At 72.8% G+C, this 57,671-nt stretch carries 49 protein-coding genes and 2 pseudogenes; 34 read left to right on the forward strand and 17 right to left on the reverse strand.

From position 1 onward, the window contains the following. The first annotated feature begins 445 nt into the window (after positions 1-445). Positions 446-919, forward strand: coding sequence for a hypothetical protein (locus LX15_RS10240; RefSeq protein ID WP_253669288.1), 474 nt, complete (start codon positions 446-448; stop codon positions 917-919). A gap of 172 nt (positions 920-1,091) precedes the next feature. On the opposite strand, the gene LX15_RS10245 is transcribed toward LX15_RS10240, so the two are convergent. The 3 genes from LX15_RS10245 to LX15_RS10255 all read right to left on the reverse strand — a co-directional run bounded on the left by LX15_RS10245 (position 1,092) and on the right by LX15_RS10255 (position 4,161). Next, positions 1,092-1,727: a hypothetical protein gene (locus tag LX15_RS10245; protein WP_253669289.1), complete on the reverse strand. Its 636-nt coding sequence runs from the start codon at positions 1,725-1,727 to the stop codon at positions 1,092-1,094. A gap of 88 nt (positions 1,728-1,815) precedes the next feature. Next, positions 1,816-2,448, reverse strand: coding sequence for a DinB family protein (locus LX15_RS10250; protein WP_253669290.1), 633 nt, complete (start codon positions 2,446-2,448; stop codon positions 1,816-1,818). 60 nt (positions 2,449-2,508) lie between these two features. Then, the gene (locus LX15_RS10255) at positions 2,509-4,161 is read right to left on the reverse strand and encodes a sensor histidine kinase (protein ID WP_253669291.1); all 1,653 of its coding nucleotides are present in this window, start codon (positions 4,159-4,161) and stop codon (positions 2,509-2,511) included. A gap of 205 nt (positions 4,162-4,366) precedes the next feature. Between LX15_RS10255 and thrS the strand changes: the two genes are divergently transcribed. The 7 genes from thrS to LX15_RS10290 all read left to right on the forward strand — a co-directional run bounded on the left by thrS (position 4,367) and on the right by LX15_RS10290 (position 11,607). After that, entirely contained in the window at positions 4,367-6,436 is a 2,070-nt protein-coding gene (gene thrS, locus LX15_RS10260) for a threonine--tRNA ligase (protein ID WP_253669292.1), read from the forward strand. Between the two features lie 44 nt (positions 6,437-6,480). Then, on the forward strand, positions 6,481-7,056 hold the full coding sequence (locus tag LX15_RS10265) for an HIT family protein (RefSeq protein WP_253669405.1): 576 nt from the start codon (positions 6,481-6,483) through the stop codon (positions 7,054-7,056). Positions 7,057-7,332: 276 nt separating this feature from the next. Beyond that, on the forward strand, positions 7,333-7,953 hold the full coding sequence (gene pgsA / locus LX15_RS10270; protein ID WP_253669293.1) for a phosphatidylinositol phosphate synthase: 621 nt from the start codon (positions 7,333-7,335) through the stop codon (positions 7,951-7,953). Positions 7,954-7,962: 9 nt separating this feature from the next. Further along, entirely contained in the window at positions 7,963-8,892 is a 930-nt protein-coding gene (locus tag LX15_RS10275; RefSeq protein ID WP_253669406.1) for a phosphatidylinositol mannoside acyltransferase, read from the forward strand. An 11-nt stretch (positions 8,893-8,903) separates the two neighbouring features. Further along, the gene (locus LX15_RS10280; RefSeq protein WP_253669294.1) at positions 8,904-10,049 is read left to right on the forward strand and encodes a glycosyltransferase family 4 protein; all 1,146 of its coding nucleotides are present in this window, start codon (positions 8,904-8,906) and stop codon (positions 10,047-10,049) included. Beyond that, positions 10,046-11,044 carry an NUDIX hydrolase gene (locus LX15_RS10285; protein WP_253669295.1) on the forward strand — a complete coding sequence of 333 codons (999 nt, stop codon included), beginning with the start codon at positions 10,046-10,048 and terminating at the stop codon, positions 11,042-11,044. Before LX15_RS10280 ends, LX15_RS10285 begins: the two co-directional genes overlap by 4 nt. 173 nt (positions 11,045-11,217) lie before the next feature. Further along, on the forward strand, positions 11,218-11,607 hold the full coding sequence (locus LX15_RS10290) for a hypothetical protein (protein WP_253669296.1): 390 nt from the start codon (positions 11,218-11,220) through the stop codon (positions 11,605-11,607). Between the two features lie 817 nt (positions 11,608-12,424). Here LX15_RS10290 and LX15_RS10295 read toward each other — a convergent pair. Beyond that, complete coding sequence (locus LX15_RS10295) at positions 12,425-14,566, reverse strand: elongation factor G-like protein EF-G2 (RefSeq protein ID WP_253669297.1); 2,142 nt, start codon at positions 14,564-14,566, stop codon at positions 12,425-12,427. Between the two features lie 576 nt (positions 14,567-15,142). On the opposite strand from LX15_RS10295, the gene pdxS reads away from it, so the two are divergent. Together pdxS and LX15_RS10305 are read left to right on the forward strand one after the other, a co-directional pair. Next, on the forward strand, positions 15,143-16,063 hold the full coding sequence (pdxS, locus tag LX15_RS10300) for a pyridoxal 5'-phosphate synthase lyase subunit PdxS (RefSeq protein WP_308213445.1): 921 nt from the start codon (positions 15,143-15,145) through the stop codon (positions 16,061-16,063). 633 nt (positions 16,064-16,696) lie between these two features. Further along, positions 16,697-16,849 (forward strand): hypothetical protein, encoded by a 153-nt coding sequence (locus LX15_RS10305; protein ID WP_253669298.1) that lies wholly within the window; start codon positions 16,697-16,699, stop codon positions 16,847-16,849. Here LX15_RS10305 and LX15_RS10310 read toward each other — a convergent pair. Then, entirely contained in the window at positions 16,846-17,415 is a 570-nt protein-coding gene (locus LX15_RS10310) for a helix-turn-helix domain-containing protein (protein WP_253669299.1), read from the reverse strand. The two genes, LX15_RS10305 and LX15_RS10310, sit on opposite strands and share 4 nt — an antisense overlap. Before the next feature lie 68 nt (positions 17,416-17,483). Between LX15_RS10310 and LX15_RS10315 the strand changes: the two genes are divergently transcribed. The 9 genes from LX15_RS10315 (at position 17,484) to LX15_RS10355 (ending at position 26,076) form a co-directional block, all read left to right on the forward strand. Beyond that, positions 17,484-18,329: an AzlC family ABC transporter permease gene (locus LX15_RS10315; RefSeq protein WP_308213440.1), complete on the forward strand. Its 846-nt coding sequence runs from the start codon at positions 17,484-17,486 to the stop codon at positions 18,327-18,329. Continuing rightward, positions 18,326-18,634 carry an AzlD domain-containing protein gene (locus tag LX15_RS10320; RefSeq protein WP_253669300.1) on the forward strand — a complete coding sequence of 103 codons (309 nt, stop codon included), beginning with the start codon at positions 18,326-18,328 and terminating at the stop codon, positions 18,632-18,634. Before LX15_RS10315 ends, LX15_RS10320 begins: the two co-directional genes overlap by 4 nt. A gap of 479 nt (positions 18,635-19,113) precedes the next feature. Continuing rightward, on the forward strand, positions 19,114-20,502 hold the full coding sequence (locus LX15_RS10325) for an amino acid permease (protein WP_253669409.1): 1,389 nt from the start codon (positions 19,114-19,116) through the stop codon (positions 20,500-20,502). A gap of 453 nt (positions 20,503-20,955) precedes the next feature. After that, on the forward strand, positions 20,956-22,290 hold the full coding sequence (locus tag LX15_RS10330; protein WP_253669410.1) for an amino acid permease: 1,335 nt from the start codon (positions 20,956-20,958) through the stop codon (positions 22,288-22,290). A gap of 109 nt (positions 22,291-22,399) precedes the next feature. Next, on the forward strand, positions 22,400-23,020 hold the full coding sequence (gene pdxT / locus LX15_RS10335; protein WP_308213441.1) for a pyridoxal 5'-phosphate synthase glutaminase subunit PdxT: 621 nt from the start codon (positions 22,400-22,402) through the stop codon (positions 23,018-23,020). Between the two features lie 220 nt (positions 23,021-23,240). Continuing rightward, positions 23,241-23,993, forward strand: coding sequence for a YebC/PmpR family DNA-binding transcriptional regulator (locus tag LX15_RS10340; protein ID WP_253669301.1), 753 nt, complete (start codon positions 23,241-23,243; stop codon positions 23,991-23,993). A gap of 141 nt (positions 23,994-24,134) precedes the next feature. Next, positions 24,135-24,644 (forward strand): DUF4262 domain-containing protein, encoded by a 510-nt coding sequence (locus tag LX15_RS10345; RefSeq protein WP_253669302.1) that lies wholly within the window; start codon positions 24,135-24,137, stop codon positions 24,642-24,644. Beyond that, positions 24,641-25,150, forward strand: coding sequence for a DUF4262 domain-containing protein (locus tag LX15_RS10350; protein ID WP_253669303.1), 510 nt, complete (start codon positions 24,641-24,643; stop codon positions 25,148-25,150). The genes LX15_RS10345 and LX15_RS10350 overlap by 4 nt, the downstream gene beginning before the upstream one ends. A gap of 59 nt (positions 25,151-25,209) precedes the next feature. Then, positions 25,210-26,076, forward strand: coding sequence for a class I SAM-dependent methyltransferase (locus tag LX15_RS10355; RefSeq protein WP_253669304.1), 867 nt, complete (start codon positions 25,210-25,212; stop codon positions 26,074-26,076). Between the two features lie 924 nt (positions 26,077-27,000). On the opposite strand, the gene LX15_RS10360 is transcribed toward LX15_RS10355, so the two are convergent. Both LX15_RS10360 and LX15_RS10365 read right to left on the reverse strand, forming a co-directional pair. Beyond that, positions 27,001-28,260 (reverse strand): glycosyltransferase, encoded by a 1,260-nt coding sequence (locus LX15_RS10360; RefSeq protein WP_253669305.1) that lies wholly within the window; start codon positions 28,258-28,260, stop codon positions 27,001-27,003. Positions 28,261-28,280: 20 nt separating this feature from the next. Beyond that, a complete protein-coding gene (locus tag LX15_RS10365; RefSeq protein WP_253669306.1) occupies positions 28,281-28,763 on the reverse strand; it encodes a GbsR/MarR family transcriptional regulator in 483 nt (160 codons plus the stop codon). A gap of 209 nt (positions 28,764-28,972) precedes the next feature. On the opposite strand from LX15_RS10365, the gene ruvC reads away from it, so the two are divergent. From ruvC to LX15_RS10405, 8 genes are all read left to right on the forward strand, one after another. After that, positions 28,973-29,617 (forward strand): crossover junction endodeoxyribonuclease RuvC, encoded by a 645-nt coding sequence (ruvC, locus tag LX15_RS10370; RefSeq protein WP_253669307.1) that lies wholly within the window; start codon positions 28,973-28,975, stop codon positions 29,615-29,617. Continuing rightward, a complete protein-coding gene (gene ruvA, locus LX15_RS10375; RefSeq protein WP_253669308.1) occupies positions 29,614-30,228 on the forward strand; it encodes a Holliday junction branch migration protein RuvA in 615 nt (204 codons plus the stop codon). The genes ruvC and ruvA overlap by 4 nt, the downstream gene beginning before the upstream one ends. Before the next feature lie 6 nt (positions 30,229-30,234). Beyond that, the gene (gene ruvB / locus LX15_RS10380; RefSeq protein ID WP_253669309.1) at positions 30,235-31,302 is read left to right on the forward strand and encodes a Holliday junction branch migration DNA helicase RuvB; all 1,068 of its coding nucleotides are present in this window, start codon (positions 30,235-30,237) and stop codon (positions 31,300-31,302) included. Between the two features lie 139 nt (positions 31,303-31,441). Further along, positions 31,442-31,816, forward strand: a complete 375-nt coding sequence (gene yajC, locus LX15_RS10385) for a preprotein translocase subunit YajC (protein WP_253669310.1) — start codon at positions 31,442-31,444, stop codon at positions 31,814-31,816. A 169-nt stretch (positions 31,817-31,985) separates the two neighbouring features. Continuing rightward, the gene (gene secD / locus LX15_RS10390; RefSeq protein WP_253669311.1) at positions 31,986-33,749 is read left to right on the forward strand and encodes a protein translocase subunit SecD; all 1,764 of its coding nucleotides are present in this window, start codon (positions 31,986-31,988) and stop codon (positions 33,747-33,749) included. A gap of 1 nt (position 33,750) precedes the next feature. After that, positions 33,751-34,983: a protein translocase subunit SecF gene (gene secF / locus LX15_RS10395; protein ID WP_253669312.1), complete on the forward strand. Its 1,233-nt coding sequence runs from the start codon at positions 33,751-33,753 to the stop codon at positions 34,981-34,983. A gap of 137 nt (positions 34,984-35,120) precedes the next feature. Next, entirely contained in the window at positions 35,121-35,681 is a 561-nt protein-coding gene (locus tag LX15_RS10400; RefSeq protein WP_253669412.1) for an adenine phosphoribosyltransferase, read from the forward strand. 432 nt (positions 35,682-36,113) lie between these two features. After that, complete coding sequence (locus LX15_RS10405) at positions 36,114-38,414, forward strand: RelA/SpoT family protein (protein ID WP_253669313.1); 2,301 nt, start codon at positions 36,114-36,116, stop codon at positions 38,412-38,414. Positions 38,415-38,517: 103 nt separating this feature from the next. On the opposite strand, the gene LX15_RS10410 is transcribed toward LX15_RS10405, so the two are convergent. After that, positions 38,518-39,327: a peptidylprolyl isomerase gene (locus tag LX15_RS10410; protein ID WP_253669314.1), complete on the reverse strand. Its 810-nt coding sequence runs from the start codon at positions 39,325-39,327 to the stop codon at positions 38,518-38,520. 227 nt (positions 39,328-39,554) lie between these two features. Between LX15_RS10410 and LX15_RS10415 the strand changes: the two genes are divergently transcribed. The 3 genes from LX15_RS10415 to LX15_RS10425 are packed head-to-tail and all read left to right on the forward strand — an operon-like array spanning position 39,555 to position 42,179. After that, positions 39,555-40,262, forward strand: coding sequence for an MBL fold metallo-hydrolase (locus LX15_RS10415; protein ID WP_253669315.1), 708 nt, complete (start codon positions 39,555-39,557; stop codon positions 40,260-40,262). Between the two features lie 10 nt (positions 40,263-40,272). Next, the gene (hisS, locus tag LX15_RS10420) at positions 40,273-41,547 is read left to right on the forward strand and encodes a histidine--tRNA ligase (protein ID WP_253669316.1); all 1,275 of its coding nucleotides are present in this window, start codon (positions 40,273-40,275) and stop codon (positions 41,545-41,547) included. After that, complete coding sequence (locus tag LX15_RS10425) at positions 41,544-42,179, forward strand: hypothetical protein (RefSeq protein WP_253669317.1); 636 nt, start codon at positions 41,544-41,546, stop codon at positions 42,177-42,179. The genes hisS and LX15_RS10425 overlap by 4 nt, the downstream gene beginning before the upstream one ends. Positions 42,180-42,256: 77 nt before the next feature. Here the strand turns inward: LX15_RS10425 and qcrC are convergent, their stop codons facing one another. The 5 genes from qcrC to LX15_RS10450 all read right to left on the reverse strand — a co-directional run bounded on the left by qcrC (position 42,257) and on the right by LX15_RS10450 (position 49,820). Beyond that, positions 42,257-43,069, reverse strand: a complete 813-nt coding sequence (qcrC, locus tag LX15_RS10430) for a cytochrome bc1 complex diheme cytochrome c subunit (RefSeq protein WP_253669318.1) — start codon at positions 43,067-43,069, stop codon at positions 42,257-42,259. Between the two features lie 157 nt (positions 43,070-43,226). Further along, positions 43,227-45,017, reverse strand: coding sequence for a YibE/F family protein (locus LX15_RS10435; protein WP_308213442.1), 1,791 nt, complete (start codon positions 45,015-45,017; stop codon positions 43,227-43,229). 14 nt (positions 45,018-45,031) lie between these two features. After that, positions 45,032-46,582, reverse strand: coding sequence for a GMC family oxidoreductase (locus tag LX15_RS10440; protein WP_253669319.1), 1,551 nt, complete (start codon positions 46,580-46,582; stop codon positions 45,032-45,034). Continuing rightward, entirely contained in the window at positions 46,579-48,111 is a 1,533-nt protein-coding gene (locus LX15_RS10445) for an aldehyde dehydrogenase family protein (protein ID WP_253669320.1), read from the reverse strand. The genes LX15_RS10440 and LX15_RS10445 overlap by 4 nt, the downstream gene beginning before the upstream one ends. Further along, positions 48,108-49,820, reverse strand: a complete 1,713-nt coding sequence (locus LX15_RS10450; protein WP_253669321.1) for a high affinity choline transporter 1 — start codon at positions 49,818-49,820, stop codon at positions 48,108-48,110. The genes LX15_RS10445 and LX15_RS10450 overlap by 4 nt, the downstream gene beginning before the upstream one ends. 226 nt (positions 49,821-50,046) lie before the next feature. Between LX15_RS10450 and LX15_RS10455 the strand changes: the two genes are divergently transcribed. Next, positions 50,047-51,144, forward strand: coding sequence for an Rv2578c family radical SAM protein (locus LX15_RS10455; protein ID WP_253669322.1), 1,098 nt, complete (start codon positions 50,047-50,049; stop codon positions 51,142-51,144). An 18-nt stretch (positions 51,145-51,162) separates the two neighbouring features. Here LX15_RS10455 and LX15_RS10460 read toward each other — a convergent pair whose 3' ends face one another. The 4 genes and pseudogenes from LX15_RS10460 to LX15_RS10475 all read right to left on the reverse strand — a co-directional run. Continuing rightward, on the reverse strand, positions 51,163-51,363 hold the full coding sequence (locus LX15_RS10460; RefSeq protein WP_253669323.1) for a PDDEXK family nuclease: 201 nt from the start codon (positions 51,361-51,363) through the stop codon (positions 51,163-51,165). A gap of 136 nt (positions 51,364-51,499) precedes the next feature. After that, a pseudogene (locus LX15_RS10465) lies at positions 51,500-51,787 on the reverse strand (Uma2 family endonuclease); the annotation flags it as partial. Positions 51,788-51,835: 48 nt separating this feature from the next. Next, entirely contained in the window at positions 51,836-52,171 is a 336-nt protein-coding gene (locus LX15_RS10470) for a Uma2 family endonuclease (RefSeq protein ID WP_253669324.1), read from the reverse strand. Positions 52,172-52,209: 38 nt separating this feature from the next. Next, a pseudogene (locus LX15_RS10475) lies at positions 52,210-52,485 on the reverse strand (hypothetical protein); the annotation flags it as partial. A 516-nt stretch (positions 52,486-53,001) separates the two neighbouring features. Here LX15_RS10475 and aspS point away from each other — a divergent pair. The 3 genes from aspS (at position 53,002) to LX15_RS10490 (ending at position 57,228) form a co-directional block, all read left to right on the forward strand. Further along, entirely contained in the window at positions 53,002-54,792 is a 1,791-nt protein-coding gene (gene aspS / locus LX15_RS10480) for an aspartate--tRNA ligase (protein WP_253669325.1), read from the forward strand. A gap of 7 nt (positions 54,793-54,799) precedes the next feature. Next, positions 54,800-55,753 (forward strand): DUF389 domain-containing protein, encoded by a 954-nt coding sequence (locus LX15_RS10485; protein ID WP_253669326.1) that lies wholly within the window; start codon positions 54,800-54,802, stop codon positions 55,751-55,753. Between the two features lie 194 nt (positions 55,754-55,947). After that, on the forward strand, positions 55,948-57,228 hold the full coding sequence (locus tag LX15_RS10490; RefSeq protein WP_253669327.1) for a hypothetical protein: 1,281 nt from the start codon (positions 55,948-55,950) through the stop codon (positions 57,226-57,228). The last annotated feature ends 443 nt before the right edge of the window (positions 57,229-57,671 follow it).

A 57,671-nucleotide genomic window follows, 5' to 3' on the forward strand; every position in this document is an offset into this window, starting at 1 on the left:
CATGCCCCCCGGTGCGAGTTCCTCACCCTGGTGGGGCTGGTCACGTTTTCCTGTGACCAACGCACTTCCGGGCCCTGAACCCCGCGCTTCGCTGTGGGCTCCGACACTTTCTCGCCCTCGTCACCCGGGCCCAGTGCCATCCGTGAGCCTCGTCGTGGAGAGGGCGTCATCGCTCGGTCTGGCGTGGCCACCATGTCGCGGACAGCACGGCTTGTCGTAGTCAGCACCTCTGCCGTGATGAGCCCTGATCTGTGGCGGCGTTTACGTGATGCGAAGGGTCTGCCGCCCATGACCAACGGCGTGGCCCCGGATGCCTTGCCTCGTCAGCGGAAGATCTCTGCCGAGGCAGATGCGCAGGGTTTCCTCGGTTGGCCGGTAAGCAGGGCGTGTTCGCTGTCGCCCCCGGGGGTTGGCTCTGTCCGGCAGCCAGGCGGACGAACCGCCGGTGCGTGGGCACGCCGTGTACGGCGTGTGGTTGGACTGGGGCCTGCTGTACGTCGGACAGACCAGCGAGGCGGAACGGCGGCTGCGGGACCTGGCGGTGGGGGAGAGCCACCACCTGGCGAACACCTTCCCGCCCGAGATCTGGCACCGCGTCGTGGTCGTGGCCTGGCCCCGCCTCCCGGAAGCCGGCCCCCTGGTCGAGCGGTTCGGGGCGGACGAGGTCGGCCTGGGGCTGGAGCACCGCCTCCAGTCCTGGCTCGAGCCCCTGGCGAACGGCTCCCGTCGCAGGCCGGACGGAGGGTGGCGGGAGGTCGACTGGGCGACGAGCCGGTCGAGGGGCGCACGCGTCGGCCGACAGATCGACAGCTTGTTCGAGGCCGTGCGGCGCGTCTGGCGTGAGGCGTCCGAGGCGGGGAGCAGCACTGCGTCCGAGGTGTACCGGGTGGTGTTCCCCGGGGAGCTTCTGCCGACCTGACGGACGGCCCGGGCAGGGTGCGCCTGCTGAGCGGTGGCGCGTTCTGGCGGGCGGGAGTCGCACCTGCTCCAGGGCGAGAGGTGTTGGTCACACGAGTGGGGCGTGGCGAGGGCCAGGCGGAGGAAGGGACCCGGCCCTCGCCACGTCAGGTGGTGAACTCAGGTGGACGTGGTCACGCCACCGCGGCGGAGGACCAGTGGGTGACGTAGGCCGCCGCCTCGCCGTCGATCCAGGCGTCGAGCTTGGCGCGGTTCACCCGCGCCGGCAGCCGGTGGTGCCGGCGCCGCCGGACGTCGATCACGAGGGGCTCCGCGCCCGGCAACAGGACGTCCCGGTGGCGTTCCATCAATCGGAGCGCCACGGACGCGCCGTCCCTGGTGAGCGGGCGTTCCTTGACGTACAGGAACACCACGTGGGTGCTGCCGTCCCGCTCCCGCAGGCCGAGGTGGGGCGTGATCCCGAGGTCCAGCTCGCCCCGGCGCCACCGGGTCGAGCCGACCGGCACGACCTCGGGCTTCCACCGCCGGACGCACTCCAGCCAGCCCTCGGCGACCGCCTCGTAATGCGGGCGCTGCGCCGGCCGGGCCGCCTCGACCACGGGCGCCAGCGCCGCGTGGTCGTCGTTGCTGGCCCTGCCGGCCCTGATCGCGTTGATGATGCGGGGGTAGAAGGAGAGCCCGAACACGGTGGGGTTGTCGTACAACCGCCGCTGCTGCATGACGGTCGTGATGCGCATGGACCCCGTGCCGACGCTGTAGTCGACGAAGCTCCCCAGCGAGATCCTGACCAATGCCGACGTGGTCGCCACTGTTGCCTCCCCGGGCCTGGACGCGCACTCCCTGTGCACCCCGGCCACACCAGGGACAGTAGCCGCCACCCCTGACAATTTTCGCTGGTCAGGACCGCTTTTCGTGAATTGACGGCCGCTCGTCGGGCGGCTCGCCGTACCAGCGCCACGAGGCGCGCCGAGGGACGCCGGGAAGCGCCGTCCGACCCGTGCACCACAGCAGCAGCGGCCACGGCTCCGGGTGCTCCGGCGCGTCCGGGAACAGCCGCCCGACCAGGCGTCGGCACACCCCGGCTGGTGGCTCCAGCCGCACACCGAGCCCGGAGGCGAGATCCGCCCCGTGGACCAACACCTCTGCCGCGCCCATCGCCGCGTAGCCCTCGGCGTCCGCCGTGCCCCACGGGTGGTAGGCGCGCAGGTCGGCCGGCGCGCAGCGGATCGCCGAGGCGAGCAGCCGTCCCCCGGCCCTGACCAGGCCGAGCAGTTGGGACGGGGAGGCGTCGGCGTCGACCACCACCCGGAACGGGAGGTACCCCTCCCGCATCGTCCCTCCGACCTGGGCCGCGTAGCCGAACATGTCATCGACCAGGTGCTCCGCCGTCGCGCGGCAGTCCCACTCCAGATCGCCGGCGGGGACGCCCCAGTCGGCGGTGCTGGCGGTGTCGGCCACCGGGCGGAGCGCCGTCACGACCAGCTCGACGGCGGTCTCCAGATCGTCGGGAGTGAACGGGTCGCGAGCCATGCTTCCTCCACAGCCGGCGGGCGGGAACCACCTGGCCACCGGGGTCACCAGCTCACCGCGTCATTCGGAGGCTCGCACGATCTCCTTGTGCGCGACCCGCCCGTCCCGGAAGCACACGCGGTAGAACACGATCTCCTGGTTCTTCACCGGCTCGTCGGCCGCCTTGTAGTGCGCGCACCGCACGCCCACCGGAAGCGGCGAACCCGCCTGCCGGGCCTGCGGCCACAGCTCCGCGGCGTCGTTGGGCAACGGTTCGAGTTCGTTCTCCGGCTGGCCGACCGCGATCCGGTCATAGGTGGAACGGACCATCGCGATGTTGTCCCACTCCTGGCTGGCCGCGACCAGGAACATCACGAAGCACGCGAACACCACCAGGAGCGTCCCGGCGATGGCCCAGAGCAACCCGGTGGTGCTCGCCCGGGGAAGGTCCGGCGGAGCCGGGGCGGGGACCTCCGGCTCCCGTCCGTGCGGCAGCGGGCTCGCCGCCCGCACGGGTTCGGCGTCGGCCGGCGGCTGCTCGGGCAGCGTGGCCTCGACCACGAACCCGCCGTCCGCGGTCGGTCGCGAGGTCAGCTCGCCGCCCGCCACCGCCACCCGCTCCCGCAGGCCGATCAGCCCCTGCCCCCCGCTGCTCACGCCGTCAGGGGTCGGACCGGTCGGCGCGGTGTTGGCCACCGCGACGCGCAGCCCGGAGGACAGGAACTCGACGACAACCCGCACCCGTGCGCCCGGCGCGTACTTGTGCGCGTTGGTCAGCCCCTCCTGCAACACCCGGAAGGCCGCCTGCTCGGTGAGCGCCGGCAGCGTCCTCCGCCGACCCACCCGCTCCACCAGCACGTCCATCCCGGCCTGCCGGGAGCGCGTCACCAGCTCGTCGACGTCGGCCAGGGTCTGCGCCGCGCCCCGCTCCGCGTCGCCCTCCTGCGTCAGCACGCCGATGATCTGCCGGAGCTCCTGCATCGCCGACTGGGTCGCCTCGCGCAGCACCCGCACCGCCCGCATCTGCTGTTCGGGCAGCGCCGCCGTCATCTCCAGCGCCCCGGCGTGCAGCGACACCAGGGTGAGCTGGTGGCCGAGGCTGTCGTGCATGTCACGCGCGATCCGGGTGCGTTCCCGCAGCCGCGCCTGCTCGGCCACGACGACGCGTTCCCGCTCCAGGTGCGCGTTCCGCTCCCGCAGGGCGTCGACCAGCGCTCGGCGCTGCGCGCGGTAGCGCCCCATCAGCGCCGGCAACACCACGGCCATCACGAGGAACGCCACCGCGATGAACAGCACGGTCCGGCTGCCCTCGAAGGAGACGGCGGCGGAGGTGATCTGGCACGCCATGACGCCGCCGACCGCCAGGAGCAGACGCCACCAGCGGGTGACGCGATAGCCGGCCCCGTAGCTGGCGACGACGATCAGCACGGCTGCCGTGCCGGCGGACAGCAGGGACAGTGCCCCGGTGGCGAGCAACGCGAAGGCGGGGAACCGCAGCCGCAGCAGGGTGAGGACGAGCGTGAGCGGCAGGGCCACCGCGAACGCCAACCACGAGGTCTCCCCGTCGACGAGCCCGAACAGCGCGCCGGGGCCGAGCACCATGGCCAGCACGAACAGCTCGTAGAACAGGCGGCGGCGGGGGATCGGCCTCGGCGGGACCAACGAGCGGAGGAACCACGACAGCCAGGCCCGCGCCTGTCTGCTGCGAACGACTGTGGACGGAACACCGGGCACCTCAAGACGGTAGCCCGCGCGTCGCGGCGTTTCGCCCGGTTCGCGCGGAGCGCCTCCCTCCGCCGTCCCGCTCCGCCCGCCCCCGCGGCGGGGCGGTGAAACCCGCAGGTTGTGCGCGGGGCGCACTCGATAGCATCGGCACGCGAAGCACCACCCGATCGCGCGTGGACGAGCAGACCGCGCGCCCCGAGCCGAGGAGCCCCCCGTGTCGCAGACCAGTCCCGTGCCCGCCGAGCCCGCAGCGCGCGTGCTGGTGCCGGCCGGGACGACCGCCGGCCAGGCGCTGCGCGACGCGGGGGCGCCGAACAAGGGGCCGCAGGCGGTCGTCGTCGTGCGTGACCCGAACGGCCGGCTGCGCGACCTGTCCTGGGCGCCCGACGTGGACACCGAGGTCGAGCCGGTCACCGCCGACAGCGAGGACGGCCGCAGCGTGATCCGCCACTCCTGCGCCCACGTGCTGGCGCAGGCGGTGCAGCAGCTCTTCCCCGAGGCCAAGCTGGGCATCGGCCCGCCGGTCAGGGACGGCTTCTACTACGACTTCGACGTCGACCGGCCCTTCACCCCCGAGGACCTCCAGGCGCTCGAGAAGCGCATGAAGCAGATCATCAAGGGCGCGCAGCGGTTCTCGCGCCGGGTGGTCGAGTCGGTGGACGCGGCCCGCGCCGAGCTGGCCGCCGAGCCGTACAAGCTGGAGCTCGTCGACATCAAGTCCGAGCCCGGCGCGGTGGACACCTCCGAGGTCATGGAGGTCGGCGGCGGCGAGTTGACGATCTACGACAACCTCGACCCCCGCAGCGGCGAGCGGGTGTGGGGCGACCTGTGCCGCGGCCCGCACGTGCCGACCACCAAGTACATCCCGGCGTTCAAGCTCATGCGCACCGCCGCCGCCTACTGGCGCGGCAGTGAGAAGAACCCGCAGCTCCAGCGCGTGTACGGCACGGCGTGGGAGTCGCAGGAGGCGCTGGACCGCCACCTGGAGCTGCTGGCGGAGGCGGAGCGCCGCGACCACCGCCGGCTCGGCTCCGAGCTGGACCTGTTCAGCTTCCCCGACGAGATCGGCTCCGGCCTGGCCGTCTTCCACCCGAAGGGCGGCGTGGTCCGCCGGGTGATGGAGGACTACTCGCGGCGCCGCCACGAGGAGGCCGACTACGAGTTCGTCTACTCGCCGCACATCACGAAGAGCACGCTGTTCGAGACCTCGGGCCACCTCGACTGGTACCGCGACGGTATGTACCCGGCGATGCACCTCGACGCCGAGCTAGACGACGAGGGCAACGTCCGCCGGCCGGGGCAGGACTACTACCTCAAGCCGATGAACTGCCCGTTCCACAACCTGATCTTCCGGGCGCGCGGGCGGTCCTACCGCGAGCTGCCGCTGCGGCTGTTCGAGTTCGGCTCGGTCTACCGGTACGAGAAGTCCGGCGTGGTGCACGGCCTCACCAGGGTGCGCGGCATGACGCAGGACGACGCGCACATCTACTGCACCCAGGAGCAGGTGCGCGACGAACTGAAGTCGCTGCTGACCTTCGTGCTCGACCTGCTGCGCGACTACGGCCTCGACGACTTCTACCTCGAACTGTCGACCAAGAACGAGGAGAAGTACGTCGGCTCGGACGAGATCTGGGAGCAGGCCACCGAGACGCTGCGCCAGGTCGCCGAGGACTCCGGCCTCGACCTCGTGCCCGACCCGGGCGGCGCGGCCTTCTACGGCCCGAAGATCTCGGTGCAGGCCAAGGACGCGCTGGGCCGCACCTGGCAGATGTCCACCATCCAGCTCGACTTCAACCTGCCGGAGCGGTTCGAGCTGGAGTACACCGCGCAGGACGGCTCCCGGAAGCGCCCGGTGATGATCCACCGCGCGTTGTTCGGCTCGATCGAGCGGTTCTTCGGCGTGCTCACCGAGCACTACGCCGGCGCGTTCCCCGCGTGGCTGGCGCCGGTCCAGGTCGTGGGCATCCCGATCGCCGACGAGCACGCCGAGCACCTGCGGCAGGTGGCCAAGGCGCTGCGGGCCAGGGGCATCCGGGTCGACGTGGACCTGTCCGACGACCGGATGCAGAAGAAGATCCGCAACCACACCGTGCAGAAGGTGCCGTTCCTGCTGCTGGCCGGCGGCAAGGACGTGGAGGCCGGCGCGGTGTCGTTCCGGTTCCGCGACGGCAGCCAGGTCAACGGCGTGCCGGTGGACCGGGCCGTGGAGGCGGTCGCCGCGTGGGTGGAGCGGCGGGAGAACGCCTCGCCGACCGCCGAGACCTTCCGGGTGGACCAGGCGTGAGCGCCGTGAACCCGGACGACGCGGCCAACGGCCTGCCCGGCCCGGTGCCCGAGGGGACGGCGCTCGGCCCCTCGGAGCTGGTGCCGCAGGAGGGGATCGGGGTGCCCGACCCGCTCCAGCGCCTGTGGACGCCCCACCGGATGGCCTACATCCAGGGGGAGAACAAGCCGGAGGGCACGGAGCCCGGTGGCTGCCCGTTCTGCCGGGTGGTCGAGCTGGACGACGCGGAGGCGTTGATCATCGCCAGGGGCCGGCTGGTGTACGCGGTGCTGAACCTGTACCCGTACAACCCAGGGCACCTCATGCTGCTGCCGTACCGGCACGTGCCCGACTACACCGACCTGACGGCCGACGAGACCGTCGAGCTGGCCGAGTTCACCCAGCGCGCGATGCGCGCGGTGCGCCTGGCCTCCTCCCCGCACGGGTTCAACATCGGCATGAACCAGGGCGCCGTGGCCGGGGCGGGCATCGCGGCCCACCTCCACCAGCACGTGGTGCCGAGGTGGGGCGGGGACTCGAACTTCATGCCGGTCGTCGGCCACACCAAGGTGCTGCCGCAGCTCCTGGGCCAGACCAGGGACCTGCTGGCCGACGCGTGGCGGCGCGTGTCCGAGAGCTGACGCGGGCTGACCCGCCGCGAGCGAGTGCCGACCGGCCCCGTCCGTCGCCTTCCGGCGCGGTGGGGCCGGTCGGGCGTTTCCGGCCTCAGGCGACCAGACCCGGCCTCCGGCTCGTCCGGCGTTGTCGGCGCGCGGGAGGCGCGGGCCGCCGGCGACGTAACGAACGCCACGCCCCGCCCCTGGCGCCGAGGTGTCGGCGGCGGCGGTGGGGTGGGGGCTGGTTAGGCTGCCGGGACGACCAGTCCCTGCGTTCCCGGTAGGTGCCGAGACTCTCCGATGCTCAACATCTTCGCCCGTGCCTCGGTCTCCCGCGTCACCGATCCGATCGGGGCGTGGCTGGTCCGGTGCGGGCTTACCCCGAACGTCGTCACCGTCGTCGGCACGACCGGCACGGTGCTGGGCGCGCTGTGGTTCTTCCCGCGCGGCCAGCTCTTCGTCGGCACCCTGGTCGTCACCGTCTTCGTGCTGTTCGACCTGTTGGACGGGGCGATGGCGCGGTCGGTCGGGCGGGGCACGCCGTTCGGCGCGGTGCTGGACGCGAGCTGCGACCGGATCGCCGACGGCGCGTTGTTCGGGGCGTTGGCCTGGTGGTGCTTCACCGGTGGGGACAACCGGCCGCTGGCCGCCGCGGCCCTGGTGTGCCTGGTGGGCGCCCAGGTCATCTCCTACGTGAAGGCGCGCGCCGAGGCCTCGGGCCTCTCGGCGGACGGCGGCCTGGTGGAGCGGGCGGAGCGGTTCATCATCGCCCTGGTCGGCGCGGGTCTGTCCGATCTCCTGGGCGTGCCGTGGGTGCTGGACGTGGCGCTGTGGCTGCTCGCGGCGCTCTCGGTGGCCACCGTCGCGCAGCGCCTGGTGGCCGTGGCCCGCTCGGCCAGGGAGTCCGCGAATGGAGGCTGACGGGTGAGCGTGCGGGCGAGCTTGGTCGACGCGGGGTACGCGGCGGGGTGGCGGCTGGTGCGGACGTTGCCGGAGCCGGTCGCCCGCGCCCTGTTCCGGGCCGGCGCCGACCTGGGCGCGCGCCGGGCGGGCGCCGCCGTCGGCCAGCTCCGCCGCAACCTCGCCAGGGTGGTCCCCACCGCGTCGCCCGCCGAACTGGACGATCTCGTGCGGCGCGCGCTGCGGTCCTACGCCCGCTACTGGTGCGAGGCGTTCCGCCTGCCGTCCACCGACCACCGCGCGCTCCACCGCCGCCTGGACCCGTCGCTGCGGGGCAGCGAGCACCTCGACGCGGCGCTGGAGGCGGGTCGGGGCGCGATCGTCGTGCTCCCGCACTCCGGCAACTGGGACGCCGCCGGGGTCTGGCTGGTCGGGCACTCCGGCACCTTCACCACGGTCGTGGAACGGCTGCGCCCCGAGTCGCTCTACCGGCGGTTTCTGGCCTACCGGGAGTCGTTGGGCTTCGAGATCCTGCCGACGACCGGCGGCCCGGTGCCCCCGGTCGCGGTGTTGGCGCGCCGGCTGCGGCGCAACGGCGTGGTGTGCCTGGTCGCCGACCGCGACCTGTCGTCGACCGGGGTCGACGTGACGTTCTTCGGGGAGCGGGCCAGGATGCCGGCCGGCCCCGCGCACCTGGCGGCCAGGACGGGGGCGGCGTTGCTGCCGGTCCGGTGCCTGTTCGCCGGGGAGCGCGACTACGACATCGCGATCCACCCGCCGGTGCCCGTGCCCGGCAGGGAGGCGGTGGCCGAGGCGACGCAGGCGGTGGCCGACGTGTTCGCCGCCGACATCGCCAGCCGCCCGGAGGACTGGCACATGACGCAGAGACTGTGGCTGGCCGACCTGCCCGGCGACCGGGCGGGGAGGCCGCGGGCCGAGGGCGTCGGGACGGTTCCATGAGAAGCGGTGCCATGAGGATCGGTGTCGTCTGCCCGTACTCGTTCGACGTGCCGGGCGGGGTGCAGGCCCACGTCGTGGACCTGGCGCGCGCGCTGCGCGCGCTGGGGCACGAGGTCGACGTGCTGGCTCCCGCCGACGAGGACACGCCGCTGCCCGACTTCGTCACCTCGGCCGGCAGGGCCGTCGGCATCCCGTACAACGGCTCGGTGGCCCGGCTGGCCTTCGGGCCCGTGTCCTACGCGCGGGTGCGCCGGTGGATCAGGGAGCACGAGTTCGACGTGCTGCACCTGCACGAGCCGACCGCGCCGAGCCTGGCCATGCTCGCCCTGATGGCCGCCGACGGCCCGATCGTGGCGACCTTCCACACCTCCACGCCCCGGTCCAGGGCGCTGTCGGCGTTCCAGGGCGTGCTGCGGCCGTTCCTGGAGAAGATCACCGCGCGGATCGCGGTGTCCGCCCTGGCGCGCCGGGTGCAGGTCGAGCACCTGGGCGGCGACGCGGTGGAGATCGCCAACGGGGTCGACGTCGGGTTCTTCGAGCGCGCCGAGCCGCTGGAGGGGTACCCGCGCCCCGGGGGGACGGTCGGGTTCGTCGGCCGGTTCACCGAGCCGCGCAAGGGGATGCCGGTCCTGCTGGAGGCGCTGCGCCGCCTCGTCGACGAGCGGCCCGACCTGCGGTTGCTGGTCGTCGGCAGGGGAGACGCCGACGACCTGCGCAGGGCGGCCGGCCCGGGGCTCGCCGAGCGGCTGACCCTGCTCGGGCAGGTCGACGACGAGACGAAGGCCCGCGCGCTGCGCAGCGTCGACGTCTACTGCGCGCCGAACACCGGCGGCGAGAGCTTCGGGATCATCCTGGCCGAGGCGATGGCGGCGGGGACCCCGGTCGTGGCCAGCGACCTCGACTCGTTCCGCCGGGTGCTCGACGACGGCAGGGCGGGCGTGCTGGTGCCGGTCGAGGAGCCGGAGCCGCTCGCCGAGGCGTTGGGCCGGTTGCTCGACGACCCGGTCCGCCGCGCGGAGCTGGCGGCGGCCGGCCGCCACCGGGTGGCGGCCTTCGACTGGTCCGTCGTGGCCGCGCAGGTGCTGCGGGTCTACGAGACCGCCGTGGCGGCCGACCCCCGGCGCGTCCACGAGGCGGGGGAGGGGCCGGCGGCGTGAGCGTCACGATCACCCTCCTGGCGACGCTGCTCCTGCTGGTCGCGGTGGTGGGCCTGTGGTCGCTGCTGACCGCCAACCGGTTGGACCGGCTGCACGTGCGGACCGACGCGGCGTGGGCCGCGCTCGACGCCGCGCTCGCCAGGCGGGCGGTCGTCGTCCGCGCGGTGACCGCCGCCGTCGGCGTGGACCCCGAGGTGGGCCGGCGGCTGCGGGAGGCGGCGCACCACGCCGAGCGGGCGCGCCGGCCGGACCGCGAGGCGGCCGAGAACGAGCTGGGCCGGTTGCTCGCCGAGCTGGACCGGACGGTGCTGCCTCCCGCGCTGGCCGCCGAGCTGGCCGACGCCGAGGAACGCGTCGTGCTGGCCCGGCGGGTGCACAACGACGCGGTGCGCGACACGCTCGCGTTGCGGCGGCGTCGCCGCGTCCGGTGGCTGCGCCTGGCGGGCACGGCCCCGCGCCCGGAGTACTTCGAGATCGCCGAGCCGACCGTGGCGGGCGAGGAGGCGGCGGCGCCGCTGTTCCGCCCGGCGGCGCGGGTGGTGCTGGTCGACGGCAAGGACCGGGTGTTGCTGTTCCACGGGCACGACCCGGCCTGCCCCCAGGAGATGTTCTGGTTCACCGTGGGCGGTGGCGTGGACGCCGGCGAGGAGCTGCGGGCGGCCGCCCTGCGCGAGCTGCGCGAGGAGACCGGGCTGCGGCTGGCCGCCGACGATCTGGTGGGGCCGGTCTGGCGCCGCAGGGTGATGTTCAGTTGGGACGGGCAGGCCTACGACGGCGAGGAGTGGTTCTTCCTTGCCCGGTTGGCCGAGGCCGACGTCCCGGTCGACACCTCCGGCTTCGAGGAGGTGGAGGCCAGGACGATCCGCCGGCACCGGTGGTGGACCGCCGAGGAACTGCGGGAGACCACCGACACGGTCTACCCCCTCCAGCTCGGGGAGGCGTTGCGGGAGCTGCTGGACACCGAGTGGGACGGCAGGACCCGCTCCGTTCGCTGACCCGACGTGTCCGCTGACCCAACGCACCTGGTGATCTGGTGCGTCCGCTGACCCGACGCGGCACGGATCTCCCCGCGCCGCACGGCTTTCGCGGCCCGTGCCGAGCGGCTTCGTCCCGTCGGCACGCCACGGCGCGTCGGCCGGTTCCGGTCCCGCTGGCATGATGTTGCGCCATGAGCGACGGACGGTGGCCGGTCTCCGACGAGTGGGAGATGCTCGGTGTCCACTGGCACGGCCATGTCGAGGAAGTCCCCATGGCGGTGGCCAAGACCCGCAAGGAGCGGCTGGTCTCCCTGCCCGACGAGGTGCTGCTGACGCCGCAGGAGGTCGCCGCCTGGCTGGCCGGCGCGGTGAAGGCGGCGGCCGGGCTGCCCGAGGACGCCAACTTCGGCGACTCCGTCTCGGTGTGGGTCTCCCTGGCGTCGCAGGGGGAGTCCATCGTGACCGGGGTGCGCCAGCAGTGCACCGTCGCCGCCGACGCGGTCACCGACAGCGAGTGCGACTGCCAGTCCGAGCACGAGAAGCCGGCCGTGGCCAGGCTCGGCCGGCGCCGCCGGAGCTAGGCCGTGTCTGTCTGTTCGGTGGCTGGCCAGATCATCATGCTGGTGATCGTGAGGGCGGCCGGGTAGGACTGGTTGGTCTGTCGTATCCGCTGGCCAGGCTGCGCCACTGCGTGAGGCGGTTGGTGCGGCCTTCCACGGTGTTGCGGTCGCGGTAGGTCACCGGGTCGAAGGCCAGCGGTGGGCCGTCGCGGCTGCCCTGGGCCAACGGGTCGTGGACCCCGATCGCCCTGTCTGCGGCATCGTGGCCGTGATGCTGGGGCGACGCAGGTGCTCGCGGATCGCGCGGGTGTCGTAGGCCTTGTCGGTGAGCACCCGGTCTGGCGGGTGCGGATGTGTCCAGACCGGGTGTGACAGGGGATGTCGGCCATCAGATCGTCGACGCGCGGCGCGGCGTCGGCCTGGCCCGGGGTGAGCACGAGGGGCAGTGGTCGGCCGTGTTCGGCGCGGGCCGGGTGCGCCTGGGTGCTCAGCCCTGACACGGCGGCCGATGTAGCCCCCTTTCGTCGTTCCGGTGGTGTGTTGGTGCGCCCGCATCACGGTGGAGTCCATGTTGGTGGTCCGCTCCACCCCGTCGGTGGCCGTTGTCGCGAACCCGCCGCGTGCTTCCGGTGACCGCGCTCAGCCTGCCGTCGGCGTGCCCACGCTGGAATCGGTCGTCGACCGCGACTGTCATGGCCCCGAGCGTTCGGGCAGGTCCCGTCACGACCGACCCTGACGTGAACCGCTGGGTGGCCCCGCCCCGCGCGGCACGGGAGGCCCGCCCGGGTCGGCGGAAGCCGGTGGAGCCGTCCCTCCCGTGTCGCGCGCGGAGCCCCGGTCATCTCCGCTCGTTCTTCTCAACCTTCGCCGCCAACGACTCCGGCAGCGGCTCGTGGCGGGCGAACCGACGGGTGAACGTCGCCGTACCCGAGGTCATCGAGCGCAGCTCCACCGCGTACCGCACCAGCTCGGTCGCGGGCACCTCGGCCTTGATCAGCGTGCGACCCGGCCCGCCGCCCTCGGTGCCCAGCACCCGGCCGCGCCGGCCGGACAGGTCGCCGAGGATCGTGCCCATGTGCTCGTCCGGCACGAGCACGGCGATCTCGTCGACCGGCTCCAGCAGGGTCAGCCGGGCGTTGGCCGCCGCGTCCCTGAGCGCGAGCGCGCCCGCCGTCTGGAACGCCGCGTCCGAGGAGTCGACGCTGTGCGCCTTGCCGTCGACCAGCGTCACCCGGATGTCCACGACCGGGTAACCGGCGAGCAGGCCCCTGGCCATCTGGGCCCGCACGCCCTTCTCCACGCTGGGGATGAACTGGTTCGGGATCGCCCCGCCCACGATCCGGTCCACGAACTCCAGCCCCGAGCCCCGGGGCAGCGGCTCGACCTGGATGTCGCACACGGCGTACTGGCCGTGGCCGCCGGACTGCTTGACGTGCCGGCCGTGCCCCTTGGCCGGCCCGGCGAAGGTCTCGCGCAGCGCCACCCGCACCGGCTCGGTGTCCACCTCGGCCCCGCCGGCCCGCAGCCGTTGCAGCACGACGTCGGCGTGCGCCTCGCCCATGCACCACAGCACGAGCTGGTGCGTCTCGGGGTTGCGCTCCAGGCGCAGCGTCGGGTCGCCGGCGACCAGGCGGGAGAGGTTGCGGGCCAGGTTGTCCTCGTCGCTGCGGCTGCGCGCGACCACGGCGACCGGCAGCAGCGGCTCCGGCATGTCCCACGGCCGCACGACGAGCGGGTCGTTCGGCGCGGACAACGTGTCGCCGGTCTCGGCCGTGCCCAGCTTGGTGAGCGCGCACAGGTCGCCCGCGACGCAGTAGGGCACCTCGCGCAGGTTCGCGCCCAGCGGGGAGTAGATGTGCGCCACGCGCTCGTCGGCGTCGTGGTCGGCGTGGCCCCTGTCGGCCAGCCCGTGGCCGGAGACGTGCACCGACCGCTCGGGCCGCAGGGTCCCGGAGAACACCCTCACCAGCGAGACCCTGCCGACGTAGGCGTCGACCGCGGTGCGCACGACCTCGGCCACCAGCGGGCCCGACGGGTCGGGGGACAGGCGCGGCCGGGGGATGCCGTCCGGCGAGCTGACCTCGGGCAGGTCGTGTTCGAGGGGGGAGGGGAACCCCCTGGTCAGCACCTCCAGCAGCTCGGAGATCCCGACGCCGGTCGCCGCGCACACCGGCAGCACCGGGTGGAAGGAGCCGCGGACCACCGCGGTCTCCAGGTCCCTGATCAGCGTGTCCTGGTCGATCTCCTCGCCGGCCAGGTAGCGGTCCATCAGGGTCTCGTCCTCGCTCTCCGCGATGATCCCCTCGATCAGGGCGTCGCGGTGCCGGTCGACCAGCGGCTCCAGGTCGGGGTCCGGGTCCTTGACCAGCGGGGGGAACCCGCCCGAGTAGTCGAACACGCGGCGCGTGACCAGACCGACCACCCTGGTGGTCCCGTCGCCGGGGACGGGCAGGTAGAGCGGCAGCACCCCCGCGCCGAACGCCCGCTGGCACGCCGCGAGCCCGCTGTCGAAGTCCGCCCGGTGGTGGTCGAGCCGGCTGATCACGACCGCGCGGGGCATCCTGACCGCCGCGCACTCCTCCCACAGCGCGACGGTCGCCGCGTCGACGTCCTCGGAGCCGGACACCACGAACAGGGCGGCGTCGGCGGCGCGGAGCCCGGCCCGCAGCTCGCCGACGAAGTCCGCGTACCCGGGGGTGTCGATGAGGTTGACCTTGACGTCGTCGTGCACGAGGGGGGCGACCGCGAGCCCGACCGAGCGCTGCTGGCGCACGGCCGCCGGGTCCTGGTCGCAGACGGTGGTCCCCTCGGTGACCGATCCGGCCCGGTTGATGACCCCGGCCGCGGCGAGCAACGCCTCGGTGAGGGTGGTCTTGCCCGAGCCGGACGGGCCCACCAGCACCACGTTGCGCACCTTGGCCGGGTCGGCTACAGCGACCGACGCTCCGGCATGACCGATCTCCGCGTGCTTGGTCCCCATCGGGCACCACCTCCCACGAAGGAGTTGTTCACTGGTCGTTCATGTGGTCGATCTCACACCGTTGTCCGCGTGTCGACAACCCCGCCGCGCCCGGCCCATCCGGGCGGACGAACGGAACGCCCCGCCGCGCCGTCGTCCGACGGACGGGCCTGGTCCGTCCGGGCGGGCGCGGGGCGCTGTCCGGAGTCGGGGAGACCGGGAGCCGGGAGCGTTCGGGCGAGGGAGGTCGCCGGACCGCCGGTGGCGGATGAGGCGGTCCCCGCATTGTCGGGCCGCGGCCGGTGTCCGGCTCATCGACCATCTGCGGCGTCACCCCGGCGTCACCCCGGCGTCGCGCGGGGCCGCGCGATCGCCGGCTCGCCCCGCGCGGCCCCTCTCGGGGCGTGACACGCTGCGACTTCTCAGGCCGACCCGAGCGCCGGATTCGGTGATTGGACTGTTGAAAACACGGTCGAATGGCCTGTCCGGCTGGTCCACGTCGCACGTAGGATGACGGCGTCCGCCGTCGGTTCGACGGCGTTCCCCCTGTCCCAACCGCTGTGGAAAGGGTCCGAGGTGACCGACACCGAGACCGCCGTGGACGGCAACGACCGCAACGCGCAGAACGAGGTCACGCAGGTGACCGGCACCGCGCGGGTGAAGCGCGGCATGGCCGAGATGCTCAAGGGCGGTGTGATCATGGACGTGGTCACGCCGGAGCAGGCGAAGATCGCCGAGGACGCCGGTGCGGTCGCCGTGATGGCGCTGGAGCGCGTGCCCGCCGACATCCGCGCGCAGGGCGGCGTGGCCAGGATGAGCGATCCGGACCTGATCGACGGCATCATCGAGGCGGTGTCGATCCCGGTGATGGCCAAGGCCAGGATCGGGCACTTCGTCGAGGCGCAGGTGCTCCAGGCGCTCGGCGTGGACTACATCGACGAGTCCGAGGTGCTGACGCCGGCGGACTACGCCAACCACATCGACAAGTGGCAGTTCACCGTGCCGTTCGTGTGCGGGGCGACCAACCTCGGCGAGGCGCTGCGCCGGATCACCGAGGGCGCGGCGATGATCCGCTCCAAGGGCGAGGCCGGCACGGGCGACGTCTCCAACGCCACCACCCACATGCGCAAGATCCGCGCCGAGATCCGTCGGCTCCAGTCGATGGCCGAGGACGAGCTGTACGTGGCGGCCAAGGAGATGCAGGCCCCGTACGAGCTGGTCCGCGAGGTGGCGCGCGAGGGCAAGCTTCCGGTCGTGCTGTTCACCGCCGGCGGCATCGCCACCCCGGCCGACGCGGCGATGATGATGCAGCTCGGCGCCGAGGGCGTGTTCGTCGGCTCGGGCATCTTCAAGTCCGGTGACCCGGCCAAGCGGGCCGAGGCGATCGTGAAGGCCACCACCTTCTACGACGACCCCGACGTGATCGCCAAGGTGTCGCGGGGCCTGGGCGAGGCCATGGTGGGCATCAACGTGGACGAGATCCCGGAGCCGCACCGGCTGGCCGAGCGCGGCTGGTGACCCCGGAGCGGTCCCGCTGACGCTCCTGTTCCCCCGAGGACCCCGGTCGCGGACCGGGGTCCTCGGTCGTTCCCGGGGCGTTCCCGGAGGTGTCCGTACCCGGGTCGTTCCCGGTTCGCTCCCGGGCCGCCCTCCGGCGCCAGGTCCTGGTGTCCCGCCGGCGCTGGGTCGTGTTTCAGAAGTGAGGTGACCGGCGGCGGGGTCGGTGGCCGGAACGTTGTCGCGGCCGCCGACGGGCTGGTCGTGTGGGACGTCAGCGTGGATTCCACGATCACGCCCGCACCAGCACGCCGCCGGCGCGCGGAAATGGGGATCTTCAGGTTGAGCCGCCCGACACCGACGCGGGTGGTGCGCCGAATGATCACGGGGTGGGGTGGTTGCGGGGTGGGTGGACCAGCACGCTGCACCTGGCCTGCGAACAACAGCGGTGACCGTTGGCGGCCGTTGTCGCTGCTGGTCACCGCTGGGCAACGGGGCGCCAACCCGCAGGTCACGACGGTGATCGAGGCAATCCGGGTGCCGTGCCAGACGGCGGCCGTCCACGCGCCCGACCGGACCGGGTTCTGGCCGTCAGGGCCTACGGTTGCCGAGGCGACCGGGTTTCCCTGCGTCAGTGGAAGATCAAGGCGACCATTGACCAGCCCCCGTGGCCAGGGCGGCCACCGCACGGCTCAAGGCTCCCGCGCCGGACGGCCAGCCGTGATCGACGGGCAGGTCTCCGAGCAGAGCCACGCGGTCGAGTGCGGCATCAACATCTGGCTGCGGCACATCTGGAACACGTTCTAGACGTGCTCCATGACCAGGACGTACGACGTGCCAGGGTCGAGGGCCTGGTAGATGTGCGGGACGTCCCCGGGGAAGGAGGCATAGTCCCCGGGGCGGAGTTCCACCGGGGCATCCACCGGGCCGGTGAGCAGACGCCCGGTGCTGACCACGACGTGCTCCACCGTGCCGGGGATGTGCGGGTCCGCCCGGCGCGGCTGTTCCGGCTCGACGTCGATGAGGTAGACGTCGCGGCGGGCCCCCGGCGGGCAGGTCGACAGCAGCGTCGCCGTGTAGTGGGTCTGCTCGGAGCGGTACTTCGGGCCCTCGCCCGCCCTGAGCACCCGCACCCTGGGCGTGGGCGGGTCGACGAGCCGGCTGAACGGGACCCCGAGCGCCGCGCCGAGCGCCCACAGCGTCTCGACGCTGGGGTTCCCGGCGCCCGACTCGAGCTGGGACAGGGTGGACTTGGCGATGCCGGCGCGTTTGGCCAGCTCGCTCAGGGACAGGCCGACGCGGTCCCGTTCCCGGCGCAACGAGGCCGCGATGACGTCCAGCGGCGCGCCGCGCCGCTCCTCGTCCTGCTCCATCCGTTCGCTCCAGAAGTCATGTCGTTCGCCTTGACGAACAGGAGTCTCCGCGTCCAGCATACGAACCGATGCGTTCGATGAAGGAGTCAGTGCGTTCGGCCTGGCGAACCCTGGACGGCGGCCTGCTGCGCGACGTGCTCGCGGTGGCCGCGGCGTTGGCGTTGGTGGGCGTCTCGTTCGGGGCCATCGCCGTCGCCTCCGGCCTGTCGCCCTGGCTCGCCGTGGCCATGTGCCTGCTGGTGTTCGCCGGCGGCTCGCAGTTCATGGCGGTCGGCATCGTCGCCGCGGGGGGAGGGCCGGTGGCCGCGATCCTCGCCGGCCTGCTGCTCAACGTCCGGTTCCTGCCGTTCGGCCTGGCCACCGGGGACGTCCTCGGGCGCTCCCTCGTGGCGCGGCTGGTCGGCAGCCACCTCCTCATCGACGAGACCGTCGCCTTCACCCTCGCGCAGCGCGACCCCGCGCGCCGCCGCGCTGTCTACTGGATCTCCGGCGTCGTCTTCTTCGTCACCTGGCACGTCGGTGTGGTGTTCGGCGCCGTGGCCGGCCAGGTGATCGGCGACCCGAACGCCTTCGGGGTGGACGCCGCCTTCCCCGCCGGCCTGCTGGCGTTGCTCCTGCCGTCGTTGCGGGACCGCACGGTGCTGACGGTCGCGCTGCTCGGCGCCGTGCTCGCGTTGGTGACCACGCCGTTCCTCCCGGCGGGTGTCCCCGTGCTGCTCGCCCTGGCCGCCGTCCTGGTCGCGGTGCCCTCGGCCAGGGCCGGGGGCTCGACCGGGGCCGGAGCGACCCGGTCGGGCGCGTCCGGTGAGTCGGGCGCGTCCAGTGAGTCGGGGGCGTCCAGTGAGGCGGGGGCGTCCGGCGAGACCGGGAAGCCGAACGTGCCGGCCGCGGCCGAGACGGGGGAGGCCCGATGACGTTCACCTGGGTGCTGGTCCTGGCCGCGGGCACCTACGCCCTGCGACTGGCCGGCGTGCTGCTGCGCGAGCGCGTGCGCATGCCGGAGTGGGCCGAGCGGCTGGTGTCGATCGCGGCGACCACGTTGCTGGTCGCCCTCGTCGCGACCGCCACGCTGACCGCCGACGGCGGGTTCGCCGGGTGGGCCCGGCCCACGGGCGTCGCGGTCGGCGCCCTCGCCGCGTGGCGGCGGCTGCCGTTCTTCGTCGTCGTGGTCCTGGCCGCGTCGACGACCGCGCTCCTGCGGTGGGCCGGCGTTCCCTGACCGACGGGCCGGCGAGGCCGCTCGTGCCTCCGAACCGCATCCGGTTGGCCGGGGGCGGGGCCGGTCGTGGCGGACGTCGTCCGTCGGCGTCGATCAGTGTCGGTCGGTGTGGGTGGGTGTCGAACGACGCCGGCCGGCGTCGGCCGAGTTCCCCGTTCGTTGCGTTCCCGCACAACGTTGTTTGACCCGACTCCGCTCCGGGGATCATTTCGTTCAGGAGCGGAGGGAGCGGCTGTGACGTATTTCTCCAGATCATCCGGGCCTGTGGTCGACATTACGTCACACGGCGCGGGCTCCCGTTTGGACGGTTAACGGTCGCTATCGTTCACTGTTCGGTGCCTGGCCGGACTCCGGCCGCGTTGGAAGACGGGAGGGCTCGCGGCGTGGAGTCGTCAGAGCTGAGGAACACCACCCCGGGTGGCGGACCCGGGGCGGGTGACGAGGGTTATGCGAAATCGCTGACCAACCGCCAGATCCAGATGATCGCCATTGGCGGCGCGATCGGCGTCGGCCTGTTCCTGGGCGTCGGCGGCCGACTCGAGTTCGCCGGACCCGGCCTGATGCTGTCGTACGCGATCAGCGGGATCGCCGCGTTCTTCGTGATGCGCGCGCTCGGCGAGCTTGTCATGCACCGGCCGACCGCGGGCAGCTTCGTGGAGTACGCGCGGGAGTTCATCGGGCCGTGGGCCGGTTACGCCAGTGGCTGGATGTTCTGGGTGAACTGGGCGATGACCGGCATCGCCGAGATCACGGCCGCCGCGCTCTACGTCGAGCGCTGGCTGCCCGACGTGCCGCAGTGGATCACCGCCCTCGTCGCGCTCGCCGTGCTGCTGACCGTCAACCTGCTGTCGGTCAAGCTGTTCGGGGAGATGGAGTTCTGGTTCGCCCTCGTCAAGGCGATCGCGATCATCCTCTTCCTGTTCGTCGGCCTGTCCCTGGTGGTGACCGGCGCCGGCGTCGGCGACACCGGCTACCACGCGGGACTGCACAACCTGACCGACCACGGCGGATTCCTGCCGAAGGGTTTCGGGGTCGTGCTGATGGCGTTGCAGGGCGTCGTGTTCGCGTTCGCCGCGATCGAGATGGTCGGAATCGCGGCCGGCGAGACGGACAATCCGCGCAAAGTCGTTCCCAAGGCCATCAACAGCGTTGTCTGGCGAATCGCCTTCTTCTACATCGGCTCGGTGTTGCTGCTGACGCTGGTGTTGCCGTGGACGGTGTACCGGAGCGACGAGAGCCCGTTCGTCACCGTGTTCTCCGCGATCGGCCTGCCGGCGGCCGGCGACGTGATGAACGCGGTGGTGCTCACCGCGGCGCTGTCGTCCTGCAACTCCGGTCTGTATTCGACGGGGCGCATTCTGCGCTCGCTCGCCAGTCGGGGCGAGGCGCCCGCCTTCACCGCGAGGATGAGCCGGCGTCACGTGCCCTACGGCGGCATCCTGTTCACGGCCGTGGTCTACCTGTTCGGCGTCTTCCTCAACTACTGGGTGCCCAAGGACGCGTTCGACATCGCCGTGAACGTGGCCTCGCTCGGCGTGATCACCACGTGGATGACGCTGCTGTACTCCCAGATCCGGTTCCGGCAGAAGGTGCGGCGGGGCGAGGTGGAGCCCTCGACCTTCCGGATGCCCGGCGCCCCGGTCAGCGGCTGGCTCACCCTGGCGTTCCTGGTGGGCGTGCTCGTGTTGATGGTCTTCTCCGACGACTGGAAGCAGCAGGTCTCGGTCGGGCTCGCGCCGGTGTTGGCCGTGGTGCTGGCGGTCGGCTGGTGGGTCATCTCGCGTCGCCGGCGCCCCGGCGCGGCGCCGGGCGCGTCCCCGGCCGGCGGCCCCAGGGGAGGCGGCGCCACCGCTGCCCCGAAGGGCTGAAACGCAACGTCACGCTCTTGAGCGGGGTCGGTCCGGGTCGCCGGGCCGGCCCCGCTGGCTTTCCGGGGTTGCTCCGGGTGGCTCGGCGCTGGTCGGCGCAGGGTTGGGCGGTTTCGTTGCGTCTGGCGCAACGAAGCGCCGCTCCCGGCGGGTGTGCGGCGCGGATCACACCGCTCGTGACTCACTGTGGCGACTTCTGTGGCGATCATTACTCCGTTCGCGTAAGTGTGATCCGCGTTACCTCGCACGTGGTGAGTCTCTGACAGAACGGTTAACGATGGCTATCGTCCCCCGTTCGAGGGCGGCCGGGTAGCGGGAGACCCGGCCAACGATGACAGGAGGGCTCGCAGCGTGGATTCGCTGGAGCTGAAGACCACGCCCGGCAACGGCGCCGGCGGGTCGAACACAGAGGACGAGGGCTACGCCAAGTCCCTCAGTAACCGCCAGGTCCAGATGATCGCGATCGGCGGCGCGATCGGCGTCGGGCTGTTCCTCGGCGCGGGCGGTCGACTGCACAGCGCCGGCCCCGGCCTGGTGCTGTCGTACGCCCTGTGCGGGATCGCCGCGTTCTTCGTGATGCGCGCCCTGGGCGAACTGGTGCTGCACCGGCCGACCGCGGGCAGCTTCGTGGAGTACGCGCGGGAGTTCGTCGGCCCGTGGGCCGGCTACGCCAGCGGCTGGATGTACTGGGTGAACTGGGCGATGACCGGCATCGCCGAGATCACCGCCGCCGCCATCTACGTGCACAAGTGGCTGCCGGACGTGCCGCAGTGGCTCACGGCGCTGGTCGCCCTCGGCGTGCTGCTGACCATCAACCTGCTGTCGGTGAAGCTGTTCGGCGAACTGGAGTTCTGGTTCTCCGTCATCAAGGTGCTGGCGATCATCGTCTTCCTGTTCGTCGGCATCGCGCTGGTGGTCACCGGCTCCGGCGTCGGCACCGCGGGCAACGCCGGCGTGCACAACCTGACCGACCACGGCGGGTTCCTGCCCAACGGCTTCCCCGTCGTGCTCATGGCGCTCCAGGGCGTGATCTTCGCCTACTCGGCGATCGAGCTGGTCGGCATCGCGGCCGGCGAGACCGAGAACCCGAGGAAGGTGCTGCCCAAGGCCATCAACGGCGTGGTCTGGCGGATCGGCATCTTCTACATCGGCTCGGTGCTGCTGCTGGCGATGGTCCTGCCGTGGACCCTCTACAACGGCGACCAGAGCCCGTTCGTCACGGTCTTCTCCGCCCTGGGCGTGCCCGGCGCGGGCGACGTGATGAACGCCGTGGTGCTCACGGCGGCGCTGTCGTCCTGCAACTCCGGCCTGTACTCGACCGGGCGCATCCTGCGGTCGCTGGCCAGCAAGGGTGAGTCCCCCGCCTTCACCGGCAGGATGAGCCGCCGCCACGTGCCCTACGGCGGCATCCTGTTCACCGCGGTGATCTACCTGTTCGGCGTCGTCCTGAACTACCTGGTGCCCAAGGACGCCTTCGACATCGCGGTCAACGTCGCCTCGCTCGGCGTGGTGACCACGTGGATCACCCTCCTGTACTGCCAGATCAGGCTGCGCCGGAAGGCGCAGCGCGGCGAGCTGGAACGCCCGTCGTTCCGGATGCCCGGCTCGCCCTACACCAACTGGGGCGCGATCGGCTTCCTCGTCCTGTGCCTGGCGCTGATGGTGTTCTCCGACGACTGGAAGCAGCAGTTGTCGATCGCGCTGGCCCCGGCGCTGGCCGTCGTGCTCGCCGTCGGCTGGAAGATCCTCCAGGCCCGGCAGCGGCGCCGGGCGGGCGTCGACGCCTGACGCGTGAGGTCGACGGGTGGGGTCGGGACGGGCGGGAGCCCGACCCGGCCCCCTCGTCGTTCTCTACCCTTGACCAGGAACCACCCGTCCACCACCGGAGGCTGACACCGTGTCCCTCGCCCAGCCCGTCGTCGGCGTGCTCGCCCTCCAGGGCGACGTCCGGGAGCACCTCATGGCGCTCGCCGAGGTCGACGTGCTCGCGCGCCCCGTGCGCCGCCCCGAGGAACTGGCCGAGGTGCACGGCCTGGTGCTGCCGGGCGGCGAGTCCACGACCATGAGCCGCCTGCTGGAGACCTTCGAGCTGCTGGAGCCGCTGCGGGCCCGGCTCGCCGAGGGCATGCCGGCCTACGGCTCGTGCGCCGGCATGGTCCTGCTGGCGAGCAAGGCGCTCGACGGCCGGCCCGACCAGCACCAGCTTGAGGCGATCGACATGGTCGTGCGGCGCAACGCCTTCGGCAGGCAGGTCGACTCCTTCGAGGCCGACCTGGACTTCGCCGGCCTGCCCGACGGGCCCCTGCGCGCGGTGTTCATCAGGGCGCCGTGGGTGGAGTCGGTCGGCGGCGCGGTCGAGGTGCTGGCGAGGGTGCCCGACCACCCGGCGGCCGGGGCGGCCGCCGGTAGGATCGTCGCGGTTCGCCAGGGGCACGTGCTCGCCACCGCGTTCCACCCGGAGCTGACCGGGGACGGGCGCGTGCACCGCCTGTTCGTGGAGACCGTGCGCGCGGCCTGACGTGGCGGGCGCCGCCCGCGCGGCGCCCGACGGGGCTCGCGCGCGGCGCCCACGCCGGCGCCGCCGACGCGGAGCCGGGCACGGGCGGGCGGCGAAGCGGTATCGCTGCGTGGGCAAGTGGGCGACGCAGCGTCGATCTGGAGGCGGGCACGGGCGGGTCGAGGTCGCCCCTCGTGGCCGCCGACCGGGTGCGGGGGTCCCGCACGACACAGGAGGAGAGATGAGCGGCCACTCCAAGTGGGCCACCACCAAGCACAAGAAGGCCGCCCTCGACGCCAAGCGCGGCAAGCTGTTCGCGAAGCTCATCAAGAACATCGAGGTCGCCGCGCGGACCGGAGGGGGTGACCCCGACGCCAACCCGACGCTGTTCGACGCGGTCCAGAAGGCACGGAAGAACTCCGTGCCGATGGACAACATCCAGCGGGCGATCAAGCGCGGGTCGGGCGCGGAGGCGGGCGGCGCCGACTACCAGACGATCATGTACGAGGGCTACGGCCCCAGCGGCGTCGCCGTCCTCATCGAGTGCCTGACCGACAACCGCAACCGCGCGGCCAGCGAGGTCCGCACCGCGATGACCCGCAACGGCGGCAACATGGCCGACCCCGGCTCGGTGGCGTACCTGTTCACCCGCAAGGGCGTCGTGATCGTGCCGAAGAACGGGCTGTCCGAGGACGACGTGCTCGGGGCCGTGCTCGACGCCGGCGCCGAGGAGGTCAACGACCTCGGCGAGAGCTTCGAGGTCGTCAGCGAGGCCGGCGACCTGGTCGCCGTGCGCACCGCGCTCCAGCAGGCCGGCATCGACTACGACTCGGCGGAGGCCAACTTCCTCCCGTCGACGTCGGTGCCGCTGGACGCCGAGGGCGCGCGGAAGGTCTTCAAGCTGATCGAGGCGCTCGAGGACTGCGACGACGTGCAGAACGTCTACGCCAACATGGACGTGGCGGACGACGTGCTGGCCGAGGTCATGGGCTGAGGCCCCCGCGCCGAGGCGGGGACGGTGTCCTCCAGGAGCCCCCGCGGCGACCGCCGCGGGGGCTCCTGTCGTCCTCCCCGGCCGTCGGGCGCGGGCTCGCCCTCGTGCCCGGCGTCACCCGCCGCCCGGCAGAATGGGGGCGTGCGGCGCGAGGGCAATGGCCACCGGGAGCGACTGGAGGCCGAGCTGCGGTCCAGGGTGGACGGTGAGGGCTACGCCGTGCTCGCGGTCTTCGACCCGGACGACGAGGCCCCGCCCCTCACGTACACCGTGGGGATCTGGCGGGGCACGGGCGCGCCCGAGGTCATCGCGGTCGGTGTCGACCACGAGCTGGGCGCGGCGCTGGTCGAGGAGTACGTGCGGCGCTGCCGCGCCGGCGAGCGGTTCGAGCCGGGCCGGCGGTACGACGGGTTCCTGGAGGGGCTGCCCGTCACGTTCGAGTGGGTCAGCGCCGAGCACCACCGGGAGTGGCTGGGCTCGGCCAGCGTGGTCTACCCCGACGGCGACTTCCGCATGCTCCAGCTCCTGGTGCCCGACCCCAGCGGGGTGTGGCCGTGGCAGCCGGGAGCGCCGCACGAGTTGGTGAGGGGCCAGCCGGTGCTGACCGCGTCCGGCCGGCCGGAGAGCTGGGACCCGGAGGAGGGGCCGTGACGGTCAGCGACACGAGGAGCGACGAGGACCTGCGGCGCTGGCTGCTGGACACGGCCGAGGAGCACGGCGCGGCCGTCATCCAGATCGACGGGACCGAGGACGCCGCGCCGTTCGCGTTCACCGTCGGCACGTGGCGGCGCTGCGGCGTGCCGGAGGCCGTGGTCATCGGCCTGCCGCCCGAGGTGGCGCAGGCGGTGCTCAACACCTACGTCGCCAGGGCGGGCGCGGGGGAGCGGTTCCGGCCGGGCGAGCTGTACGACGGGTTCCTGGAGGGCTGCCCGGTCACGTTCGAGCGGGTGGCGTCGCAGTACTACCCCGAGTACTTCGGGCACGCGTTCCTGGTGTACCGGACCGGCCAGTTCGCCGCCGTGCAGATGGTGGTCTCGGCCCCGGACGGGAGCTGGCCGTGGCAGGAGGACGCGCCGGGCGGGTTCGCGCGGTGGCAGCCGGTGCTGACCGACAGCGGCGCGCCGGAGAGCTGGACGCCGGGCGTCGACGGCCCCTGACCGAGGTCAAGATCGAAAATCGGTGGCAGCGCGGGGTCCCCGAGGCGCTGAATGGGGTTATGGACAAAACCCCCGGAACGACCCCGCCCCGCCCCGCCGGGGCAGGCGTCGACGCGATGATGGAGACCAACCGGGCCAACTGGGACGCCAGGGCCGGGGTGCACGAGGGAAGCCGGTTCTACGACGTGGCCGGGCTGCTGCGCGGTGAGGACCACCTCGCCCCGTTCGAGTACGCCGAGCTGGGCGACCTGAGGGGCCGGGACCTGGTGCACCTCCAGTGCCACCTGGGCACGGACACCGTGTGCCTGGCCAGGGCGGGGGCCAGGGCCGTCGGCCTGGACTTCTCCGAGGAGTCGGTGGCCAGGGCGCGGCGCATCGCCGAGGACGCCGGCCTGGACATCGAGTACGTCAGGGCGAACGTCTACGACGCCGTCTCCGCGCTGGGCGGCCGCACCTTCGACGTGGTGCACACCGGCAAGGGCGCGTTGAACTGGCTGCCCGACCTCGGCGAGTGGGCCAGGGTCGCCGCCGCGCTGCTGCGCCCCGGCGGCATGCTGCACGTGGTCGAGTTCCACCCGCTGTTCACGGCCGGCGCGGACGAGCAACCGGACCTGGCGCGGCGGCTGGTGCTCGACTGGGACTACCTGGCGACGGGGGAGGCGAGCCGGTTCGACGGCGGGGACACCTACACCGACGGCCCGGCGGTCACGGGCATGACCGAGACGTACGAGTGGTCCTACGGGCTCGGCGACGTGGTGGGCGCGGTGCTTGACGCGGGGCTGCGGCTGGTGTCGCTGGCCGAGCACGACATCAGCCCGTGGGCGCGGTGGGAGGGGATGCGCCCCGACGGCCGGTGGTGGCGGATGCCCGAGGGCGCGCCGAAGCTCCCCCTGTTGTTCTCGTTGCGCGCGGTCCGCGACGCCTGACGCCCGCCGGTCACGGTCCCCGCGGAGGCCGGGCAGGAAGGGTGTCCACAAGGGACACGCGCCGTGGGCGCCCTTCCTCGTCCTCCGGGGTCTCCCGGGGCCTCTCCGGGTCCTCCCCAAGTCGTCCCGGGGCCTCTCCGGGGCCTCCCAAGTCCTCCCGGGTCCCTTCGGGATGTTCTCTCCCGAGAACCACACCGCTCCCACCCGTCCTGGGCGACGAGCGCCGTACCGGCTGTCACGGCCGGCTCCCACGAGACACCCCCCACCCGTCCCGGGGGGCGAGCCCCGCGTCCAGCCTATCGGCGAACCCCGGGGCGCCGCCCGACGAGAACCGCCACCTGTGGACAACTCCGGGGCATGGGGATAACTCGGCTCCCGGACGAGTGGAAGTACGCCCCTGTCGGGGGTTCTGCCTCTCGGCCTCTTGCGTTCCGGTGGGTTCTGGGAAGTCGAGGGGCTCCGCATCCGGCGTGAGGTGGCGGCGCTCCAACCTCACGCTGGTGTCACGACCCCTCACGCTGGTCACCCTCGTGCGGGTGACACCCCTCGTGCGGGTGACACCCCTCGCGCCCGTCACCGGTGACCTCGGTCGGGGCTGCACCACCAGATCTCGACCGGGCACCGCGGCGCGGACGGCTCGGACCGGCGACAACAAGCGACCACAAGGAATCCAGCGCGGAACACAGCACGGAAGTCCAGCGGGAGCGCAGGCGAGACATCAGCCAGGAGCTTCCGACAGGGCGGCGCCACAGTTGAGCCGAACATCGCGCCGAGGCCCGCCACCGCCCCAGCCGCGCATGATGAGCGCGGCAGCGGGTGTCGGCCTCGGCGTGCCATCGCCGCTCATGACCGTTCGTCGCGGTGCCGCCGCCGGGACGTCGCCGGGGCGTCGCCAGGACGTCGCCGCCGGTCTCCTCATCGGCGTCATCGCCCGCCGGCGCGCTCGATTCGCTCCACGGCCATGACCACCTTGCCCGCCCCGTCCTCGACGGCGATCCGCCTGGCCAGCGCCCGCGCGCGCCGCCGGTACGACTCGTCCGTCACCGCCTGGCGGATCAGTGAGGCGAGGCGTTCCACCGACAGCTCCTTCAGGGGCGCCGATCCCGGACTGACCCCGACGAGCCGCAGGCGTTCCGCCCACCACGGCTGGTCGGCGAGCACCGGGGTCAGCACCGCCGGCACGCCCGCGCGCAGCCCCGCGCCCGTCGTGCCGGCCCCGCCGTGGTGCACGACCGCCGCCATCTGGGGGAACAACCAGTCGTGGGGGACGGTGTCGACGGTGAGCACGTCGTCGCCGTCGGCCGTCATCCCCGCCCAACCCGCCTGCACCACGCCACGGACCCGCGCGCGGCGCAACGCCGCCGAGACGATGCCGGACAGCCGCTCGCTCTCCCCGGGGCTCATGCTGCCGAACCCGACGAACACCGGCGCCGGGCCGGCGGCCAGGAAGTCCACCAGCGCGGGCGGCGGCTCCCATCCCGGCGCGCGCTCCGGCCACCAGTACCCCACCACGTCGACGCCTGGCCGCCAGTCGCCCGGCCGGGGCACGACCGAGGGGCTGAACCCGTGCAGGATCGGGTATCTCGGGTTCTCCAGCATCTCCGCCCGCACGGCGGCGAAGCGCGTCGGCGGGAGGCCCAGGCGTTGGCAGAACTCCCTCATCGCGCCGTCGAAGGGAGTCGGCATGTGCGCGGCGAGCCGGGTGAGCAACCGGGTCCCCCTCGGGCCGAGGGACAGCCCGCCGAGGGAGGGGAGGGGGAACTCCGCCGTCGGCACGCCGGGGAACAGCTCCAGCGCCATGCTCGGGACGCCCATGGCCTTCGCCACCAGGTAGCCGTGCACCATCACGCCTCGTTGGAGGAGCAGCACCTCGGCCCCCTCGGCGGCCCTGACGACGTCCTCGCCCAGGTTCGCCATGAGCCGCTGCCCCATCCGGATGTTGTTGCGGATGCCGCGCAGCCCGGTCCCCCCTCGCTGCCACTCCCTGCCCTCCTCGGAGGACAGCATGGACCGGGTGTCGCTCGACATGGGCCGGAACTCGCAGCCGGTGGCCCGCACCATGTCCGCGAAGCCGGTCTCGGTCGCGATCGCCACGTCGTGGCCGGCCGTCCGCAGCCGCGCCGCCACGCCCGTGTAGGGCGCGACGTCGCCCCGTGACCCGATCGTCAGGATGACGACTCTCATCGTTGCCCCCAGTCACCCGCCTACTCGCGGTGCTCGGCGTCCCAGCGTTCGAACATGGGCTCCACCTCCTCGACCAGCCACCGGAACACGTCCTCGGCGGCCAGGACGCGCGCGGCGCGGGGCGACCCCTCGGGGAACATCGCCCTGCCCCGCCGGGTGATGTCGAGGAACTCGGCCAGCCCGGCGAACCGCTGGCGCAGCACCGTCGCCCAGGCGTCGTCCGCGATGCGGTAGTAGGTGGTGCGCTCACCGGGACGGGTGACTGCCTGCACGAGCTTCGACAGGGTCAGCATCCGGAGGGTGCCGGTCAGTGACGCCCGGCTCGCCCGGATGGCCTCGGCGATGTTCGCCGCCGACTGTTCCCTCGGCTCGCACACCATCAGCCAGCCCAGCGCGCGGCCCGTGATCGGGGGCCACCCGCTCAGCCGCATGAAGTAGGTCGCCACCTGTTCCGCCCACGCCCGCAGCTCGTCCAGCTCCGGTTCGCGCCTCTCCTCGCCCATCGCCGTGAAGTACAGCAATGGTCGAACTAGTTGTCAATTACAGACACAACTGAAAAGCATGCGTGTGCATGAAGAGTCGTTCGAGGGAACGTTCCTCGTCGGGCGTGCCGCACGTTGTCCGATCGATCGAACGAACTAGGGTCTCGAACGGGTGTTCGTCGGTCGGGTGGCCCCGGGCTGGTGCCGCTGCTGGTGACGAGGAGGCGCGCGTGCGGGTGCTGGGTGTCGACCCCGGCCTGACCCGGTGCGGGATCGGCGTGGTCGACGGCGGCCCCGGCCGCAGCGTGCGCTGCGTGGACGTCGGGGTGATCCGCAGCCCCGTCGACGCCGACCTCGCGCACCGGCTGCTCGCCGTGGCCGACGGCGTCGAGGAGTGGCTGGACCGGCACCGCCCCCAGGTCGTGGCGGTCGAGCGGGTGTTCAGCCAGCACAACGTGCGCACCGTGATGGGCACCGCCCAGGTCAGCGGGATCGTGGCGCTGGCCGCCGCCCGGCGCGGCCTCCCGGTCGCCTTCCACACCCCCAGCGAGGTCAAGGCCGCCGTCACCGGCTCGGGCCGCGCCGACAAGGCCCAGGTGACGACCATGGTCACCCGGCTGCTCCAGCTCGCGGAGGCGCCCCGACCCGCCGACGCCGCCGACGCGCTGGCCCTGGCCGTGTGTCACCTGTGGCGGGGACCGATGCTCGCCAGGATGGCCGAGGCCGAGGCGAGGGCCGCCGAGCTGGCCCGCGCGCACCGCGCGCGACTGGCCGACGCGGAGCGGCGCGCCAGGAGGGGCGCCGACGCCGGCACGGGACGAGCCGGCGCGGGACGAGCCGGGGCAGGACGAGCAGAGGCAGGAGGAGCAGGGTGATCGCATCGGTCCGCGGGCCCGTGTTGTCGGTCGGGCTGGACCACGCCGTGGTGGAGGTCGGCGGGGTCGGCCTCGCCGTGCACGCCACCCCGTCGACGCTGGCCACGCTGCGCAGGGGCGAGGAGGCCGCGCTGGCCACCGCCCTCGTCGTGCGGGAGGACTCGCTCACCCTCTACGGCTTCGCCGACGCCGAGGCGCGGGACCTGTTCGGCCTGCTCCAGACCGTGACCGGGGTCGGGCCGCGCCTGGCGCTGGCGACTTTGGCCGTGCTGGAGCCGGACAAGCTGCGGCACGCCATCTCCGACGGCAACATCACCATCCTCACCCAGGTGCCGGGCATCGGCCGCAAGGGCGCGGAGCGCCTGGTGATCGAACTGCGCGACAAGATCGGCGCGTTCGCCAACGTCGGGACGGACGGCGCGTCGTCCGCCGTGGACACCCGGCGGGTCAGGGCCGAGGTGTGCGAGGCGTTGGTGGGCCTCGGGTTCTCCGCCAAGCAGGCCGAGCAGACGGTCGACGCGGTGCTCGCCGAGACCGACGGCGCGCCGGCCGCCACGGAGACCTCCTCGGTGCTGCGCCGGGCGCTGGTCGTGCTCGGCAGGAAGAAGTAGGCCCCGATGGACGACGCCATCCACGACCCCTGGCCCCCGGTCGAGGCCCCGCTGTCGCCGCGCGCCGAGCCCGGCGACGGCGACGTGGACGCCACGCTGCGGCCCCGTCGCCTCGCCGAGTTCGTCGGCCAGTCCCGGGTGCGCGAGCAGCTCGAACTCGTCCTGGAGGGCGCGCGGCGCCGCGGCGCGCCCCCCGACCACGTCCTGCTGTCCGGCCCGCCCGGCCTGGGCAAGACCAGCCTCGCGATGATCATCGGTGCCGAGCTGGGCAGCGCGGTTCGGGTCACCTCGGGCCCCGCCCTGGAGCGCGCCGGCGACCTGGCCGCCATGCTGTCCAACCTCGTCGAGGGCGACGTGCTGTTCATCGACGAGATCCACCGGATCGCCCGGCCCGCCGAGGAGATGCTCTACCTGGCGATGGAGGACTTCCGGGTCGACGTGGTCGTCGGCAAGGGCCCGGGCGCCACCAGCATCCCGCTGGACATCGCCCCGTTCACCCTCGTCGGCGCGACCACCCGCTCGGGTGCGTTGACCGGGCCGCTGCGCGACCGGTTCGGCTTCACCGCGCACATGGAGTTCTACTCCCCCGAGGAGCTGGAGCGGGTGCTCCGGCGCTCGGCCGTGATCCTCGGCGTCGACCTGCGGCCGGACGGCGCCGAGGAGGTCGCCCGGCGGTCGCGGGGCACGCCCCGGATCGCCAACCGGCTGCTGCGGCGCGTGCGCGACTACGCGGAGGTGCGGGCCGACGGGGCGGTGACCAGGGAGGTCGCCCGCGCGGCCCTGGAGGTGTACGACGTCGACGAGCTGGGCCTCGACCGGCTGGACCGGGCCGTGCTCGGCGCGTTGGTGCGGTCCTTCGGCGGCGGCCCGGTCGGCGTGTCCACCCTCGCGGTCGCCGTGGGCGAGGAGCCCACGACGGTGGAGGAGGTGTGCGAGCCGTACCTGGTCCGGGCGGGGATGCTCGCCAGGACTCCACGCGGTCGGGTGGCCACCGTCGCCGCGTGGCGGCACCTCGGCCTGGAGCCGCCCCAGCACGCCCCCGGCGAGGATTCGCCCACGTCGTCCGAGGAGTGAGTGGGGTCGCGGCGCGCGGCGGGCGTCGTGACCGCCGCCTCATGCCCCGTGCGCCGCGTTTGGCACACTCGATGACGGCACCCCGCAAAACCGGACGAAACAACCAGGCGGCGCAACGGCGTCGCCGGAGACGAGAACGATGGACGCCTCCTTCCTCTTCCCCCTTCTGATCATCCTGCTCGCCGTGCCGCTGTTCCTGAGCACGCGGAAGCAGAAGAAGATGATGCAGGAGATGCAGGCCCTACAGAACTCGCTCGGCCCCGGCGACCGGGTGATGACGACCTCCGGCCTGTACGGCACCGTCGTCGGGACCGACGAGGACACCCTCGACGTCGAGATCGCGCCGGGCGTGGTGACCACCTGGCTGCGGGCGGCCGTGCGGGAGAAGGTCACCACCGACACGGCGTCGACCGCCGCCACCTCGGACGAGACCAGCGCCGCCGACACCGCCACCGACAAGGCGGACGGCCCGCAGGTCGCCCCGCCTCTGGAGCAGGGCAACAACGGCCGGTAAGAATGCGTGAGCGCTCGGTGGGGTGCGGCACACACCGAGCACAACCGATCACCGGTACGCTGCGCCCCCGCCCGGTGCTGACGGTTCGCGCTGTCAGACTGGGCGGGGGCGCGCACCGCGTTCGCGGGGCGTGCCGTTACCGACGTGTGGTTGAGGAGACGGACGCACCGTGGCACCTCCGGCCGGGCAGATCCGCCCAGGGCGATACCTGGCGGCCTTCGCCCTGATCGTCGCCGTGCTCTACGCGCTGGTGTTCTTCACCGGCGACGGCAAGGCGACCCCCAAACTGGGCATCGACCTCCAGGGCGGGACGCGGGTGACGCTCACCGCGCGCTCCCCCGACGGCACGCCCCCCACCAGGGAGGCGCTGAACCAGGCCAAGGCCATCATCGACCAGCGGGTCAACGGCCTCGGCGTCAGCGGCGCCGAGGTCGTCCTGGACGGCAACAACCTGGTCATCACGGTGCCGGGCGAGGAGAGCGACCAGGCCAAGAACCTGGGGCGCACCGCCGAGGTGAACTTCCGCAAGGTCGTCACCGCCCTGCCGGCCCAGCCGCAGCCGGCCCCGTCGACCCAGTCCTCGGCTCCGGCCGCGCCCCCCGGCCAGGGCGGACAGCCCGGCCAGGCCGGGAACACGACGGCCGCGACGCCGACCGGGACGTCCGGGGCCCCGTCCGCCGGCGCCAAGCCGCAGGGCCGCCCGGTGCCGGCGGCCGAGCAGCAGCCGCCGACCACCACGCCCAGCCCGACGCCGAGCACCACCCCCGCTCCGGCGCAGGACCCGAACGCGGCCGTCGACCCGAAGGCCGCCGAGGAGATCCGCAAGGCCAAGGAGCTGCGGCAGAGCACGGACCCCGCCGTGCAGCAGCAGGCGCTGCTCCAGCTCGACTGCTCCCAGACCGACCCGCTGCGCGGCAACGACGACCCCAACCTGCCGCTGGTGACCTGCTCCGAGGACAGGACCGAGAAGTTCGTCCTCGACAAGGTCTTCCTGCCGGGCAAGGAGGTCGCCACCGCGAACGCGGTGCCCACCCCGAACGGCCCCGGCTTCATCGTCGAGCTGGACTTCAAGAGCGGCGGCGCCAAGACCTGGGGTGACTTCACCTCGGCCAACGTGGGCCAGCGGGCCGCGTTCGTGCTGGACACCCAGGTGGTCTCGGCGCCGAGGATCAACGAGGCGATCCTGGGCGGCAAGACCCAGATCAGCGGGCAGTTCAACCAGCAGTCGGCCACCGAGCTGGCCAACGTCCTGAAGTACGGCGCGCTGCCGCTGTCCTTCGGCTCCTCCGAGGCCGAGACGGTGTCCGCGACGCTGGGCCTGGCCTCGCTCAAGGCCGGCCTGCTCGCCGGCGCGATCGGCCTGGCGCTGGTCTTCGTCTACTGCCTGTTCTACTACCGCGCGCTCGGCGTGCTGACGATCCTGTCGCTGGCGCTGTCCGGCGTGCTGGTGTACGCGGTGCTGGTGCTCATCGGCCGGTGGATCGGCTACACGCTCGACCTCGCCGGCGTCGCCGGGTTCATCGTCTCGATCGGCATCACCGCCGACTCGTTCATCGTGTTCTTCGAACGCCTCAAGGACGAGGTCCGCGAGGGCCGCTCGTTCCGCTCGGCCGTGCCGAGGGCGTGGACCAGGGCGCGGCGCACGATCCTGTCCGCCGACGCGGTGAGCTTCCTGGCCGCGGCCGTGCTGTACGTCCTGGCGGTGGGCCAGGTGAAGGGCTTCGCCTTCACCATGGGCATGTCCACCGTCCTCGACCTCGTCGTGGTGTTCCTCGCGACGCACCCGCTGGTCGTGTACGCGTCCCGGTCCAAGTTCCTGTCGCGGCCGAGCCTGTCCGGCCTCGGCGGGATGCAGCGGATCGGCGCCAGCAACCGCGCGGCCGCCGCGGCCGCCGCCGGCAAGGTCACCTCGACGTCCGTGAAGGAGGCGTGACGTGGCCAGCACCGAGACCACCACGCAGACCCCGCGCGCCGGGTTCTTCGTCCGCCTCTACAGCGGCAACGGCGCGCTCGACATCGTCGGCAAGCGGCGGCGCTGGTACGCGGCGATCCTGGTCGTGGCCGTGCTCTGCGTCGGGTCGATGGCGATCAGGGGCTTCAACCTCGGCATCGACTTCCAGGGCGGCACCAAGATCCAGATGCCGACGGCCGGCGCGAGCGGGCCGATCGACAGCGGCCGGGTCGAGGAGGTCTTCAGCTCGACCCTGGGCAAGCCGGTCGCGTCGACCCAGACCGTGGGCACGGGCGCGAGCGCGAGCATCCAGGTCCGGTCGGAGGCGCTGTCCACCACCGAGGTCGCCAAGCTCAAGCAGGCGCTGTTCGACCAGTTCAAGCCGCTGGGCAGGGACGGCCAGCCCAGCATGCAGGCGATCAGTGACAGCCTGGTCAGCGAGTCGTGGGGCGGGGAGATCACCAAGAAGGCGCTGATCGCGCTGGTCGTCTTCCTGGTGCTGGTGACGGTGTTCCTCGCGTTCTACTTCGAGCGGTGGATGGCCGTGGCCGGCCTGATCGCGCTCGGCCACGACCTCGTGATCACCGCGGGCGTGTACTCGCTGGTCGGCTTCGAGGTCACTCCGGCCACGGTCATCGGTCTGCTGACGATCCTGGGCTTCTCGCTCTACGACACGGTCGTGGTGTTCGACAAGGTCAAGGAGAACACCAGGGGCATCCTCGGGCTGACCCGCCGCACCTACGCGGAGGCGGCCAACCTGGCGGTGAACCAGACGTTCATGCGGTCGATCAACACCACGTTGATCGCGGTGCTCCCGGTGCTGGGCCTGCTGGCGATCGGCGTCGGCCTGCTCGGCGTCGGCACCCTGAAGGACCTGGCGCTGGTGCAGGTCACCGGCATGATCGCCGGCGCGTTCTCGTCGATCTTCCTGGCGACGCCGCTGCTGGTCGACTTCAAGCTGCGGGACAAGGCCTACCAGCAGCAGGCGGCCAGGGTCGCGGCCCGGCGGGCCAAGCTGGCCAACCGGGACGCCCAGTCGACCGAGGTCGCCGGTGACGCGGACGACGCGGAGTCGCTGGACGCCGAGCTGCGGCACGAGCGCGCCCTCGCGGCCGCCGCGAGCGTGCCGGCCAGGACCAGCAGGGCGAGCGACGCGCGGCGGACCCGGCGGCCGGCCGGCAAGGCGGCCCGCCCGACCGGGAAGCGCGGCCGGTGACCGAGCCCGTGGCCGAGGCGATGTCGGGGGCGGTGTCGGAGACAGCGCCCGAGAAGGCGTCCGAGACGGCGCCGGAACCGGTGACCGGAAGAACGAGTGGGGCGATGACGAACCCGACCGAGGGGTTGAACGCCGGGATGGTGCGGCTCGCCGCGGCGCTGACGCGGCTTGGCGAACTGTCCGGCGACCTGGAGCGCGCCAGGGGCCTGATCAGGGAGGTGCCGGACTTCCCGGAGCCCGGTGTGCTGTTCCGGGACATCAGCCCGGTGCTGGCCGACCCGGAGGCGTTCCGCGCCGTCGTCTACGGCATGGTGCGGCAGGTGCCCGAGTTCGACCTGGTGCTCGGCGTGGAGGCCAGGGGCTTCCTGCTCGGGGCGGCCGTCGCGTACGCGTGCGGTACCGGCGTGGTCGGCGTGCGGAAGCCGGGCAAGCTGCCGGTGGTCGCGCACCGCGTGGACTACACGCTGGAGTACGGCACCGCCACGCTGGAGCTGCCGGAGGACACCGTCCGCCCTGGGCAGCGGGTGCTCGTGGTGGACGACGTGCTGGCCACCGGGGGCACCGTGCTCGCGGCGTCCGAGCTGGCCCGTCGCGCCGGCGCGCAGGTGGTCGGCGTGTCGGTGGCGCTGGAGCTGTCCGCGCTGGGCGGCAGGGAGCGGCTGACCGACCTGCCCCTCCAGGTGGTCTTCACCGCCTGAGCCTCGTTCTCACGAGGTCGTTCTCGCGGCGTTCTCACGGCGTGTGGCCCGTCGGGATGGCTCCCGGCGGGCCACACGTGTGTTCACCAGCCCCCGAAACGGGCATCCCGATCAGGGGACGGCACGGCGGACGGCCGGGAAGGACCCTCGGCACTCACACTTTCGGGTGTCATCCGAATGGGGGGTTGTGCCGGGGGAGGGGTGACCCGGACCGGACGGCGTCCCGCCCGTCGGGAACGTTCGGCGCGGCTGACCCGGCGCTGGCCGGCGGACGCGACGGTCCCACCGTTCGCCGCAGGGCGTCACCCTGTGGGAAGGGATGGCCGCTGCTGAGCGTTATCCTCGACACCCGGGCACCTCGGGCGCCCGGAACGGGAGTTTCCGCAGCTCGTCCGGGACCGGGCGGGCCTGGATCGTCAGCCGGGAGCGTGCGTGAGCCAAGACGTCGAGCCCGCCGCGTCGGCGCAGCCCCTGTCATCGCGTCAGCCGTCGGCCACCCGTCGGGTGCGGGCGCGGCTCGCGCGTCGCATCACGGCGCAGCGCGCCGCGCCGGTCAAGCAGGTGCTGGAGCCGCTGGCCGCCGTCCACCGCGAGCTGCACCCCAAGGCCGACCTGGCGCTGTTGCAGCGCGCCTACGACGTGGCCGAGGAGCGGCACCGGGGGCAGCGCCGCAAGTCCGGCGACCCCTACATCACCCACCCGCTCGCGGTGGCCACGATCCTCGCCGAGCTGGGCATGGACACCACGACCCTGGTGGCCGCCCTGCTGCACGACACGGTCGAGGACACCGACTACTCGCTCGACCAGATGCGCGCCGACTTCGGTGACGAGGTCGCCCACCTGGTCGACGGCGTCACCAAGCTGGACAAGGTCAAGCTGGGCGCCGCGGCCGAGGCCGAGACCATCCGCAAGATGGTCATCGCCATGGCCAGGGACCCCAGGGTGCTGGTCATCAAGCTCGCCGACCGGCTGCACAACATGCGCACCATGCGGTTCCTGCCGCCGGAGAAGCAGGCCCGCAAGGCCAGGGAGACGCTGGAGGTGCTGGCCCCGCTGGCGCACCGGCTGGGCATGGCCACCGTGAAGTGGGAGCTGGAGGACCTGGCCTTCGCCATCCTCCAGCCGAAGAAGTACGACGAGATCGTCCGGCTGGTGGCCAACCGGGCGCCCTCGCGCGACATCTACCTGCGCAAGGTCATCGCGGAGCTGTCGGCGCACCTCGGAGAGGCCAGGATCACCGCCAGGGTGGAGGGCCGGCCGAAGCACTACTACTCCATCCACCAGAAGATGATCGTGCGGGGCAGGGACTTCGACGACATCCACGACCTGGTGGGCGTGCGCATCCTGGTGGACGAGGTGCGGGACTGCTACGCGGCGATGGGCGTGGTCCACGCGCTGTGGCAGCCTATGCCGGGCCGGTTCAAGGACTACATCGCGCAGCCGAGGTTCGGCGTCTACCAGTCGCTGCACACGACGGTGATCGGGCCGGACGGCAAGCCGCTGGAGGTCCAGATCCGGACCCACGAGATGCACCGCACCGCCGAGTACGGCATCGCGGCGCACTGGCGGTACAAGGAGACCAAGGGCACGCATCGCGGCCGGTCGGTCGAGATCGACGAGATGGCGTGGATGCGGCAGCTCCTCGACTGGCAGCGGGAGGCGGCCGACCCCGGCGAGTTCCTGGAGTCGCTGCGGTACGACCTGGCGGCCCTGGAGATCTTCGTCTTCACTCCCAAGGGTGACGTGATCACGCTGCCCGCGGGGTCGACCCCGGTGGACTTCGCCTACGCGGTGCACACCGAGGTGGGCCACCGCTGCATCGGCGCGCGGGTGAACGGCCGGCTGGTCGCGCTGGAGCGCAAGCTGGAGAACGGCGAGGTCGTCGAGATCTTCACCTCGAAGGCCGAGGGTGCCGGTCCGAGCAGGGACTGGCTGTCGTTCGTCTCCTCCCCGAGGGCGAAGACCAAGATCAAGCAGTGGTTCGCCAAGGAGCGCCGCGAGGAGGCCATCGAGGCGGGCAAGGAGGCGATCGGCCGCGAGGTGCGGCGGGTCGGCCTGCCGTTGCAGCGCCTGGTGTCGGCCGACTCGATGACGGCGCTGTCCCGCGAGCTGCGCTACACCGACGTGAGCGCGCTGTACGCGGCGGTCGGCGAGGGGCACGTCTCCGCGCGGCACGTGGTGCAGCGGCTGGTGGCGTTGATCGGCGGCGTCGAGCACGCCGAGGACGAGCTGGCCGAGCGGATGACGCCGTCGACCGTCGTGCGCCGCAGGGGCGTGGGCGACGCGGGCGTCGTCGTGAAGGACACCTCCGACGTGTGGGTGAAGCTGGCCCGGTGTTGCACGCCGGTGCCGGGTGACGACATCCTCGGCTTCGTTACCAGGGGTGGCGGGGTCAGCGTGCACCGCACCGACTGCACCAACGCCGACGACCTGCGGTCCTCGCCGGAGCGGCTGGTGGAGGTGGAGTGGGCGCCGTCGTCGTCCTCGGTGTTCCTGGTGGCCATCCAGGTGGAGGCGCTGGACCGGCACCGGCTGCTGTCGGACGTGACGAAGGTGCTCGCCGACGAGCGGGTGAACATCCTGTCGGCCTCGGTCACCACGTCGCGCGACCGGGTGGCGGTCAGCCGGTTCACCTTCGAGATGGGCGACCCCAAGCACCTGGGCCACGTCCTCAAGGCCGTCCGCAACGTCGAGGGCGTCTACGACGTCTACCGCGTCACGTCGGCCTCCTGACCGGACCGCGCGGGATCGGCTGACGCCGGAACGCGGAGGACCCCCGGGCACGCGCCCGGGGGTCCTCCCGTGTGTGTCGCTCGTCGGGACCGCCGACGAGGGGTCAGTTCGCGACCACGGCCTCGTTGATCGTGACCGGGAGCTTCGGCTTGCCGCCCCCGGGGGAGGGGTCGAGCGAACCGTCGTGGCCCGCGGCGGCGATCTTGTCGATCACGGCCAAGCCCGTCGCGTCGATGGTTCCGAACACGGTGTAGTTCGGCGGGAGCTGCGAGTCGCCGTAGACCATGAAGAACTGGCTGCCGTTGGTGTTCGGGCCGGCGTTGGCCATGGCCAGCGTGCCCCGGGTGTACTTCATGTCCGGCTTGGTCTCGTCCTTGAACGAGTAGCCGGGGCCGCCTCGACCGGTGCCGCTGGGGTCGCCGCACTGGAGGACCTTCAACCCTTCGCCCGTGCTGAGCCGGTGGCAGGAGGTCTTGTCGAAGAACTTCGCCTTGGCCAGGTGGACGAAGCTCTGCGTGGTGCAGGGGGCCTTCGCCCGGTCCAGGGTCAACGGGACGTCGCCCTGGTCGGTCTTCAGGGTGACCTGCGTGGTGCCCTGGTTGGGCGTGGGGTTCGGGTCGTCCGGCATGGACACCTGCTTGCCGCCGGTCTTCTCGCCCGGCGTCTCCAGGTAGGCGCACGGCCCACCGGTGGTCTTGCCCTCCGGGGTGGAGCTCTCCGACGGCTGCGCCGCCATGTCGGTCTTGCCGTCGCGGGTCGCGAGGTAGTAGACGCCGCCGGCGACGACCACGGTCGCCGCGATGGCGGACACCACCCCCAACAGCCGGCGCCGCCTGGCGCGTTGGGCACGACGCTCCAGTTGACGCTCCAGCTTCCGCTTGGCGTTCTGGCGGCGCTGCTCGTTGCTCGGCACCTGCTCCTCCCGATGGTCGACCAACCGCTGGTGACAGGCGGGGAGTCTAGGGCGACAGCGTGTGAGGTCCGTATAGCGGTCCGCTCAGGGGTCCCCGCCCACCGGCCGGGTGAGGCGCTGATCGCGCCGAAGTGTCGCGGTCCGGTCCTCTAGGCTGGTCGCCGGGCGGACGCCGTCCGCCAGCCCCGCCGTGTGCCCCTTCCCGGCTCGCTCTGGAGGTCCGCGCCGTGCTCGTCGTCGGGTTCCCGTCCGGCCCGCTCCAGGCCAACTGCTACCTGCTGGCCCCGGGCGAGGGCTCGCCCTGCGTCGTGGTCGACCCGGGGCAGGACGTGGTGGAGCCGCTGGCCGAGCAGCTCAGGAAGCACCGGCTGACGCCGGTCGCCGTCCTCCTCACGCACGGTCACTTCGACCACTGCTTCTCGGTGGCCCCGGTCTGCGACGGCAACGACATCCCGGCCTGGGTGCACCCCGAGGACCGCGCGCTGCTCAGCGACCCCGGCAGGGGGCTGGGCGTGGAGACGCGGGCGATGTTCGGCGGCGCGCTGGAGATGCGGGAGCCGGCCGAGGTCAGGGAGCTGTCCGACGGCGCCGAGCTGGACCTGGGCGGCCTCCGGATCACCGTCGCGCACACCCCGGGCCATACCGGCGGGTCGGTGTCGTTCCACACCGGCACCGAGGAGGGCGGGCGGCTGATGCTGTCCGGGGACACCCTCTTCGCCGGGTCGATCGGGCGCACCGACCTGCCGGGCGGCGACCACCGGCAGATGCTGGAGACGCTGCGCACCAGGGTGTTGCCGCTGCCGGACGACACCGTGGTGCTCCCCGGCCACGGACCCACGACGACCATCGGCCGTGAGCGCGTCAGCAACCCGTTCCTGCTGGGGCTGGACCCCGACGGGGCCGACGCGCCGGCCGCACCGCACCGAGGACTGTGAACGAGAGCAGATGACCACCTTCACCGCCCCCAAGGGCATCCCCGAGTACTACCCGCCGCAGTCCGCGGCGTTCCTGGCCGTGCGCGAGACCCTGGCCGAGGCGGTCCGGCGCGCCGGCTACGGCTACATCGAGCTGCCGGTCTTCGAGGACACCACGCTGTTCGCCAGGGGCGTCGGCGAGTCCACCGACGTGGTGACCAAGGAGATGTACACCTTCTTCGACCGGGGCGACCGGTCGGTGACGCTGCGCCCCGAGGGCACCGCGGGCGTCATGCGGTCGGTGATCGAGCACGGCCTCGACCGCGGCCAGCTTCCGGTGAAGCTGTTCTACACCGGCCCGTTCTTCCGCTACGAGCGGCCGCAGGCCGGCCGGTACCGCCAGCTCCAGCAGCTCGGCGTGGAGGCGATCGGCGTGGACGACCCGGCGCTGGACGCCGAGGTGATCGCGATCGCCGACGCCGGCTACCGCGCGCTGGGGCTGTCCGGCTACCGGATCGAGCTGACCTCGCTCGGCGACGCGACCTGCCGGCCCGCCTACCGGGAGAAGCTCCAGGAGTTCCTCCGGAAGTTGCCCCTCGACCAGGAGACCCGGCAGCGCGCCGAGGTCAACCCGCTGCGCGTGCTCGACGACAAGCGGCCCGAGGTGCGGGACATGGTCGAGGACGCGCCGCTGATGGTCGACCACCTGTCGCCGGAGTGCCGCGAGCACTACGAGCGGGTCAAGGGGCACCTGACCGACCTCGGCGTGAAGTTCACCGAGAACCCGCGCCTGGTCAGGGGACTGGACTACTACACCAAGACCACCTTCGAGTTCGTGCACGACGGGCTGGGCGCGCAGTCCGGCATCGGCGGCGGCGGCCGGTACGACGGCCTGATGGCCGAGCTGGGCGGCCAGCCGCTGTCCGGCGTCGGGTTCGGTCTCGGCGTGGACCGGACGCTGCTGGCCTGCCAGGCCGAGGGCCTGACCGTGGGTGACCAGGCCCGGTGCGACGTGTTCTGCGTGCCGCTGGGCGAGGCCGCCAAGGCCAGGCTCGTGGCGTTGGCCGGGCAGTTGCGTGCCGCCGGGGTCCGGGTCGACCTCGCCTACGGGGGCAAGAGCCTCAAGGGCGCGATGAAGGCCGCCGACCGCTCTGGCGCGCGGTACGCGCTCGTGCTGGGCGAGCGGGACCTGGCCGAGGGCGCGGCCCAGCTCAAGGAGCTGGCCAGCGGGGAGCAGCGGCCGGTGACCCTGGACGAGGCCGTGCCGGCCGTGCTGGCGGCGTTGGGGAGGTCGACCGAGCGGTGACCGGGCAGCAGCGGCAGGAGGTCGTTCCCCTGGACCTGCTCGACCCGCCGGTGGTGCGGCGGCGGGCGTGGTCCGTGGCGTTGGGCGCGCTCCTGGTCGCCGCCGCGTTCGGCGGGATCGTGGGCCTGTTCGGCGGGGTGGTGGCCGGGTTGGTCACCGCCGCGGTGATCGGCCTCCCGCTGCTGCTGCTCGCGCTCGTCGAGGCGCGCCGACGGACCTGGCTGGCGGACGGGACGCTCGCGGTGCGCGGGCTGGGCACGCGCCGGGTCGCCCTCGCCGGCGCCACGCTCGACCTGCTGGTGACCGACACGCGGGGTGTGCGGACGATCGGGATGCTGGTGAGCGGGCGGGGCAGGGCGATCAACCTCGCCCTGGCGATGTACGCGGGGACCGGCGGTCGGGAGCTGGGCATCGTGCAGCTCCGGCGGCTCGCCGACGCGCTGGCCGCGACCGGTGAGGCGTCGGGCCTGGTGTTCTCGCAGCTCCTGGTCGCCCAGCTCCGGGCGGAGGCCAGGGGCGACGCCGCGCCGGAGCGCCCGCTGTACCAGATCGCGTCGCTCGCTCCTGGCGGGCGTCTCGCGCAGAAGCTCACCGCCCCGGTGGTGGCGCGGTTCGTCACCACGCTGGACTGAATCGGACCGGGACCGGGACCGGGCCGGGCTCGGCCAGGCCGGACCGGGGTGGGCCGGTCGCCCCACCTCCGGCGGGGTCAGGCGCGGCTGCCGATCCACACGGCGGTCGCGACCATCGCGGCCATGCCGAAGATCCAGACGACCACGCCCTCCGGGCCGGGGCCGTAGCCGCCCAGCGGGTTGCCGCCGGGGTTGTTGCGCCCCTCGGCCACCGACCGGACGTAGGCGATGATGTTCCGCTTCTCGTCGGGGGAGAGCTGGCGGTCGGAGAACTTGGGCATGGTGTCGGGGCCGGTGAGCATGGCGGTGTAGATCTGCTCCTCCGTCGCCGGGTCCAGGCTCGGCGCGGACTTCCCCGACGACAGCGCGCCACCCCTGCCCGTGAAGTTGTGGCAGGACGCGCAGTTCAGCCGGAACAGCTCGCCGCCCCTGGCCGGGTCGTCCCCGCGCAGGGCCGCGCCGCGCTGGTCCGGGCGCCTCGGCCCTCCGCCCGTGGCCCACACGAACGCGCCCAGCGCGTCGATCTCCTCCGGTGAGAACTGGGGCGGGGTGCGGTACGCCTCGGGCCCCTGGCTGGTCAGCGGCATGCGCCCGGTGGAGACCTGGAAGAACACGGCGGCCTCGCCCACGCCGACGAGACTCGGTCCCCGCCCCGGCACCCCCTCCAGGTTGGCCCCGTGGCAGGTGACGCAGGAGGTGCGGTAGAGGTCGGCGCCCTGGCGCACCAGCGCCGGGTCCTGCGCGTGGGCGGGCGACGGGTCGGGCGCGAGCCACGCGTGGGCAGCGCCGGCGCCGAGGAGGCCCAGCGCGAGGGCGAGCGGGGCGGGCACGCGACGCGGCCCCCGGCGGCGGGGTCGGGGACGTCCGGTTTCACCCGAGAACGCGCGCATGGCTGACCCGTTCCACGTCGACGACATCGTCCACGCGCATTACGGCACAGCCGTGCGGAGCGCGCCGCCGTTCGTCCGCTCGTTCACCCAGGTCACCGCCTGATGGGAGGACACCCGGAGGTGAGCCGCCGTCGTGCGGCGGCGGTGCCGCGAGGAGCTACGGACGCCGTGCCGGGCGGTGGGGCAGTGGGTGGTGCGTGGGCGGGCGAGCGTCGACCACGGGAATGGGGGCGGTCGGCGCGTCCATGTCCACGGCGCGACGCCGGGTCGGGGCCGCGGTGGGCCAGGCGGGCGGCGGGGAATGCTCCTCCGGATTCCGGTGCGCGGGAGACGCGGTCGGCCCTGTCGGGGTCCGGCGGGGAGTGGGCCTGTCCTTGTCGGTCTTCGGTCGGGCGCGTGGTGTCTCGTCGTCCCGGGCGCCGCTGACGGGCGCGCGAGCGTGTGCGACATCGGAAGTACGGCGTTCGTTCCCGCTGTCGGGGGCGTGATCGTCCGTGACATCCGAGGGGCCGGACTGTCGCGCCTCATCCGGGTTGGGATCGTTCGCGATGGCCGTCGAGGCCGGGGTGGAGTCCGAGGCGGGCTCGGCGGGCGGCGGCTCGTGCACGGCGACCCACGCGGCCAGCGCCGTGGTGACCGGGACGGCCGCCACCAGCCCGACGCTGCCCACCAGGGTCCGCACCACCTCCGAGGCGACCACCTGCGCGGTCACCACCTCGCCGAAACTCCGGCCGGACACCGAGTAGGCCAGCAGCATCGGCAGGGCCGCGCCCGCGTAGGCCATGAACAACGTGTTGACCGCCGAGCCGACGTGGTCCCGTCCGATCCGCAGGCCGGCCGCGTAGAGCTGCCGCCAGCCCAGGGCCGGGTTGGCCCTGCGCAGCTCCCACACCGCGCTGGCCTGCGTGACGGTCACGTCGTCCAACACGCCCAGCGCGCCGATGAGCACGCCGGCCAGGAGCAGTCCCCTGGCGTCGATGCCGTGGCCGAGCAGGCCGATCAGGTTGGCGGTGTCCTCGTCGAGGCCGGTGAGCCTGGTCGCGGCGGCGAAAGCCCAGCCGAGCGCGCCGATCAGGACCAGGCTGGCCAGGGTCCCGAGCACGGCGGTGGAGGTGCGCGCGGTGCGGCCGTGCGTGAGGTACAGGGCGACGAACATGATCACCCCGGAGGCGACGACCGCCACCGCGACCGGGCTGCGCCCGGCGAGGATCGCCGGCAGCACGAACCAGGTCAGCACCCCGAAGCTGATCACCAACGCGCCGAGCGCGGCCAGTCCGCGCCAGCGGGCCAGCACCAGCACGGCCAGCGCGAACACCCCGCCGAGCACGGCGAGCGGCCACCCGCGTTGGAAGTCGACGAGCTGGTACGAGCCCGCGTCCCTCGGGTCGGCGCCGGCGTAGGCCAACACCACGCGGTCGCCCACGGTGTACGTCGGGGTGCTGGGCTCCCGCGGGACCCGCTGCTGGATCAACAGGCCGACGGCCGGCCCGTCGGTGAGCCGCACGGTGACCGTCAGGCACTCCGTGGCGTCTCCGGCGGCGTGCGGGGAGGGCGGGGGAGGAGGCTGGTTCCCCGTCGTGCACGGGCTGCTCGCCACCGCCGTGACCTCGGCGTGCACCGGCATCTGGTGCGCGCCGAGCTTGTCGCTCGTCGTGGGCTCCTGGCCGAAGGGGTAGAGCAGGAGCACCCCGACCAGCGACGCGAGCGCGCAGGGCACGAGCAGGGCGGCGAGCAGGAGCCGCACCCGGCGCGACGCGGGCTCGACCGGCCCGTGGCCGTGTCCGTGTCCATGTCCATGTCCATGACCGTGGCCGTGCGCGGGCAGATCGGGTTCGGGGGAGCGGTCCTCCGCCCGGCGGGTCCGGGCGCGGCGGGGGGAACGCGGCGTGGCGGTCGCCGTGGGCCGGGACTCGGCCGACGGCGACCGCCGCCCGTCGCTGGTCGTCACCCGTCACATAGTGCCTACCGCCTTCGCGCGGCCACCGGCGTGGTGCCCTCCGCCGGGCGGTGGCGCCCGGTGACGAACCGGGCCAGCCGTTCCCCGACCACCATGCAGGTCAGGTTCGGGTTGACCGTGGTCATGCTCGGGAACACCGAGGCGTCGGCCACCCGCAGGCCCTCGACGCCGAGGACCCGCAGCTCCGGGTCCACCACCGTGGTGGCCGCGTCGGGCGCGCCCATCCGGCAGGTGCCGGCCGGGTGGTAGACGGTGTTCGCGGTCCGGCGGACGTACTCGGACAGCTCGGCGTCGTCCACCATGGCCGCGCCCGGCGACAGCTCCTTGCCCACCCAGTCCCGCACCGACCGCTGGGCCATGATCTCCCTGGCCAGGTGCACGCCGGCGAGCATGATCCGCTCGTCGTAGCCCTCCGGGTCGGTGAAGTACCGGAAGTCGATCGACGGCGGCGCGTCCGGGTCGGCCGAGCGCAACCGGACCACGCCCTCGCTGCGCGCCCTGGCCACGTTCGGGGTCAGGGAGAACCCGTGTTCGGCGGTGGGGAACCCGGCCGGCCCGGTCTGCATGTCGAACACCTCAAGACCGAGGTGGAACATCAGGTCCGGGTGCTCGGGGTCCAGCACGTTGGCGAAGATCCCGACCTCCCAGAGCTGCGCGCTCGGGAAGTCCAGCGGGCGCTGGGACTCCCAGTTCAGCACGCCCTCGGGGTGGTCGAGCAGGTGCTCGCCGACCGGGAGGTCGGCCACCACGTCGATCCCGAGCGCGCGAAGCTGGTCGGCCGGCCCGATGCCGGACAGCATCAGCAGCTTCGGGGTGTCGAACGCCCCCGCCGAGACGACCACCTCCCGCCGGGCGCGCAGGATGCCCTGGTCGGTGGCGACGCCGGTCGCGCGGCCGTGCTCCACGAGCACCCGCAGCGCCCTGGTGCCGGTGAGGACGGTGAGTTCCTCCGGCAGCGCGGCCAGCGGGTGCAGGTAGGACACCGACGACGACTGGCGGATGCCGTCCAGGACGTTGAGCTGGAACCGGCCGGCTCCGGCCGTGAGCTGGCCGCCCTGGTTGAACCGCACGGTGGGCAGCCCCAGCTCGGCGCAGGCGTCGAGCACGGCGTGGTTGAGCGGGTTGTCCTCGGGCGGCTCGGCGACGTGGACCCGCTCGCGGACGGCGGCCACGGCGGGGGCGACCGCCTCGGGGCCCCAGCCGGCCGCGCCCAGCTTCTCCCACTCCGCCAGGTCCCGGTCAGGGGGGAAGAAGGCGATGCAGGAGTTGTGCGACGAGCAGCCGCCGAGCACCTTCGCCCTGGCGTGCCGGATGCGGCCGTTGCCCCTGGCCTGCGGCTCGATGCGGTAGTCGTAGTCGTACTCGGACTCCAGCAGCTCGGTCCACCGGCGCAGCCGGAGCACCTCGTCGCGGCCCTCGTCCGACGGACCCGCCTCCACCAGGGCGACGGTGCCCGCGCCGAGTTCGGCCAGCCGCCGGGCGGCCGTGGCCCCCGCGCTGCCGCCGCCCACGACGACGACGTCGAACTCGCCGAGGAGCTGGTGCTTGCCGGTCACGCCTCGTTCCCTCCGCCGGTGCCCAGCCAGCCCGACCGGGCCGGCCGCAGGTTGTGGTAGATGTGCTTGGGCTCGGTGTATTCCTCCAGCCCGGTCGGGCCGAGTTCGCGCCCGACGCCGGACTGCTTGAACCCGCCCCACTCGGCCTGCGGGACGTACGGGTGGTAGTCGTTGATCCACACCGTTCCGTGCCGCAGCCGCCGGGCGACCCGGCGCGCCCTGCCGGCGTCGCCGGTCCACACCGCGCCGGCCAGGCCGTAGATCGTGTCGTTGGCCATCGCCACCGCCTCGTCCTCGGTGTCGAAGACCTCGACGGTCATGACCGGGCCGAAGACCTCCTCGCGCACCGCGGTCATGTCGGAGCGGCAGCCGTCGAGCACGGTCGGCAGGTAGTACCAGCCGTTCGCCAGCGCGGGGTCCTCCGGCGCTCGTCCGCCGGCGCGCGGTACCGCGCCCTCGGCGACGGTGGCGTCGACCATCGCGGCCACCTTGTCGCGGTGCGCGCGCGAGATCAGGGGTCCGATGTGGACGGTCTCGGGTGTCTCTCCACTGTGGACATTCTGTTCGGCGAACCCGTCGCCGAGGCGGATCTCCCCGATCCGCTCCACGAGCGCGGACACGAACCGCTCGTGCAGCTCGCGCTGCACCAACAGCCGCGCCCCCGCCGAGCACACCTGGCCGGCGTGGAAGAACGCCGCGCTCAGCGCGTTGTCCACCGCCGCGTCGAAGTCCGCGTCGGCGAACACCACGTTGGGGTTCTTGCCGCCGAGCTCCAGCGCCACCTTCTTCACCGTCGCCGCGGCGTCGGCCATGATCCGTCGGCCGGTGGACAGGCCGCCGGTGAACGACACCATGTCCACGTCAGGGTCGGTGACCATCGCCCTGCCCACCGGATCGCCCGCGCCCAGCACGACGTTGAGCACGCCGTCGGGGAGCAGCGGGGCGGCCAGCTCGGCCAGCCGCAGGGTGGTCAGCGGCGTCAGCTCGCTGGGCTTGATCACCACGGTGCAGCCCGCCGCCAACGCCGGCGCGAGCTTCCACGACGCCTGCAACAACGGGTAGTTCCACGGCGTGATCTGCGCGCACACGCCGACCGGCTCGCGCACCACCTCGCTGGCCACGTCCCGCGTCGGCGGCTCCACCGTCCTGCCGGACAGCGCGGGGCCGAGGCCGCCGTAGTAGCCGAAGACCGCGGCCACGTCGGCCATGTCCTGCCGGCTGTCCGCCAACGGCTTGCCGGTGTCCAGGCTCTCCAGCTCGGCGAGCTCCTCGGTGTGCTCCCGCACCAGCTCGCCGATCCGGCTCACGACCGCGCCGCGCTCCGCGGCCGGCAGCGTCGGCCACGGGCCGGAGTCGAAGGCGCGACGCGCGGCGGCCACGGCCGCGCGCACGTCCTCCGCCGTCGCCTCCGCGACGACGGCGACGACGTGGTCGTCGTGCGGGGAGCGCACCTCGCGGGTGCCGCCGGCGGTGTCGGTCCACCGGCCGTCGATCAGCAGACCGCTCGGCGTCCTGGCCGTGCGGGTCATGCGGTCACCTCCTTGGTGATGGGGCTGGCCAGGCCGATGGCCTGGCGTTCCGGGGAGTCCGGACGCAGGGCCGACAGCGGGACCGGTCGGTCGACGCGTCGGGTCAGCCAGGAGACCGCCAGCGTGGTGACCAGTCCGGTCACCATCGCGACGGTGCGGAACGGGAACAGCACGGCGCCGTCCTCCTCCCACGGCCACGGCAGGAACGCCGGGAGGCCGAAGGTCGGCTCGCCACCGCTGGCCCGGATCACCAGGCCGACCACGAAGCCGGACAGCACCCCGGTCCGGTTGGCGAACGGGACGAACAACGCGCACACCAGCATCGGGAACAACAGCACGTAGACCAGGTCGCTGGCCAGGTACCAGAGCTGGTAGACGCTGCCGACGTTGAGCGCCAGCACGGTCGCGGCCGCCCCCACGAGGATCCCGACCCTGCGCACCACGCGGCGCACCCGCTCGTCGCCGGCCTTCGGGTTGACCAGCCTGCGGTAGAGGTTCCAACCGCCCATGGAGGCGGCGGACAGGATCGAGGCGTCCACACTGGACATCACAGCGCCGGCCATCGCGCCCAGCGCGACGATCGCGATCCCGGTCGGCAGCAGGTAGCGCAGCACGTAGGGAACGGTCAGCGCCGGGTTGTCGATCGGCGGAGCGCCGTGCGCGGTGAAGTCGGCCGCCGAGGCGATGACGCCGAACAGCGCAGGGGGGATCGCGGCCACCAGGCACAGCCCGCTGGCGGCGAAGGACAGGCGACGCGCGGTCCGCTCGTCCTTGCTGGACAGGACGCGCTGGAAGTACACCTGCCACGGGATGCCGCCGAGGACCAGCAGCAGCCCCATGTCCCACCAGTTCCACCACTTCGGACCCCACGCCGGGTCGTCCCACCCGGTCAGCGGCGGGAACAGGGAGGCGTAGCTGCCCATGTGGTCGGAGTAGGAGTCCCACGCCGCGCCGAGCCCGCCGACGGCGCCCGCGGCGAACGGCAGCGCCAGGAACAGCCCGATGAAGATCACGATGATCTGCGCGACGTCGGTCATCGCGACCGACCACGCGCCGCCGGCCACGGTGTAGGCGATGCCGATCGCCGCCGAGATGATGATCGCCGGCGTGAAGTCGAGGCCGACGATGACGGCGAAGGTGGTGCCCAGGGCGGTGAGGACGGCCCCCGACCAGAACACCTCGCCGAGCATCGCCGGGATCGAGCCCAGTCCGGCCACCCGCTTGCCGAAGCGGATGTCCATCGGGTCGAGCATGGTCATGAAGCGGCCCCTGCGCATGGGGCCGGCGAAGAACAGCCCGCCCACGAGCATGCTCAGCGCGTAGCCCCACGGGGCCTGCGCGAAGACCATGCCCCGGGACGCGGTGGCCTCGGCGGTGCCGCTGATGTAGCCGCCGTCCACCCAGGTCGCGGTCATCGTGCACACGCCGATCCACAGCGGGAGGCTGCGGCCGGCGACCAGGGTCTCCGCCAGGTTGCTGGCTCTGCGGGCGGCCACGACCGCGCCGAGCCAGTAGAAGACGCCGTAGAAGGCGAACATCGCGAGCAGCGCCGGCCAGGAGACCCGGGGCTGGGTGAGGGCGATGTAGACCGAGGCCACCACCAGCCCGAGCCCGAACACCCCGAGGGTGATCAGTCGGGACGGGCGGCGGGAGGCCGCGGCGCGGTCGAGTGGGGTCGGTTCGGTCGTGCTCGTCGCCGGGACGGACACACCTCTCCTTCCGTCGGTGATCAGGACCGCCGATCGACGCTAGACCAAAAGTGGGACGCAAGTCCCGGTTTGGGCGACGAACTGTGACCTTTCCTACGGCCTCGAACCTGTAACGAAGTGGCCTCGCGGAGCGAAATAGCGCCTCATTCGCGCAGGTGGGGCGCTGTGTCCCCGGTCGGGGTCACCGGGGTTGCCCAGGCCGTCGAACGCGTGTTCGAATTAGGCCATGCGGTGGAACGGGCAACGCGTGGCCGACGGCGACCTCGTCACGGCGCCGACGCTGCCCGGCCTGCCCGGTCTGGTGCGCAGCGTCCGCACCCCCGAGTTCCAGGGAATGGTGTTCCACGAGATCGCCGCCAAGTCGGCGCTCAACCGGGTGCCCGGCGAGTCCGCGATGCCCTTCCGCTGGACGGTGAACCCCTACCGGGGCTGCTCGCACGCGTGTGTCTACTGCTTCGCCCGGCGCTCCCACACGTACCTCGATCTCGACGCCGGGCGGGACTTCGACAGCCAGGTGATCGTCAAGGTCAACGTCGCCGAGGTGCTGGCGCGCGAACTGGCCGCGCCGCGCTGGCGACGCGAGCACGTCGCCATGGGCACCAACACCGATCCGTACCAGCGCGCCGAGGGGCGCTACCAGCTCATGCCCGGCGTCATCTCCGCGTTGGCCGGGTCGGGCACGCCCTTCTCCATCCTCACCAAGGGCACGCTGTTGGCCAGGGACCTGCCGCTGCTGGTCGACGCCGCCCAGGACGTCCCGGTCGGCCTCGGCGTGTCGATCGCGCTGGTGGACCGCGAGGCGCAGGCGTCGCTGGAGCCGGGGACACCCAGCCCCCAGGCCAGGTTGGAGCTGGTGCGCAAGGCCCGCGAGGCGGGCCTGCCCTGCGGGGTGTTCGTCGCGCCCGTGCTGCCGTGGCTGACCGACTCCGTGGACGTGCTGGACGACCTGCTCCGGTCGATCGCCGAGGCCGGGGCCACCGGCGTCACGGTGCTTCCGCTGCACCTGCGGCCCGGCACCCGCGAGTGGTTCATGGCCTGGCTGGAACGGGAGCACCCGAAACTCGTGCCGGGCTACCGCCGGCTCTACGCGCGCGGCTCCTACGCCGACCCGCGCTACCGGAAGTGGCTGTCCGAACGCGTGCGCCCGCTGGTCCGCAGACACGGCTTGGAGCCACGCGCCACCGCCCGGAAGGGAAGCCCGCTGCGCGGCATCCCCGGCGACGAGGAAGGCGACTGGCCGGACGGCGCGCTGCCGGGCGCCGACGACCTTCCCTCGACCCCCTGCGCCCCGCCCGGCGGCTCGGAGCAGCTCACGCTGCTGTAGCCGCGCCGGACGGAGCGGTCAGAGGAGCTGGTCGAGGTCGAGGGTGACCGGGAAGGGGTCGGTCGTGGTGAAGGTGCCGGTGGCGGCGGGCGCGTCTTGGTAGCCGAATTCGTCGGTCAGGTGGCAGGCGACGAGCGAGACCGGGTGCTCGATGTCCACGATCCAGTAGTGGGGGATGCCGGCGTCGGCGTACTCCACGCTCTTGATCTTGTAATCCATGCGTCGGGATCCGGGCGAGACGATCTCGACAATGAGGAGAACCTAAGAGAACCTCAGAAGCCCGTGCTATCCCGCGCTCCCGCCGCACCCGCTCGACGGTCGCCTTCTCGACGACGACGAGGTCTGGGCGGCGTACGGTTCCCGGATCGTCCGACGGCGCGAGCTCCAGATTCACGTCGACTTCCTGGATGGCCGTGAGATGGCCGGGAAGTTGCTGCTTGATCCGGTCGCACAGTTCGAAGGACGCGATCATGTGGTCCATCACCGGGCCGGGTGAGATCACGAGGTTGCCCTCCTGGAGCTCCCAGCGGACGCGGTCGTCCTCGCCGAGCGCCAGGTACTCCTCCACCGTCAGCAGGCATGCTCCGCCGGCCAGGAGGTGCGAGAGCGCGGGCTCGGCTGGCGGTTCCGGGATCGCTGTCACGGCTTCTCCTCGTGTCTGCCAGGCGGGTTCTTCACGGCGCGCGTTGTTCTAGAGGGGGTGCGCGCCGTCGAATTCAGCTTCGGAACGGGTTCCCTCGATCGTGAGACGGTCGATGTTGAGGGTGACCGGGAAGGGGTCGGTCGTGGTGAAGGTGCCGGTGGCGGTGGGCGCGTCCTGGTAACCGAACTCTTCGGTCAGGTGGCAGGCGACGAGCGAGACCGGACGTTGGAGATCCAGGATCCAGAAGTGCCTGATCCCGGCGTCGGCGTACTCGGTGTGCTTGGTCTTGTGGTCCATGCGTCGTGATCCGGGGGAGACGATCTCGACGGCCAGGAGGATCTTGGAGGCGCGCGCGATCCCGCCTTCCTCGTCCAACCGTTCCAAGGTCGCCTGTCCACGACGACGAGGGCCGGACAGCGGACGGTGCCGGGGCCGTCCGGTGGGGCGAGTTCGAGATCGACGTCAATGCCCTGGACGACCTCCAGGTGGGAGGGGATCTGCTGTTCGAGCTGGAAGGTCAGCCGCTGGGACGCGATCTGGTGGCGCGCCACCGGCTTGGGCGCGATGACGAGGTCGCCCTCCTGGAGCTCGCAGCGGGCGTGCTCGTCCTCGCCGAGCGCCAGGTACTCGTCGACGGTCAGTGACCGGAACAGCGCTGGTTGGACCAGCGGCCGCTCGACAGGGGGCTCAGGTGTCACGGAGCGGGCTCTCGCCGCGACTGCCTCGGGGCGTTCACGCGGCTGTTCGTAGCCGCCGCCCGCGCTGCCGGAAGAGCGCTCGGGTCCGGTTCACCCGATGGTGATCAGTCCTGCTGTGTCGCCGGGGCCTTCGGCCGGGACGGGCGGTCGTGCAGCGCGACGACCACGCGCACCGCCAGGGTCAGGACCACGACGGATGCCGCCACCCACTGCCACATCGGAGCCTCCACACCAACCGGGGTCGGGACATGAACAGGGGCGCCCGCAACGGACGCCCCACCCACCGTGACGGTACCGATTCCGAAACCCGTTCCCGCGCCCCGGCGTTACACCTGCAACCGCCTCGTTGTGCACTCGTGACCGAACGTGACCGGTGTGGGTGGCGACCGTCCGACGCGGCCGGAAACCTGTTGGGCGGCGCGCCACGGACGTTCGTTAGCCTTTTCGAGTCGTACCGCGCGCGTGTCCCCTACACCGCGCGCGTCACCACAGGCACCAACAAGGAGATCGACACCCGTGATGCGTACGCACGAGGCCGGAACCCTCCGCGCCGAGCACGCCGGGCAGACCGTCACCCTCACCGGCTGGGTGGCCCGGCGGCGCGATCACGGTGGCGTGATCTTCATCGATCTGCGGGACGCCTCCGGCGTCGCCCAGGTGGTGTTCCGCGAGGGCGAGATGGCGGAGCGCGCGCACCGGCTGCGCGCCGAGTTCTGCGTCCGGATCGTCGGCACCGTGGCGCGCCGCCCCGAGGGCAACGAGAACCCGGAGATCGCCACCGGCGACATCGAGGTGACCGCGACCGAGCTGGACGTGCTCAGCGAGGCGGCCCCGCTGCCGTTCCCGCTGGACGAGCACCTCACCGTCGGCGAGGAGGTCCGGCTCCGGCACCGCTACCTGGACCTGCGCCGCTCCGGCCCCGCCCGCGCGCTGCGGATGCGCAGCGAGGCCAACCGCGTCGCCCGCGAGGTGCTGCACGAGCGCGGCTTCGTCGAGGTCGAGACCCCGACCATGACCCGCTCCACGCCCGAGGGCGCCCGTGACTTCCTGGTGCCGGCGCGGCTCCAGCCGGGCTGCTGGTACGCGCTGCCGCAGTCGCCGCAGCTTTTCAAGCAGCTCCTGATGGTCGCCGGCATGGAGCGCTACTACCAGATCGCCCGGTGCTACCGGGACGAGGACTTCCGCGCCGACCGGCAGCCCGAGTTCACCCAGCTCGACATCGAGATGAGCTTCGTCGAGCAGGACGACGTGATGGAGCTGGGCGAGCGGATCGTCGGCGCGCTGTGGCGGGAGCTGGCCGGCCACGAGATCGACGGCCCGATCCGGCGGATCAGCTACGCCGAGGCGATGGCGAAGTACGGCTCGGACAAGCCGGACCTGCGGTTCGGGCTGGAGCTGACCGAGCTGACCGAGTACTTCAAGGACACCCCGTTCCGGGTCTTCCAGGCGCCGTACGTCGGCGCGGTGGTCATGCCGGGCGGCGCGAGCCAGCCGCGCAAGCAGCTCGACGCCTGGCAGGAGTGGGCCAAGCAGCGCGGCGCCAAGGGCCTGGCCTACGTGCTGGTCAACAGCGACGGCACGCTGGGCGGCCCGGTGGCCAAGAACCTGTCCGAGGCCGAGCGCGAGGGCCTGGCCAAGGCCGCCGGCGCCGAGCCGGGCGACTGCGTCTTCTTCGCCGCCGGCGAGGCCCGCGAGGCCCGCGCCCTGCTCGGCGCGGCCCGGCTGGAGATCGCGCAGCGGTGCGGCCTGGTCGACGAGAACGCCTGGTCGTTCGTCTGGGTCGTGGACTTCCCGATGTTCGAGAAGGACGACGAGGGCGGCTGGACCGCGCTGCACCACCCGTTCACCTCGCCGACCTCGGAGTGGGTCGACCGGTTCGAGCAGGCCCCGGACCAGGCGCTGGCCTGGGCCTACGACCTGGTCTGCAACGGCAACGAGATCGGCGGCGGCTCGATCCGCATCCACAGGGGCGACGTGCAGGAGCGGGTGTTCTCCCTGCTCGGCATCGGCGAGCGGGAGGCGAGGGACAAGTTCGGCTTCCTGCTCGACGCCTTCAAGTACGGCCCGCCGCCGCACGGCGGCATCGCCTTCGGCTGGGACCGGATCTGCATGCTGCTGGCGGGCGCGGACTCGCTGCGGGACGTGATCGCGTTCCCGAAGACCGGCGGCGGCTTCGACCCGCTGACCGGGGCGCCGGCCCCGATCACCGAGCAGCAGCGGAAGGAGGCGGGCGTGGACGCCAAGCCGGCGACCGCGCAGGCCCCGCTGGAGCTGCCGAAGCACGCGCAGCCGACGCACCAGGTGTAGTCGCCGCGTGCTGCACCTCCGCGTGGTCTGCCCAGCGGACCAGACCGAGGACGTGCTCCGGGTGCTGCGTGAGGTGCCCGGAGCCACGCACCTCGTGCTGCTGCGGGGCGCCGCCCTCGACCCCGAGGGCGACGTGGTCGAGGCCGAGGTGGCCCGCGAGGCCACCGACGAGGTGCTGACCGAGCTGTGTCGCCTCGGGGTGGACCACAGCGGGGGCATCACGCTGGAGTCGATCGACACCGCCCTGTCCGACGCGGCGGACCGGGCGGAGGAGGCCGCGCCCGGCGAGGGCGCCGACGCGGTGGTGTGGGAGGAGCTGATCTCCCGCACCGGCGAGGAGTCCCGGCTCAACGCCACCTTCCAGGCGTTCCTCACGATCGCGTGCCTGCTGGCCGCGGTGGGCGCGGTGACCGACTCCGCGGTCACCGTGGTCGGCGCGATGGTGGTCGGCCCGGAGTTCGGGCCGCTGGCCGCCGTCGCGGTCGGCCTGGTCGGCCGGCGCTGGGACCTGGTGCGCCGCGCCGTGGTCGCGTTGCTCCTGGGCTTCCTCGTGGCCACCGGGATCACCGCCGGCGCCACGCTGCTGGCCGAGGGCGTTGGCCTGTTCGGCCCCGGCGTCCTCGACCGGGGCGCCGCCCAGGTCGACTTCGTGTTCCAGGTCGGCCCGTTCTCCCTCATCGTGGCGATGCTCGCCGGCGCGGCCGGCATGCTCGCCATGACCTCGGCGAAGTCGGCCGCGCTCGTTGGGGTGTTCATCTCGGTCACCACGGTCCCGGCGGCGGGGTTCGCGGCGGTGGCCGCCGTGCTTGGGCGCTGGGACCTGTGCGCCCGGTCGTTCGCCCAGCTCGCGGTCAACATGGTGGGCATCGTCCTGGCCGCGTGGCTGGTGCTGGTGTTGCGCCGGCGCGGCGCCCGGAACACCCGTCAGGGTGATAACGGCCGTCCGCTGGCCGCCGGTTAGGCCGTTCGGCGGGCAACCGTCCGCCCACTCGACCGTTACCTCTGTGTGTCCGTCCGTGCACCCCGCGCGGTCACACTGTCTCCCCGTTCCACCGTTCATCACGGTGACGCGGTCGGGCTCGTTGACCGAGGGGAACGGATCGGGGACGCGGGGTCACGATCCGAGGGCCGACATCGGGAGTAGGGTCGGAGGAGATGAGTGTGGAGATCACCACCGGACCGCCGGACATCGCCGACGAGCACCCGGTCGGTCCGGAGGTGGCCGCGACGGTGAAGGCGGCCGAGGCCGTGCTCAGCCGGCGGTTCGGCGCGGCCGTGCGGCTCGCCGACCCCGAGGACCTCGGCGGCAGCGGCCGGTCGGTGGTCGCGCGGGTCAAGGTCGCCGCCACCCCGTTCTCACTGCCGAGGACCCTCGTGGTCAAGCACTACCGGGGCGCGGGCGGCGCGGGTCCGGTCCGGGGGCGGCCGTGCTCGCTGCCCGACCACGACCGGGTGCCGGTGGCCAGGAAGGGCGCGCCTCCGGAGGGAGTGGACGCGTTCACCAGGGAGGTGGCGAGCTGCCAGCTCTTCACCTCGATGGCGGCCGAGGAGCGCGTCGGGCCGGAGCTGGTCGCCTACGACGCGGACGAGCGGCTGCTGGTCCTGGAGGACCTGGGCCGCGCGCCGACGCTGGCCGACAAGCTGCTCGGCGGGGACGCCAGGGCGGCGGAGCGCGCGTTGATCGGGTGGGCGCGCTCGCTCGGCCGCCTGCACGCCACCACCGCGGGGCGCGAGGCGGACTTCGAGGCGTTGGCGCGGCGCCTGGGCCGGGCTGGCGCGGACGACCCGGTGGCCCGGCACGCCAGGGTGGCGTTGACCGAGCTGCCGGACCTGCTCGCGGCGGCGCTCGGGGTGCCGACGCCGGACCGCGTGGTGGAGCGCGCGCACCGCACCGCGCGGCTGCTCGGCGGCACCCGCTACCGGGCGTTCAGCCCGTCGGACATCTGCCCGGACAACAACCTCGTGACCAGCAGGGGCGTCCGGTTCCTCGACTTCGAGTGGGGCAGCGTGCGGGACGTCGCGCTCGACGCCGCCTACCTGCGGGTGCCGTTCCCGTCCTGTTGGTGCGTGTTCGCGTTGCCGCCGGGCATGGCCGAGGCGATGGTCGCGGCCTGGCAGGCCGAGGTGCGGATGGCCTGGCCCGACCTCAGCGAGGAGGCGGTGCTGCCCCGGCTGCTCGACGCCCAGCTCCTGTGGGTGTGGGTGTCCACGTGGTGGTTCCTGCCCAGGTCGACCGAGCCCGACCGCCCGGTGGACGCCCACCTGCCGTCGCCGCGCCGGTCGCTGGCGCTGGTGGACCGGTGGGAGCGGTTGGCGGGGCAGCTCCGGCCGGTGTGTCCGGAGAGCGCGGGCCATGCCGAGGCCGTGGCGGCGGCGCTGCGGTTCCGGTTCGGCCTCGGGGACCAGGAGCTGCCGCTGTACCCGGCGTTCCGCTGAACCGCGCCTGCCCTGACCTGACGGGCAGGCGGTGAGCTGAGCGCGACCATTGCCCCGTCGGGTTGCCCCTCTCGGTCGGGCGGGCCACCTGTCGGTCAGGCGGGTCACCTGGCGGCGGGCGTCGGTGGGAGTGCTCCCCGACACCAGCGGCCTTCCGAACCTTGCTCGCCACGGTCGGGCGACGTGTCGCCCCCCTGACGAGTTCACCTGATCGGGTGGAGTCGTGGCGGTGGCCCGCTGCTGCTCGCGTGATCCACGGGCGTCCGGCCTTCCACGACACCAGGGCGCGGGGAGCCGGGGTCCGCGCCGTGTCCGTGCTGCTCACTCCCTGTGTGCCCGCTGATGGGACACGGGGTGCGCATCGAAGATCAGGGCACGCTCCGACACAAGAAGGTGAAACCATTTCGTGTCCGATTCGTCGGAAAGGTCGTGATCTGACTCAC

Source organism: Streptoalloteichus tenebrarius, from assembly GCF_024171885.1.
Taxonomy (GTDB): Bacteria; Actinomycetota; Actinomycetes; order Mycobacteriales; family Pseudonocardiaceae; genus Streptoalloteichus; species Streptoalloteichus tenebrarius.

Excerpts from the sequence above, each read along its gene's own strand:
- LX15_RS10250 (WP_253669290.1), bottom strand. The coding sequence starts at position 2,448 with ATGGCTCGCGACCCGTTCACTCCCGACGATCTGGAGACCGCCGTCGAG.
- pgsA (WP_253669293.1), top strand. The coding sequence starts at position 7,333 with ATGCTCAACATCTTCGCCCGTGCCTCGGTCTCCCGCGTCACCGATCCG.
- LX15_RS10280 (WP_253669294.1), top strand. The coding sequence starts at position 8,904 with ATGAGGATCGGTGTCGTCTGCCCGTACTCGTTCGACGTGCCGGGCGGG.
- LX15_RS10290 (WP_253669296.1), top strand. The coding sequence starts at position 11,218 with ATGAGCGACGGACGGTGGCCGGTCTCCGACGAGTGGGAGATGCTCGGT.
- LX15_RS10295 (WP_253669297.1), bottom strand. The coding sequence starts at position 14,566 with ATGGGGACCAAGCACGCGGAGATCGGTCATGCCGGAGCGTCGGTCGCT.
- LX15_RS10310 (WP_253669299.1), bottom strand. The coding sequence starts at position 17,415 with ATGGAGCAGGACGAGGAGCGGCGCGGCGCGCCGCTGGACGTCATCGCG.
- LX15_RS10315 (WP_308213440.1), top strand. The coding sequence starts at position 17,484 with ATGCGTTCGATGAAGGAGTCAGTGCGTTCGGCCTGGCGAACCCTGGAC.
- LX15_RS10320 (WP_253669300.1), top strand. The coding sequence starts at position 18,326 with ATGACGTTCACCTGGGTGCTGGTCCTGGCCGCGGGCACCTACGCCCTG.
- LX15_RS10325 (WP_253669409.1), top strand. The coding sequence starts at position 19,114 with ATGATCGCCATTGGCGGCGCGATCGGCGTCGGCCTGTTCCTGGGCGTC.
- LX15_RS10330 (WP_253669410.1), top strand. The coding sequence starts at position 20,956 with ATGATCGCGATCGGCGGCGCGATCGGCGTCGGGCTGTTCCTCGGCGCG.
- LX15_RS10340 (WP_253669301.1), top strand. The coding sequence starts at position 23,241 with ATGAGCGGCCACTCCAAGTGGGCCACCACCAAGCACAAGAAGGCCGCC.
- LX15_RS10355 (WP_253669304.1), top strand. The coding sequence starts at position 25,210 with ATGGACAAAACCCCCGGAACGACCCCGCCCCGCCCCGCCGGGGCAGGC.
- LX15_RS10360 (WP_253669305.1), bottom strand. The coding sequence starts at position 28,260 with ATGAGAGTCGTCATCCTGACGATCGGGTCACGGGGCGACGTCGCGCCC.
- LX15_RS10365 (WP_253669306.1), bottom strand. The coding sequence starts at position 28,763 with ATGGGCGAGGAGAGGCGCGAACCGGAGCTGGACGAGCTGCGGGCGTGG.
- ruvB (WP_253669309.1), top strand. The coding sequence starts at position 30,235 with ATGGACGACGCCATCCACGACCCCTGGCCCCCGGTCGAGGCCCCGCTG.
- yajC (WP_253669310.1), top strand. The coding sequence starts at position 31,442 with ATGGACGCCTCCTTCCTCTTCCCCCTTCTGATCATCCTGCTCGCCGTG.
- LX15_RS10400 (WP_253669412.1), top strand. The coding sequence starts at position 35,121 with ATGGTGCGGCTCGCCGCGGCGCTGACGCGGCTTGGCGAACTGTCCGGC.
- hisS (WP_253669316.1), top strand. The coding sequence starts at position 40,273 with ATGACCACCTTCACCGCCCCCAAGGGCATCCCCGAGTACTACCCGCCG.
- qcrC (WP_253669318.1), bottom strand. The coding sequence starts at position 43,069 with ATGCGCGCGTTCTCGGGTGAAACCGGACGTCCCCGACCCCGCCGCCGG.
- LX15_RS10445 (WP_253669320.1), bottom strand. The coding sequence starts at position 48,111 with ATGACCCGCACGGCCAGGACGCCGAGCGGTCTGCTGATCGACGGCCGG.
- LX15_RS10455 (WP_253669322.1), top strand. The coding sequence starts at position 50,047 with ATGCGGTGGAACGGGCAACGCGTGGCCGACGGCGACCTCGTCACGGCG.
- LX15_RS10460 (WP_253669323.1), bottom strand. The coding sequence starts at position 51,363 with ATGGATTACAAGATCAAGAGCGTGGAGTACGCCGACGCCGGCATCCCC.
- LX15_RS10490 (WP_253669327.1), top strand. The coding sequence starts at position 55,948 with ATGAGTGTGGAGATCACCACCGGACCGCCGGACATCGCCGACGAGCAC.